At 57.9% G+C, this 57,671-nt stretch carries 43 protein-coding genes (1 of these 43 only partly in view); 22 read left to right on the top strand and 21 right to left on the bottom strand.

The features are described from left to right. The 4 genes in view from AWM79_RS18855 to sctW are tightly spaced (at most 21 nt apart) and all read right to left on the bottom strand, a layout consistent with a single transcriptional unit that may run on beyond the window. A protein-coding gene (locus tag AWM79_RS18855) for a FliI/YscN family ATPase (protein WP_017133195.1) crosses the window boundary here: on the bottom strand, positions 1-835 show its 5' portion. Its footprint begins 515 nt before the window's first position; 835 of the gene's 1,350 nt are visible here — the first part of the coding sequence; the start codon lies at positions 833-835; the stop codon falls past the left edge of the window. After that, the gene (locus tag AWM79_RS18850) at positions 832-1,791 is read right to left on the bottom strand and encodes an FHA domain-containing protein (protein ID WP_026013309.1); all 960 of its coding nucleotides are present in this window, start codon (positions 1,789-1,791) and stop codon (positions 832-834) included. The genes AWM79_RS18855 and AWM79_RS18850 overlap by 4 nt, the downstream gene beginning before the upstream one ends. Positions 1,792-1,812: 21 nt before the next feature. Then, positions 1,813-3,915 (bottom strand): type III secretion system export apparatus subunit SctV, encoded by a 2,103-nt coding sequence (gene sctV, locus AWM79_RS18845; RefSeq protein ID WP_017133193.1) that lies wholly within the window; start codon positions 3,913-3,915, stop codon positions 1,813-1,815. Further along, on the bottom strand, positions 3,915-5,009 hold the full coding sequence (gene sctW, locus AWM79_RS18840) for a type III secretion system gatekeeper subunit SctW (RefSeq protein ID WP_017133192.1): 1,095 nt from the start codon (positions 5,007-5,009) through the stop codon (positions 3,915-3,917). The genes sctV and sctW overlap by 1 nt, the downstream gene beginning before the upstream one ends. A gap of 248 nt (positions 5,010-5,257) precedes the next feature. On the opposite strand from sctW, the gene AWM79_RS18835 reads away from it, so the two are divergent. From AWM79_RS18835 to AWM79_RS18800, 8 genes are all read left to right on the top strand, one after another. Continuing rightward, entirely contained in the window at positions 5,258-5,794 is a 537-nt protein-coding gene (locus tag AWM79_RS18835) for an RNA polymerase sigma factor (protein ID WP_017133191.1), read from the top strand. 79 nt (positions 5,795-5,873) lie between these two features. Beyond that, a complete protein-coding gene (locus AWM79_RS18830) occupies positions 5,874-8,141 on the top strand; it encodes a type III effector HrpK domain-containing protein (protein ID WP_060783531.1) in 2,268 nt (755 codons plus the stop codon). Between the two features lie 45 nt (positions 8,142-8,186). Next, on the top strand, positions 8,187-9,158 hold the full coding sequence (locus AWM79_RS26000; RefSeq protein WP_017133188.1) for a lytic transglycosylase domain-containing protein: 972 nt from the start codon (positions 8,187-8,189) through the stop codon (positions 9,156-9,158). Positions 9,159-9,293: 135 nt separating this feature from the next. Next, on the top strand, positions 9,294-10,646 hold the full coding sequence (locus AWM79_RS18820) for a hypothetical protein (protein ID WP_169316110.1): 1,353 nt from the start codon (positions 9,294-9,296) through the stop codon (positions 10,644-10,646). Positions 10,647-10,807: 161 nt separating this feature from the next. Then, positions 10,808-11,704, top strand: coding sequence for a LysR family transcriptional regulator (locus tag AWM79_RS18815; protein WP_060783530.1), 897 nt, complete (start codon positions 10,808-10,810; stop codon positions 11,702-11,704). Positions 11,705-11,829: 125 nt separating this feature from the next. Continuing rightward, the gene (locus AWM79_RS18810) at positions 11,830-12,723 is read left to right on the top strand and encodes an NAD-dependent epimerase/dehydratase family protein (RefSeq protein WP_017133185.1); all 894 of its coding nucleotides are present in this window, start codon (positions 11,830-11,832) and stop codon (positions 12,721-12,723) included. A gap of 175 nt (positions 12,724-12,898) precedes the next feature. After that, complete coding sequence (locus AWM79_RS18805) at positions 12,899-14,188, top strand: hypothetical protein (RefSeq protein ID WP_143063284.1); 1,290 nt, start codon at positions 12,899-12,901, stop codon at positions 14,186-14,188. A gap of 12 nt (positions 14,189-14,200) precedes the next feature. Further along, positions 14,201-14,680, top strand: a complete 480-nt coding sequence (locus AWM79_RS18800; RefSeq protein WP_017133183.1) for a CesT family type III secretion system chaperone — start codon at positions 14,201-14,203, stop codon at positions 14,678-14,680. Positions 14,681-14,858: 178 nt separating this feature from the next. On the opposite strand, the gene AWM79_RS18795 is transcribed toward AWM79_RS18800, so the two are convergent. The 5 genes from AWM79_RS18795 to AWM79_RS18775 form a co-directional block, all read right to left on the bottom strand. Next, positions 14,859-16,781, bottom strand: coding sequence for a HAMP domain-containing methyl-accepting chemotaxis protein (locus AWM79_RS18795; RefSeq protein WP_017133182.1), 1,923 nt, complete (start codon positions 16,779-16,781; stop codon positions 14,859-14,861). Between the two features lie 182 nt (positions 16,782-16,963). Then, entirely contained in the window at positions 16,964-18,793 is a 1,830-nt protein-coding gene (locus tag AWM79_RS18790; protein ID WP_208599956.1) for a gamma-glutamyltransferase family protein, read from the bottom strand. A gap of 179 nt (positions 18,794-18,972) precedes the next feature. Then, positions 18,973-20,430 carry an MmgE/PrpD family protein gene (locus AWM79_RS18785; RefSeq protein ID WP_244159574.1) on the bottom strand — a complete coding sequence of 486 codons (1,458 nt, stop codon included), beginning with the start codon at positions 20,428-20,430 and terminating at the stop codon, positions 18,973-18,975. Positions 20,431-20,491: 61 nt separating this feature from the next. Then, entirely contained in the window at positions 20,492-21,352 is an 861-nt protein-coding gene (locus tag AWM79_RS18780; protein ID WP_060783527.1) for an amidohydrolase family protein, read from the bottom strand. A 233-nt stretch (positions 21,353-21,585) separates the two neighbouring features. After that, on the bottom strand, positions 21,586-22,446 hold the full coding sequence (locus tag AWM79_RS18775; protein WP_060783526.1) for an HpcH/HpaI aldolase/citrate lyase family protein: 861 nt from the start codon (positions 22,444-22,446) through the stop codon (positions 21,586-21,588). Positions 22,447-22,571: 125 nt separating this feature from the next. Here AWM79_RS18775 and AWM79_RS18770 point away from each other — a divergent pair, with 125 nt between their 5' ends. The 4 genes from AWM79_RS18770 (at position 22,572) to tnpB (ending at position 26,605) form a co-directional block, all read left to right on the top strand. After that, positions 22,572-23,462, top strand: coding sequence for a LysR family transcriptional regulator (locus AWM79_RS18770; RefSeq protein ID WP_060783525.1), 891 nt, complete (start codon positions 22,572-22,574; stop codon positions 23,460-23,462). 147 nt (positions 23,463-23,609) lie between these two features. Continuing rightward, positions 23,610-24,824, top strand: coding sequence for a CaiB/BaiF CoA transferase family protein (locus AWM79_RS18765; RefSeq protein WP_060783524.1), 1,215 nt, complete (start codon positions 23,610-23,612; stop codon positions 24,822-24,824). Between the two features lie 134 nt (positions 24,825-24,958). Beyond that, the gene (locus AWM79_RS18760) at positions 24,959-26,323 is read left to right on the top strand and encodes a short-chain fatty acid transporter (RefSeq protein ID WP_017133175.1); all 1,365 of its coding nucleotides are present in this window, start codon (positions 24,959-24,961) and stop codon (positions 26,321-26,323) included. Positions 26,324-26,395: 72 nt separating this feature from the next. After that, positions 26,396-26,605, top strand: a complete 210-nt coding sequence (gene tnpB, locus AWM79_RS25720) for an IS66 family insertion sequence element accessory protein TnpB (RefSeq protein WP_156430131.1) — start codon at positions 26,396-26,398, stop codon at positions 26,603-26,605. A gap of 22 nt (positions 26,606-26,627) precedes the next feature. On the opposite strand, the gene AWM79_RS18755 is transcribed toward tnpB, so the two are convergent. The 7 genes from AWM79_RS18755 to AWM79_RS18725 all read right to left on the bottom strand — a co-directional run bounded on the left by AWM79_RS18755 (position 26,628) and on the right by AWM79_RS18725 (position 35,010). Beyond that, entirely contained in the window at positions 26,628-27,149 is a 522-nt protein-coding gene (locus tag AWM79_RS18755) for a DoxX family protein (RefSeq protein ID WP_060783523.1), read from the bottom strand. Between the two features lie 150 nt (positions 27,150-27,299). Then, positions 27,300-28,346, bottom strand: a complete 1,047-nt coding sequence (locus AWM79_RS18750) for an FkbM family methyltransferase (protein WP_244159573.1) — start codon at positions 28,344-28,346, stop codon at positions 27,300-27,302. Between the two features lie 45 nt (positions 28,347-28,391). Then, positions 28,392-29,126 carry an ABC transporter ATP-binding protein gene (locus AWM79_RS18745; protein ID WP_060783522.1) on the bottom strand — a complete coding sequence of 245 codons (735 nt, stop codon included), beginning with the start codon at positions 29,124-29,126 and terminating at the stop codon, positions 28,392-28,394. Position 29,127: 1 nt separating this feature from the next. Beyond that, a complete protein-coding gene (locus tag AWM79_RS18740) occupies positions 29,128-29,949 on the bottom strand; it encodes an ABC transporter permease (RefSeq protein WP_060783521.1) in 822 nt (273 codons plus the stop codon). A gap of 5 nt (positions 29,950-29,954) precedes the next feature. Continuing rightward, a complete protein-coding gene (locus tag AWM79_RS18735) occupies positions 29,955-31,202 on the bottom strand; it encodes a glycosyltransferase (RefSeq protein ID WP_143063283.1) in 1,248 nt (415 codons plus the stop codon). 176 nt (positions 31,203-31,378) lie between these two features. Further along, positions 31,379-32,560, bottom strand: a complete 1,182-nt coding sequence (locus tag AWM79_RS18730) for a glycosyltransferase family 4 protein (protein ID WP_060783519.1) — start codon at positions 32,558-32,560, stop codon at positions 31,379-31,381. An 80-nt stretch (positions 32,561-32,640) separates the two neighbouring features. Next, complete coding sequence (locus AWM79_RS18725) at positions 32,641-35,010, bottom strand: AGE family epimerase/isomerase (protein ID WP_082712641.1); 2,370 nt, start codon at positions 35,008-35,010, stop codon at positions 32,641-32,643. Between the two features lie 457 nt (positions 35,011-35,467). Here AWM79_RS18725 and AWM79_RS18720 point away from each other — a divergent pair, with 457 nt between their 5' ends. From AWM79_RS18720 to AWM79_RS18710, 3 genes are read left to right on the top strand one after another with little or no spacing between them, the layout of a single operon-like run. Further along, on the top strand, positions 35,468-36,274 hold the full coding sequence (locus tag AWM79_RS18720; RefSeq protein WP_017133168.1) for a response regulator transcription factor: 807 nt from the start codon (positions 35,468-35,470) through the stop codon (positions 36,272-36,274). After that, entirely contained in the window at positions 36,274-38,676 is a 2,403-nt protein-coding gene (locus AWM79_RS18715; protein WP_156430130.1) for a hybrid sensor histidine kinase/response regulator, read from the top strand. The genes AWM79_RS18720 and AWM79_RS18715 overlap by 1 nt, the downstream gene beginning before the upstream one ends. 1 nt (position 38,677) lies before the next feature. Further along, on the top strand, positions 38,678-41,053 hold the full coding sequence (locus AWM79_RS18710; RefSeq protein WP_060783518.1) for a TonB-dependent receptor: 2,376 nt from the start codon (positions 38,678-38,680) through the stop codon (positions 41,051-41,053). An 80-nt stretch (positions 41,054-41,133) separates the two neighbouring features. Here AWM79_RS18710 and AWM79_RS18705 read toward each other — a convergent pair whose 3' ends face one another. The 5 genes from AWM79_RS18705 to AWM79_RS18685 are packed head-to-tail and all read right to left on the bottom strand — an operon-like array spanning position 41,134 to position 46,173. Further along, positions 41,134-42,090 (bottom strand): isoaspartyl peptidase/L-asparaginase family protein, encoded by a 957-nt coding sequence (locus AWM79_RS18705; RefSeq protein WP_017133165.1) that lies wholly within the window; start codon positions 42,088-42,090, stop codon positions 41,134-41,136. Then, on the bottom strand, positions 42,087-42,863 hold the full coding sequence (locus AWM79_RS18700; RefSeq protein WP_017133164.1) for an amino acid ABC transporter ATP-binding protein: 777 nt from the start codon (positions 42,861-42,863) through the stop codon (positions 42,087-42,089). The genes AWM79_RS18705 and AWM79_RS18700 overlap by 4 nt, the downstream gene beginning before the upstream one ends. Continuing rightward, positions 42,860-43,954, bottom strand: a complete 1,095-nt coding sequence (locus tag AWM79_RS18695) for an amino acid ABC transporter permease (RefSeq protein ID WP_026013306.1) — start codon at positions 43,952-43,954, stop codon at positions 42,860-42,862. Before AWM79_RS18695 ends, AWM79_RS18700 begins: the two co-directional genes overlap by 4 nt. A 2-nt stretch (positions 43,955-43,956) precedes the next feature. After that, positions 43,957-45,102, bottom strand: a complete 1,146-nt coding sequence (locus AWM79_RS18690; protein ID WP_156430129.1) for an amino acid ABC transporter permease — start codon at positions 45,100-45,102, stop codon at positions 43,957-43,959. A gap of 39 nt (positions 45,103-45,141) precedes the next feature. Continuing rightward, on the bottom strand, positions 45,142-46,173 hold the full coding sequence (locus tag AWM79_RS18685) for an amino acid ABC transporter substrate-binding protein (RefSeq protein ID WP_017133161.1): 1,032 nt from the start codon (positions 46,171-46,173) through the stop codon (positions 45,142-45,144). A 145-nt stretch (positions 46,174-46,318) separates the two neighbouring features. Here AWM79_RS18685 and AWM79_RS18680 point away from each other — a divergent pair, with 145 nt between their 5' ends. The 7 genes from AWM79_RS18680 (at position 46,319) to AWM79_RS18650 (ending at position 57,324) form a co-directional block, all read left to right on the top strand. Continuing rightward, on the top strand, positions 46,319-47,200 hold the full coding sequence (locus tag AWM79_RS18680; RefSeq protein ID WP_017133160.1) for a LysR family transcriptional regulator: 882 nt from the start codon (positions 46,319-46,321) through the stop codon (positions 47,198-47,200). Between the two features lie 159 nt (positions 47,201-47,359). Next, the gene (locus AWM79_RS18675) at positions 47,360-47,566 is read left to right on the top strand and encodes a helix-turn-helix domain-containing protein (protein WP_060783516.1); all 207 of its coding nucleotides are present in this window, start codon (positions 47,360-47,362) and stop codon (positions 47,564-47,566) included. A 27-nt stretch (positions 47,567-47,593) separates the two neighbouring features. Beyond that, positions 47,594-50,704, top strand: coding sequence for a type I restriction endonuclease subunit R (locus AWM79_RS18670; protein WP_060783515.1), 3,111 nt, complete (start codon positions 47,594-47,596; stop codon positions 50,702-50,704). Then, positions 50,698-52,344, top strand: coding sequence for an HsdM family class I SAM-dependent methyltransferase (locus AWM79_RS18665; RefSeq protein ID WP_060783514.1), 1,647 nt, complete (start codon positions 50,698-50,700; stop codon positions 52,342-52,344). The genes AWM79_RS18670 and AWM79_RS18665 overlap by 7 nt, the downstream gene beginning before the upstream one ends. Next, the gene (locus tag AWM79_RS18660; protein ID WP_082712640.1) at positions 52,337-53,605 is read left to right on the top strand and encodes a restriction endonuclease subunit S; all 1,269 of its coding nucleotides are present in this window, start codon (positions 52,337-52,339) and stop codon (positions 53,603-53,605) included. Before AWM79_RS18665 ends, AWM79_RS18660 begins: the two co-directional genes overlap by 8 nt. 141 nt (positions 53,606-53,746) lie before the next feature. Next, positions 53,747-55,651 carry an AAA family ATPase gene (locus AWM79_RS18655; protein ID WP_060783513.1) on the top strand — a complete coding sequence of 635 codons (1,905 nt, stop codon included), beginning with the start codon at positions 53,747-53,749 and terminating at the stop codon, positions 55,649-55,651. Continuing rightward, complete coding sequence (locus AWM79_RS18650) at positions 55,648-57,324, top strand: UvrD-helicase domain-containing protein (protein ID WP_060783512.1); 1,677 nt, start codon at positions 55,648-55,650, stop codon at positions 57,322-57,324. Before AWM79_RS18655 ends, AWM79_RS18650 begins: the two co-directional genes overlap by 4 nt. Positions 57,325-57,671 lie beyond the last annotated feature (347 nt).

The following is a 57,671-nucleotide window of genomic DNA, read 5'->3' as shown; positions in this document are numbered from 1 at the left end:
TGCCGATTTCGCGTTGAGCCCTGGCGAAGCGGGTCAGTGAGTCGATCAGCAACAGGACCTTCATGCCGCGTTGCCGATAGGCTTCGGCGATAGCGGTGGCGGTAAAAGCCGCACGGGCGCGCTCCATGCTCGACCGGTCGGATGTTGCGCAGACCAGCACCGAGCGCCGACGCAGGGTGTCGTCCAGCTCATGGTCGAGGAACTCGCGCAGCTCCCGGCCACGCTCGCCGATCAGGCCGAAGACGATCACGTCGCAGGCCATGTTGCGGGCCATTTCCGCGAGCAGGGTGGTCTTACCGCAACCGGCTCCGGCAAACAAGCCGACCCGTTGACCCTCGCCCAGCAGAATAGCGCTGTCGATGGCGCGGATGCCGGTGGGCAGCGCAGCGCTAATCCGTGGTCGTTGGGTCGGTGGTAGCGCGTCGGCGATCACCGGCGTGGTGTGCCGGGTATCATGGGGGCCGGCAAAAGCGCCCTCGCCGTCGCCCAGCAACGGCCTGCCGAAACCGTCGAGCACGCAGCCCAGCAGACTGTCGTCGACGCCGATCCGATGGGCCATGCCCAGGGGGCGGATCAGTGCACCGGTTTGGATGCCATCGGGCGTGCCCAAGGCGCTGAGCAGGGTGCACTGGCTGGTGAAGCCGACGATCTCGGCGAGTATGCAACTGCCGTCGGCCTTGCTGACTTCGCACAGGTCACCGATCTTTGCTGCGGGAATCTGGCACTCCAGCAGGATGCCGTTGACCGCCGAAACCCGCCCGCTGATCCGTACTGCCGAGCGTTGCGTCAGGCGAGCGGTCTGCTCGCGAGCCCAATGAGCAAGGGCGGCGGTCACCAGCGCACCTCGTAGTGCTGGTCGCCGTCGAACTCGATACGCTGGTCGTCGATGCGGGTCAAGCGCAAGCCGTTGAATTCGTCGCCGATATACAGGCGATGGCCGTCGGCGGTGACCAGGTGGCCGTTGGCGCCGGAGATCACCTGGACGATCACGAAGGGCAAGCCGCTGCTCGCCGCAACCACGTTGTCGACAATCGGTATGGACGACTCATAGCGCTCGTGGAAACGCTCCAGCATCCGTTGGTATACCGACAGGGCGTCGCCCTTGAGTCCGCCTTCGAGGGTTAGGCCATCGGCACTGTTTACGATCTGGACATCGCTCAACAGGCGATCGCTGAGCAGCGTGTTAAGCCGACGCCGGACTTCGTCACGGCTGCTCAGGCGGGTTTTTCCTGGCGCCGGCGGGGCGATGCGCGTGGCTACCGTCGGGTTGTCGATGGGCGGTGCCGGTGCTTCGACAGTCGGTCCGACACCGCTGCGATGCCATGCCCAGGCGCCACCGAGAACGCTCAGCAACACGCCGATGAGTAGCGCATGACGCCGACTGAATCGGCCGGCGGAGCTGGCCTTTTCCAGCGGTGCCGAAGCGGTGAAATCATCGGGCTGAGGGTCGAAGGTCGCCGAGGAGGAAGCATTGCCGTTCGCCACTGGAACCAGCGGCCACGCCTCCTCGGCTGGCGCCAGGCACAACCAGACATTGCCCAGGGCGAAGGTCTGATTCGGTGCCAGCTCGGTGACGTGGTGGGCATGGCCTTCATCGTCGTTGATCAGGCTGTCTTCGGCGTTCAGAGTCCAGCCGTCGGCGCTACGCGTCAGCCGGCAGTGACGGGGTGCCACGCCAGGATCGTAGAGAGCCAGATCCTGCTCGGCGTCGGCACCGATCAACCACTGTTCGCCCACCAACGGCAACGCGGCACCCTGGTGCAGGCCATTCAAGACCCGCAGCTCGTACATCATGCACAACTCCCTGGATCATCAGGCCGCATACTCGTCCTCCAGTGGTTGCATATCGTCTTCCAGATCGAAGCGCCCCAGTACCTTGACTTCGGCGGCGTTGCTGATTTCGGCGAACGACAACACCGGTACATGATGGAACTCGTCTTGCAGCAGGGTCCGCAACGGACTGCGCAAATCCTGGGCCACCAGTAGCACCGCGCGTTCGCTGGTGCGTAGGGGAAAGGCGATGCGCAGTTGCTGCACCAGCAGCAAGCTGGTCTCGCTGTTCAAGGCAAAGAAGGTTTCGGTCTGGGTCTGGCGCAGGCCGTCGCGCAGGATACCTTCGCTTTCCGGGGTCAGTAGCCACACCAGCAGACCTGCGGGGCTGCTGTACTGGTTGTAGATCAGCGACTTCAAGGCGATGCGCACGTAGTCGGTAAGGGCGGTGACATCTCGTTCGTGCTGGCCGTGTTCGATCAGAGTTTCGGCGATCACGCGAATCGCCCGCAGCGGTACACACTCCGAGGCCAGGCGTTGCAGCACGGCAGAGAAGCGCGCTAATGGCAGAACCCGCTGCATCTCCTGGGCCAGCTCGGGTTGCTCGGATTCCAGCCAGCTCAAAATCGCCTTGGTTTCCTGCAAACCGATAAATTGCGGGCCACAAGCCTGCAAGGCGCGCTCCATGCGTTCGACGATCAGGGTGCTGGCGCTAACGGTTTCCAGTTGCTCGACCTGTAGCTGAGGCGCATCGGCGGGCATCCACACCCATTGGCTTTCCTGGCGGTCGAGGCTGCCGGCCACCGCCTGCTCGAACAAGCTTGCATCGAGCGCTTGGGCATCGACCGCGACGTGGGTCTGGTTGAAAGTGGCCTTGAGCAACGGCACTTCGTAGACCGAAAAACGGAATTCGTCAGGCTCCAGGTGGTCGGCGGCTTCGATGATGAAGGACGGCAGCGTCAGACCGTACTGCACCACCAGGCGGTTGCGTCGTTGACGGATTTCGCTGACCAGTTCTTCGATCTGCGCCAGGTTCTGTTGTGGGTGAAATTGCAGCAGGAACTGGCGACTGGGGATAAAGGTGCGCAGGTCTTCCTTGCCATTGTTTTCCGGCGCGACGACGGTCGGCTGGGCCTGTGGCGCCTTGGGCTTGGCCCGTTGCATTTGCAGTATGGCGCCGCTGCTGCAGATCAGCGCGATGACGATGAACACGGCGGTGGGCATGCCGGGCAGGGCAGCGAAGCCGCACATTGCCACCGAGGCGATGAGCCAGGCCTTAGGCTGGCTGGTGATCTGCTCGGCGATCTCGCGGCCGATATTGGCCTCAACGCCAGGGGTGTCGTTGTTCGAGACACGGGTGATGATCATCCCCGAAGTCACCGAAATCAGCAGCGCCGGAATCTGTGCAATCAGGCCGTCGCCGATGGTCAGCACAGTGTAGAGTTGCACGGCATCAGAGGCGCTCATGCCATGCTGGACCACGCCGATGGCGATACCACCGATCATGTTGATCGCGACGATGATCAGGCTGGCGATAGCATCGCCGTTAACGAATTTCATCGCGCCGTCCATGGCGCCGAACAACTGGCTTTCCTTGCCCAGTTCGGAGCGTCGGCGGCGGGCTTCCTGGACGCTGATCAGGTTGGCGCGCAGGTCACTGTCGATGGACATCTGCTTGCCGGGCATGGCGTCGAGGGTGAACCGCGCGCCGACTTCGGCGACCCGCTCGGAACCCTTAGTGATCACCAGGAAGTTCACCACAGTAAGGATCAGGAAGATCACCATGCCGACTGCCAGGTTGCCGCCGACCACGAATTGGCCGAAGGCTTCGACGATATGCCCGGCATCCTGGTTCAGCAGGATCAGGCGCGTGGTGGAGATCGATAGCGCCAGGCGAAACATGGTGGTGATGAGCAGCACCGAGGGAAAGGTCGAGAACGCCAGGGGACGTGGCAAGTGCATCGCCAGCATGATCAGCAGACAGGAAATGCAGATATTGATCGCGATCAGCACATCCACCAAGCCGGTCGGCAGCGGCGTGATCATCATAAAGACGATGGCGAGTACGACGAAGGCCCCGACGATTTCCGAGCGGCGCATGGCCGCCAGCGCGATCTGGTTGAGCAGATTGATCACTCGATCCATCAGGCGTTGGCCCCTTTGGGCAGGTTCTGCTCCTGGTGGGTCAGCTCGGCCATCAGCAACAGCAGGTTGCCGAGGGCGTTTTGGCGCGCCTTGAGGTCACGCCAGAGCAGGATCGGCAACTGTTGCAGCATCGGCCGCAAGCCATTGAGAAAGGCCAGTTGATGCTTGAGTTTCGGGCCGCCGATGTGCTGGGTCAGTTGCAGGGTTTCTTGCAGGTTCATGCCTTTTCCCGATAGGGCCAGCAGGTGCTTGAGAAAGGCTGGCGCGCTGAGCTGCAAGGCCGGGTTTTTGTCGCGCATGCGGCCCAGCAGGTGCTCGCTGTTCTGCAGCAGCGTGGCGACATGGCGGGCGGTGTTCAGGCTGTGCATGAGGTTGCGCAGCTGCTGCGGGGTACTGGACGGATTCAACGCGGCGAGATCGTCGGCGATGGCCCCGCGCAGATCGCGCAAGGTAGGTTCGAATTGTCGCTCGCCTTCTTCCATGCCCAGTAACGTGTCGATCAGGCCGGAGAGGGTCTGCTGGCCGACCACCCCGGAGTAGTACAAGTCGCGCAGACCCTGGCGCCGCCGTGGATTCAGGCTGGAGCGGGCGAAAGCCCGTGCGGTATTCATACCGGCTCTGGCCCGGCTGCCATGTTCGCGGCGCAGCAACTTGAGTTGCTGGCTCAGCACCACGTGCTCGTTGACGTGGCCTTCATCCTGGGCCTGCTTAGCGGCTGCCTGCAGCGTCACATGGGCCTTGGCCGCGTCGCCATCACTGAATGCAAGAACTTGCGCGAGGCTCGCCGTCTGGTTTTTCAACTGGCGTCGCAACGCCCTAGCGGCCTCGTCGAGGCCCCTGTCTTGAGTACCCATCAGCAACTGATACAGCTCGCCGAGCTTGACTGCCTTCGATTGCAGGGCGGTACTGCTGGCCATCAGCTCACGCTGGCTCAGGCTGAGGCTCTGCTGCACCAGGGCTGAAGCAAAGCGGGTGACCTGCCGTGCCGAGTTGTCCTGGTGCGGCGTGCTTTGCGCAATCAGTGCCGCCGACTTGGCCGGAGCGGTCAGGCTCGGTAGCGAGATGGGCGAGAGGGTCGGAGCGACGATCTTCATGGAGCATAACTTCGTGGGGCAATAACCCATGAGTGGTCAGGCGCCTGATCCGGTTCCATTCACGCTTTCTGGTGAGCAGGTTTGTGCAATAAACCTTGTACTCGGAAGGGTGGTTTGTGCAATTTTTTGCAATGAAACCTTAAGTAACAAAAAATAAAATCTATTAAAATCAAAGAGTTATTTTTAAGTATCAGATGGCATACAAATCGCTACAGATGTTGGACACATTCTGAAATGGTTTATCTCCAATGTTCTCCAGCGATTTGATTACCCATTCACCACAGGCCTCCGGCATTCGTCAGCTCGACACCGAACAGGTGCAAAAGCTACGAGCGTTCATCAAGCGGCGGGTGATGAACCCCGACGACGTGGAAGATATCTTGCAAGGCACCTTTCTTGAGGCGCTACGCAACGAGCATAAGTTCCGTTTCGATTCCCGACCGCAGACCTGGCTGTGTGGTATTGCCCTGAATTTGATCCGTAACCATTTTCGCCGCCAATACAAGCAGCCGCTGCATGAGCGTTGGGAAGATCGTGAAGAAATGGAACTGTCCGATGGCGTCGATATCGGTGCGCAGATTGACGGTCATCGGCAGTTGACGCGAGTGGTCCGGGCTATCGCTACCTTGCCGCTGACCATGCGGCAGGTGATTCAAGTCAGCTTGGAAATGGACGGCAATTACCAAGACACGGCCCAGAGCCTTGGGGTGCCGATCGGCACCGTCCGCTCACGACTGTCACGGGCCCGCGAGCAACTTAAACGTAGCGTTCCCGGGGTGTTTTGAAGCAATTGTCAGCAGATTGGAACCGGTTGGGCCAATCGCGCCACATAACCATATGTTCGACTGACTATGGCGACCTCTCATGCGAATCTCCAATACACCCTTTTCCGGTAGTGGCGCTCCGATGTCGGGCGCCGACATGTCAACAGAACCGTCGGTCGATCCGTCGGCGGATCCGCTCAAACGCGCTAGCCTGCAAGGATTTGAGTTCGGCGCGCAGTTTACGTGCCATACCTTTGGGCAGCACCCGCCCGTCAATCAGGCCGATGAACTGCAGAGCATGATCAGCCAACTGTTGAGGCGGCTGTTGGGTGGTGGCAATGCCAAACCCGAAGGCCAGGGACCGGACAAGGCTCCGGCCACGGCTGCTCAACCCGCGCAGGCAGCCGGTGCATGTCAGGCGGCACAAGCCCTCACCGCTGTGCCGGCGGCCAGGAGCGACGATTGTTCGCCACCTGCCGCCGCACCGAGCCCGGAAGCCGCCTTTCTCGACGATTCGAAGTACTCCTCGCCCAAGGAATTGGAGCGCTGGGCACCGATGGTGGCGAACCTGCCGCCCGATCAGCGCCTGCAGGCAGAGAAAGAGCTCAATCGACCGATCGCCGCCGCGCGCATGGCCTTGGAGAAAGGCCCTGATGGGGCCAAGGCGATGAAGTTCATCAACGACAACCCGGCCATCAAGACCGCCATCGACACCGCCAAGCATGGTGGCAAGGCCGATGGCAAGATCACCGATGGCGACCTCAAGGCGTTCGCCAAGAAGATGCAGGGTGCCGCCGATAGTGCGGCCAAGGATCTTGCGCATTACCAGAAGGATCACCCCGACGCTGATCCGCAGTCCTTGCAGATGGTCCGTTCAGCCTTGTTGTTGAAAGCCAACGCCCCGCTCACCGCGGCGGCCGATCCCCACCATGGCGCTGGGACGGAAGGCGAAACCAAGATTAACGGCGAGACCAGTGCCGACGGCCTACAAGCCTTGCAGAAGAGCAATCCGGGTCTGTCCGGTGCTCTCAAGCAATCGGCGAAGACCTTCTCTCAACCGGGCTTTCTGAACATGCTCGACCAGGGCGGATTATCCGGTCGTGGCTTGGCGACCCATGGTCCGGACAAATTGTTCGACGCGGCAAATATCGGCGACTGGGTGAAGAAGCAGGCACCGACCAACGGTGGCGAATTCGCCTCCATGCTCAGTGATGCGGCGACCTTGAACGCTGTAGCCGGAACCGACATCAGCAAGCTGGGCAAGGACGTTTTCGAGCAACCACAGAACTACACCGGCGCGCAGAAAGCCGCGGTCATGGTCAAGCTACAGCAGACCCAGCAAAGCGTGGTGGCTGGTCGCGACCTGCACAAGACCGGCAAGACCGAAGATGCGCTGGCGGAAAAGATCGCCCAGTTGCAAGCCGACCCTGATGTCCAGGCCTACATGAAGCAGGCGGTGCCGAGCCAGGAACGCGCCTTGGTGGCGAGTGACCCGGCCCTGGACAAGGTAGTCAAGGGCCAGTTGCAACAGGTGACTAGTGGCCAGGCGCTACGCAACGATATGAACACCGCCGACCGTCAGGCCAAGGGCGATAGCAGCAAGGCTGACTACACGGGCGCGATCACCGGCCTTTCGGCACAGCTACAGATGCAACAGGATCTGCTGGGCCCGCAAGCCCAGTTGCCCAGCGCGCAGCAAGTGATCGGTGGGCAGCCGCAGGTACAGGCCAAGCTCAAGCAGTCCTATGAAGCCAACTTCAGCGAAGGCGGTGCGCTCAAGCAACTGCTGGGGCAGAAGAAGGCCGATGTCGGCGACTCCGTACAAACCGTCGATGCGCGCAAGGCGGCTTATGACAGCGTACTGCCCGATGACTTTGTTAGCGCTCGGCAGGACAGCTACATGAACACCACGGTTGATCAGTTGCAGCAATCGAAGAAGGGCCGCGAACTGCTCGAAGGCATGTCCGATCCGGGTACCGATACCGATACCGCGCCATCGACCAGCAAGGCCGAGCAGATCAAGAGCGGCTACGACAACACCAAGTCGGGGCTGTCGGCCGCCAAGAACGGTATCGAGACTGCCGGGAAGATGGCCGGGCGTGAGGCTTCGGTCGGGCTGGGGCGTATGGCCGTCTCCATCGGTGGGCGTATTGCCGGGGCCATGGTCGGTGAAGCAGTCGGTATGGGGGCGGTAGCCGCCATGGGCGCGGCGGCCGGACCAGTGGGCTGGCTAGTCGATGCAGCCATGAGCCTGGGCTTGGGCATCATGGCAATCATCGAAGCGGTCAGGAAACACCACGCGCAGAAACAGTTCGATCACAACGTCGATCCGACCCTGGACCAATTTGGTATCCCTCGGGCGCATTAATGTAAATCCTTAGTGACTGATGCCATCGAGCAGAGGAGCAGGACCATGAGCTTATCGATTTCTCCGGTTCGCACGGCTGTGCAAGATATTGCCAATAGGTTCGATTCCGAGCTGGCAAACCTTGGCCGGCCTGGCGGGCATGAACACGGCCTGGACAGCGGCCAGAGCGCCAACCAGAGCCCGGACCCTAGCGCCATGGGGATCTTCGCCGCCCAGCCGCAGAACCCGGTGAACTTTGCGCCGCCGGATGTCCCGAACAAAGTCGGCGCCGTCGGCGGTGCGGGTGAGGCCCAGCAGCCGGATATCCTCGATCAACTGCTGCAGGTGATTCAGAAGGCGGTGATGCAGTGGTTGCAGGCGATGCTCAAGCCCCAGCAGGACGACGACTCCGCTGACGACTCGGTGGCGCCGGCGCAGAATGGCGGTGGCGGTGGTGTTGGCGATGCCGGCGGTGGTTCGCCAGTGAAAGGCGCGAGTGGCGGTGCTCCGGCATCTGGCGCCGGTGGCGCGGGCGCGGTGGACAATGCCGGTGGCCTGAGCAGCGGTGGTGAACTGCACCTGCCCAAGCAACTGGAACCCTATCGTGCGGATATCCTCGACGCGGCCAAGGCCACCGGCATGCCGGCCAAGGTCATCGCTGGGCAAATCTGGGCCGAATCGCGAGGCAACCTGGGCGCCGCCAGCACCAACGTCAACGGCAAGACCGATGCCGGCCTGATGCAGATCAACGCCGACACCTTCGCTGGCCTGAAGAAAGAAAACCCCGGCCTGCTGGGTAACGCCAACGTCAATAACGCTCACGACAACATTTTGGCCGGTGCGCTTTATCTGCGCGATCAGGCCAAGGCGTTCAGCGGCAATATCGGCGCTGCGCTGCGGGCCTACAACTCCGGTCCCGACAAGGTCAACACGCGTAATCTGGCCGATACCGGCGGCGTCGGCAGTTCGAGCTACCCGGCCGATGTACTGAAATTCGCCGAGATCATCGGCAGCGGCAAAGGACAGTTGCCGGCCTGACGGCCGGTTGACATTTGATTGAACGGAAATTCTAAAATAACAAAATGAGGCAAGACGCCAATGACTATTTCCTCCACCGGAGCACATCACCCGAGCATTGCGCAGCGGCTCGCACATTCCGCGTCTGACGTGGAAATGCAACCGCTGGCGCAGACGTCTGCCGCCGGGCGGGTCGAGCTCAGCGCGACGCAAAACCTGGAAGGACTAAAGCAGAAGATGGCCGATGTTTTCGAGCCGCACAGGACCGTGGATAACGGGGGCTTTCTTGACGCACTGATCAATGATCGCGCCAAGGAACTGCAGCAGCTGGGCCAGACTGCTGCCGATGTCGAGAGCATGCTGAGCAAGGCCAATGGCATGGATAGGGTCACGATACCGGTTCATGGGGCGGTGGGCAGTATCCCGTTTGCCGTCGCTACGGTGTTGCTCGACAAGGTGCCAGGGATTTCCGCCGATGCGGCCAACAGTCCAGCCTATGCCGGTTTAATCGCCGGCACCGTTTCTGGTGCATTGGACGTGGTCGGTAACGGCCTATTGTCGAGAGCAACCCATGATGCGTTCTGGTTCAAGGCACCGACCGAAAAACTCGAACCTGTAATGCAGGCCGCGCAGAAGGCCAAGGCCTCGGAAAACCGCCTCATCCAGGCAGGGCAGAGCGCCTTAGCGCTTCAGACCTTTACCGTGCGTAATGTGGTGCGCGGCATACTCAACACCAGCTTGACCGCCACCGAAGGCTCGAATACGGCGGCGGCGGTGGATACTGGAGTGACCGCGCTGGGTGGGATGGTGGCAGGTGCCGGTTCGAATATCATCTCGCGCTCGTTTGACTTAAAGGCGCATCGGGCTGGTCCCGAGTACTTGTTCGGGCGTCAGGACTGGAAAGAGCAGTACCAGAAGCTGAGGGATTGTAACCCCCGTGTCGATCCTTTAACCAGCGCTCTCAAGCGTATAGCGAAGCTGCCAGTGGACATCATGACCGACGCTCTGAAATCCGCTAGCGCGGCGATTTCCATGAGTAGTCTGGCCAATAATGGCCTAGCCCTGGGCGGTGGTTTTGCCCTTGCTGGGGAGGTGCGTAGCGCGGTCAAGGGGGCCGCGACCGAGGCTGGTCTTTCTCTCGTGAAGGGGGTCGCATTAGACCAGTTGGCCAACGTTGTCATGTCGGCGCTGGCTTTTGCCGCTTTCGGAGCGACCGCGACCCTGGTCGGGCCGGCCAGCGACGGCGCGGTCAAGGTGTTGCAGGAAGACTTACCGCCCAAGGCTCAGGCTATCGCCAAGCAAGTGCACGCCGAGGTGGTGGCCAAGGCCGAGTCCGCCAGCAGACAGATCAGTTCAAGCTACACGGAGGTCAAGCAAGGCGTGAGCCACGTGATTAACGAGATTGGTGGTGCCGCGTCGTCTGGGGCCGATAGACTGGCGGGCATGGTCAACAACTCGAGACTTCGTAATCGCCCGGCGGCGCCCAACCCCAACGACCCGGCAGTCTGACTCGTTTGTGCATCAGCCTCCGGCTGCCGACGCGGCCGGTAAGCATCGCAGGCGCTATTCAGGCAAAGACGAAGTACTTGCGCACGGCTTCGAGCTCTTCCTTGGTTCCTTTTACCCCACATACGGCTACTATCAGGCCTGTTTCCGGATGAGGGGTCAAGGTGAAAGCCAGATCCGATGAGTTGCAGATCTTTGTCGGCGTGATTGAGTGCGGTTCGATTTCAGCGGCGGCTGAGCAGATCGGCCAAACCCCGTCGGCGGTCAGTCGCTGCTTGTCGCGGCTGGAAGCCAAGCTCGATACCACGCTGATCAATCGCACCACCCGACGCATGGACCTGACCGAGGAGGGCAAGTTTTTCTTCGAGCGGGCCAAGCAGATCCTGGAGCAGATGGACGAGTTGGAAGAGCGCCTGTCCCTGCGGCAGCGCACGCCGGCCGGGCGCTTGCGGATCAACGCCGCGTCGCCCTTCATGCTGCACGCAGTGGTGCCGTATATCGCCGAGTTTCGCGAGCTGTACCCGGATATCCAACTGGAACTCAACAGCAACGACCTGATCATCGATCTGCTGGAGCAGAGCACGGATATCGCTATTCGTATCGGCAATCTGGCGGACTCGACCTTGCACGCCCGTCCGCTGGGCAGCAGCCCGCTGAATATCCTCGCCAGCCCCGCGTACCTGGAGCGTCATGGTGTACCGGTCAGCGTCAATGACTTATCCGCGCACACACTACTTGGCTTCACCCAGGCCGAGAGTCTCAACCACTGGCCGTTGCGGCATGCCCAGGGGGATCGTTGGCCAATCCAGCCGAGCATCAGCGCATCCAGCGGCGAGACCTTGCGTCAGTTGGCGCTGGAGGGGCAAGGCATTGCCTGCCTGTCGCATTTTATGACCTGCGAGGACATCCGGTCCGGTCGCCTACGGGTGATCCTGGCGCCAGCCAACAGCGGCTATCGCCAGCCGATCCATGCGGTGTACTACCGTAACTCGCGGCTGGCCTTGCGCATCCAATGCTTCCTCGACTTTATCCAAGGCAAGCTGGCCAGGTATGCAAGCTGACTCAGGGGTCTCGCGCCGATGATTCGTGACTCCGACGCAAGAGTAAATTGGAAATAATAGGGTTATTCGGCACGGATAAGTCACCGATACTCATCCCATCACTTATCCACGCACGGAGTTTTTCCATGAACGTATTTGTTACCGGCGCCGCCGGCTTTATCGGCGGTTCCATCGCCACCGGGCTGGTCGCGGCTGGCCATCGGGTCAGCGGCTTGGTACGCCATGCCGGACAGGCCGAAGAGTTGCACGCCTTGGGGATCACCCCGGTGCTCGGCACCCTGGACGACAGCCGCTTGCTCGCCGAGCAGGCGCGTCAGGCCGATGCCGTGATCAACGCTGCCAGCAGTGACCATCGCGGTGCGGTCGAAGCTTTGCTCGACGCCCTGCGCGGTTCCGACAAAGTGTTCCTGCACACCAGCGGTTCGAGCATCGTCGGCGACGCAGCCGGCGGCAAGGCCAGTGATATCGTCTATGACGAGAACAACCTGCCGCAGCCGACTGTCGACAAGGCGGCCCGCGTAGCCATCGACAACCTGGTTCTCGCCGCGGCGAAGTCCGGTGTGCGTTCGGCGGTGTTGTGCAATACCTTGATCTACGGTCACAGCTTGGGCGTGAGCCGCGACAGCGTGCAGTTACCGCGCTTGTTGGCACAGGCTCGCAAGAGTGGTGTGGTGCGCCATGTCGGCAGCGGCGCGAGCATCTGGTCCAATGTGCATATCGAAGATGTGGTAGCGCTGTACCTGCTGGCTCTGCAGAAAAGTCCGGCGGGTACGTTCTATTTCGTCGAAAGCGGTGAAGCGGCGTTTATCGATATGACCACCGCGATGGCCAAGGCCCTGAACCTGGGCGAACCACAAGACTGGCCGCTGGCGGATGCCGAAGCCGAGTGGGGGTATGAAATGGCCAACTACGCCCTGGGCTCCAACAGCCGGGTGCGCGGCACCAATGCCCGCGAGTGGCTGGGTTGGGCACCGAAGCGCACCTCGGTCACCGAGTGGATCCTGAACGAGATGATTTGACTGACGATGGGTCGGTATCGAGCATGATTCGATAGGATGGGGATGGAACCAGTTTGCGTGCTAGAACCACTCAGCAGCGTTCTACTCCTCTCGAATCAATCTCATGCCTCTATCGACGGGTTTAACTTTTAGGGGCGATCCCCGATATTTCAACACCGGTGATCGCAATCACACAGTGTCGGCACGCCGAGTCTTGGCCCCAGGCGACCCGCAGCATTTCAAGGCTACGGTCACCGTGCCCGTAGCGCAGATGAATGCGCTGCTGCTATCCAACCAGGCCATCGACGACACTTGGCGAATCCTCAATTACGGTTCGGGTAACCAGAGAAGGCATGTCCGGGCGACTCAGGCCGAGTCCTTCAAACGCACGGTCGTGAGCTACGATGCCGACAAGAGTCAAGGCTACCCCGGCTTTGCGCGGAGTGCGGCGCGGTTCGGGGCTGGCAACTGCGACCAGATGGCCATGGTGAATGCGTTGCTGTTGGCGAGCGCCAAAGATCAACACCAGCAGGTGTCCGTTGTGCTGGCCGCGGATGTTGGCCATGTCTTCGTGGAGGTCGGCGACTCGCGGGAGAGCAACAATACCGTGATTTCCGATGCCTGGCCGGAGTTCGGTCGAGCGTTGCGCCGCCAGGATTTTTCGTTGCTGGGCGCTCATCCCGAGGTTCTGTATCGTTATCAACCGCGCTACAACCCAGATGAGCGCGAGCAACTGTTACGCGGCCCCAAGGCCAGCCAACAGGAGATCGACAGGGAGTTTGCCCGTTTGCGACCGAACGAGCCATCGGACAAGGCACAACTGACGGATTTCTTGCTGGCAAACACCAAACTCTATACACAGGTCCATGCGTCGAAGAACCTGGGGCTGCGCTATGAGGGTGACTCGAGTCGGGGAGATGAGAGACGCATTGACCAGAATTTTTCGGAGCGCCAATTCCGCAAACGACTGGACCAGTTGGGTATCAACCCCTGGGACGGCACGGAGGTGCCGCATAACCCGCCACCGGCACCGATCGTCGCTACCCTGGATTTTCCGTCGCTGAATGAGCGCTCCCGTGGGCGCAACGCCTCGTCCAGGGTGCCGGCCGCTCCGCTGGGCCGCTCGGAGACGGTCGATACGCGTAGCAGCCCGGTCGTCACGCCTTATGTTGCGCCTCGGGACGATCGTCGTTGGGTGCCGCCCACCGACGCCCGGCATTACCGACCGCCCGTGGACAACGGCAATGCCTCCCGTGGACGGGTTCCGCCGCCGCGTGCCCGCGCAGAGTCGCTCAGTACCCGCGAGCGACCGGTGATTCCCCACTACGCGCCCGCTCCCGTGGAGCGTCGGCATGCGCCCTCGGTCAGCGTCCGGCGGGAGCGCGTACCCACCCACGACGGTGCTCGCTACCGTGACACGCCGCCGGCCCGTCGCGAACGTTCCAGCTCATTAATGGCGCGGGTGCGCAATTTTATCACTCGATAAGGTCAATAGCCGATGGCGAGCCAGTTGAAACAAGTACTGTCCCCGGTGTTTCACCAGGTGGGCGTCGATGAGCGAGCGCTGGAGCTGTCAGACAGCTATGTCATGACTTTGCCGAGCGGCCTGGTGCTGGAGTGGCGCGAGGCGCCCAATGATTTTCTGACGGTCAGTTGCCTGCTGCCCGTGTCGGAGCAACGCTTCGATGACCCGCAGACCCTGGCCATCCTGCTCCAGGCTAATTTGCTGGGGCTGGAGCACCCGCCGATCCTGACCGGGGCGATTGTCGAGCAGAAGAAAGTCATTCTGTGGAGCCGTCAACCCTTCCTCATGCTCGATCACAGTGCCATGCTGCGCCTGTTCGAGCGTTTCACGGAGCAGGCCGACAAGATGGGCAACTGGCTGGCGCTGACGCTGGAGGAGTTGGCGGCACGCGAACAGACCCCGCCACGCCCCGCGCAAGAGACCCCGTTGCGTGGAGCCGTGCCGCTCGCTTAAGGCGTTTGTAGCGTTTCGCCGAGGTGGGCCATTTGGAAGGTCAATCGGGTCCGGCAGCCCGAGTCGAATTACTTGTGGACGATAAGGCCAGGGCAAGACGCTCCTGCGACTACTTGGAGGTACAGCTACAACCCTTTATCTACAAGGCCTGTAGCTGAGTTTATCGATCTTTGGCGGTTCAGACCCGGAAGTGGCTGACCATCATCTGCAACTGATTGCCCAGGCGGGCCAGTTCGACACTGGAGGCGGCGGTTTCATCGCTGGCGGCAGCGGTCTGTTCAGACACGTCGCGGACATTGATGATGCTGCGGCTGATCTCTTCGGCTACCGTGCTCTGCTGCTCGGCCGCCGCGGCGATCTGCTGGTTCATCGATTGAATATTCGACACCGTGCGGGTGATGTTTTCCAGTGAGGTTCCGGCCTGGCGGGTCAGTTCGACGCTGCTATCGGTCAGGCCGCGGCTGTTGTTCATCATGTTCGCCACTTGCTGGGTACCGTTCTGCAAGCCTGCCACCAGGCCTTCGATCTCTTCGGTGGATTTCTGTGTCCGTTGGGCCAGGCCGCGTACTTCATCAGCCACCACGGCAAAACCACGTCCGGCTTCACCGGCGCGGGCCGCTTCGATGGCAGCGTTGAGCGCTAACAGATTGGTCTGCTCGGCCACGGCCTTGATCACGTCCATGACGCTGCCAATCTTGTCGCTTTCGCGTTGCAGCACTGTCATGGCCTCGGTCGAGCGTAGCACTTCGGCAGCCAGGCGCTCGATCTGGGCAATGGCTTGGCCGACCACCCGATCACCTTCACGGGCTTCACCATCTGCCGCCGCCGCCGCGAGCGAGGCTTCTTCGGCATTGCGCGCGACTTCTTGCACGGTGGCAGTCATTTCATGCATGGCCGTGGCCACTTGGTCGGTTTCGATTTTCTGGTTGTTGACCCCGGCGCTGGTCTGCTCGGTCACCGCTGACAACTCTTCGGCGGCGCTGGCGATCTGGGTGACACCGTCGCGAATGCCGCTGATCAAGTCACGCAGGGTGCCGCTCATGCGCTGGATGCCTTGCTGCAGCACGCCCAACTCATCGCGGCGGCTGATCAGCAGCTCCTGTGTCAGGTCACCGGAGGCAATGCGCTCCACCACACCGAGGGTCTCGCGGATCGGCCGATTGATTTGGCGGGTGATGACCACGGCGGCAAGAATGCCGAATAGCAGGGCGAGCAACGTGCTGCCCAATTGCAGGTTGCGGGCCTGGGCACTTTCGCTGTCACGACGCTCCAGTTGGATCTGGTAGAGATCGCTGCTGCGTGCCACGATGCCATTGCCCTGGTCGGTCATTTCCTTGCGCGCCAGTATGACGGCGCTGTTGGCAGTCTTATAGGCTTGCACCGCGACCCGGTAATTGTCCAGACGTGTTTCCAACTGCTGCAGCTCATTCTGCTGGCTGCTGCTGAAATGCTGCTGGAGTTGTTTCAGGCCGGCAATTGTTTCATTTAGCTGGTTGATGGCTTTCTGTTCGGTATCCGGGGTACTGCTGGCGGTGTAGCCACGCACTTCGTAGCGGGTCAGGTGGAATTGTTCCTTGGCCTGGATAATGGCTTGGAAGCGCTCGAAACGACCTTCATCGTCCGGCGCCATTTGCAGGACGTTGTTGTGGATCGTGGCAATCAGTTTCTGGATGACCTCGGCGTTTTCGCCCATGGTCTGGCGAGCGCTGTTGCCGGTGCGATAAGCGTCGCGCATTTTGTTCAGCGACTGCTGGTAGCTACCAATGAACGCGGCCTGCTCGTTGAGCAGCTTGAGATTCTCCGGGCTTTTGAAGCTGCCGAGCAATTTCTGCTGCTGGGCGATAAAGGCGTCGAGGTTGACCTGCACGTTCTGTGCGGCGGTCTCGTCGCCGTTGGTCAGCATGTACTGCAAACGGGCCACGCGCAGTTTGGTCAGCGAGGCATTGAGCTGGGTGATGTCGCTCATCCAGTTACTACGGTCGATCAGGCCACCGAGGCTGGTCCAGCCTGTCAGGGCCAGAATAGTAGTAAGCACCAGGACCAGGCCGAAGCCCAGACCCAGTTTCAGGTTGATGCTGATATTGGCAAACCAGCTATTCATTGAATTCCTCCAGGAACGTAGTGTTGCTTGCTCGTCGGGTGGCTGGAAGGTGTTGTTTTTAGTGCCAGCTGAATTTGTTCGTAAGGGGTGTATCGGCGGCAGTTCCGATAGCTGAACCCTTTTTCTCTTGAACGGGTGCTTCACGACGTACAGTGGAGGGTGCTGTTTTGCGCGTTAGCTATTTAGTCCCCCAGCGCCTCGCCTTCGCGCCGTGGATCGGCGCCGCCGGCCCAGGAGCTGACGCCCTGTGGATCGCGTACACGCATGATCGCCTGAGTGCCGCTGGTCATCTGCGGTTCGTCGAGTTCATGGCCCTTGTTCTTTAGTGCAGTGATCAATTGTGGAGAGAACAGCCCTTGCTCCAGTTCGGTAAGACCATTGCGGCTGCCGAAGTTGGGCAAGTTGATCGCCGCCTGTGGGTCGAGCTTCCAGTCCAGCAGGCCGACCAGGGTCTTGGCGACATATTCGACGATCTGCGAACCACCGGGAGAACCGAGCGTGCCAAGAAACTCGCCGCTCTGGCGGTCGAACAGCAGGGTCGGCGCCATCGAGGAACGTGGGCGCTTGCCGGGCTCGACACGGTTGGCCACGGGCTTGCCGTTTTCGCTGGGGATAAACGAGAAGTCGGTCAATTGGTTGTTGAGGATAAAGCCCTCCACCATCAGGTGCGAACCGAAGGAGCTTTCCACCGTGGTAGTCATGGACACGGCACCGCCCAGATCATCCACCGCGACGATCTGCGAGGTAGAGATGCGCATGAGTGAGCGGTCGGGGGCGAGGGCGACCTGGAGTCCGGCGGGTATGCCGGGTTTGGCCTTGCCCAGACTGCGTTCGCCGATCAGCGTGGCGCGCTGGGCCAGATACACCGGGTCGATCAGACCGGCCACCGGTACCGCGACAAAATCGCTGTCGGCGACGTACAGGCCACGGTCGGCATAGGCCAGTCGCTCGGCCTCGGCGATCAGGTGAACGGCTTGGGGGTGTGGCTCAAGACCGGCGGCGGTTGCGCTCTTCAGTGGGACCAGGGGCGGCAGCGCCCAGTTTTTGTCTCGGGCCTCCAGCGCCTGCAAGGTGCCGAAAATCTGCGCGATGGCAATCGCACCGGAGGATGGTGGCGGCATGCCGCAGAGCTTCCAGCGCTTGTAGTCCGAGCAGATCGGCGTGCGCTCCTTAGCCTGGTAGCCCTGTAGGTCGGCCAGCGACAGGCTGCCAGGGTTGGCACTGCCGTTGACCGCCGCAACCGTCTCTTGGGCGATGGTGCCTTTATAGAGCGCGTCGCTGCCTTCCTGGGCGATGCGCTTGAGCACAGCGGCCAGCGGCGGGTTTTTCAGGATCGTGCCGACGGCTTTCGGGCTACCGTCGGCGTTGAGGAAATAGGCCGCCATGGCGGGGGATTTCGGCAGGAACGGACTGGCGGCAATCTGTTTGTGCAAGCGCGGCGAAATCGGGAAACCCTCTTCGGCCAGATGGATCGCCGGCTCAAACAGCTTGGCCCAGGGCAGCCGGCCATTGTTGCGGTGGGCCAGTTCCAGGGCGCGCATCACCCCCGGGGTGCCCACCGAGCGACCGCCGATCTGGGCTTGGGTAAACTCCATGGGGCTGCCGTCGGGGTTCAGGAACAGCTTCTCGGTAGCGCCCGCTGGAGCGGTTTCACGTCCGTCATAGGCGCGCACCTGCTTGCCGTCCCAGACCATGATAAATGCGCCGCCGCCAATACCGGTGGCCTGGGGTTCGACCAGCGTCAGCACGGCTTGCATCGCGATGGCGGCGTCCACGGCGGAGCCGCCTTGACGCAGGATTTCCCGCCCGGCTTCAGCCGCCAGCGGGTTGGCGGCAGCCGCCATATGTCGGGTCGCATGTTGCGTGACCATCGCGGTGCGATAACCCGTGCCGATTTCCGGGGCAGCGGGCAGGGCTGTGCTGGTGGGAGGCGGGGCATGGCAGGAGACAAGCGAGAGCGCGATGGCCAGAGAGCAAAGCGGACGGAGATAGAGGCGAGGGGTGGAAATTATCGAGTGCACTGCGTAGGGCTCCTGCCTTGAACGTGCCTGGCACTATAGTCCGTGCCGGGACGGCGAAACAACACGGGTGTTGCGCGGATAGCGGCTGCGCGCCATGGCCCCGGCGCGATCTGGCAATCGCCCCGGTTCGCCTGACGTTTTAGGTTACGTGACGCGGTGGTGTTAACGGCTCAGGCCTGGGTCACCATGTGTTTGAAGAGCTCCTTCAAGTCATGCTGCTGGTCAAGATTCCAGGCTATTTGAAAAAACGCCTGGGATTGTTTGTCTTTCCATATGCCCTTGACCGAGCGCAGGAATTTTTCCTCGGTGCCCAGGCGGGTAAGCGGCTTGCCGCCGAAACCGGGAAGGTCATCGACCTGTTCACTGATGACCCGGCCATCGTTTAGCGTCACCGTGACCCGAGTAGGCAGCCGTTGTGGGGACATTTGGGTCAAGGCATCGTCTTCCTCTACCGTGAGTTTTTTCAGTAGAGCCACCAGACGCGGGTCCTTTAACGCTGTATCCGAATAGCTGGAGTCCTTGATTTCATGGTCGAGCATCGCCCGCACCACAATGTAGGGCAGGCTATGGTCAGCGGTTTCCCGGGTCTTGGGGGCGAATTTTTCGGGTGACTCGGCCGAGTACTGATGGCCGGCATGGGAGGTGGCGATGACGATGGATTTGACCTTTTCCGTGTCCGGGATGGCCTTGCCTACTTTGGCGGCGGCGGCAATCGCGGTCTGCAACAGCGCCTGGGCCGGGTAGGGCTTGATCTGGCATTCAGCGATCTTGAAGGTCCCGGAACGGCCACCGAATTGCTCGGTGTCCAAAGTGAACGGTCCCGACACTTGTTTGAAGAACCCGGCATTGCCTTCGAATGCAGGCGCAGGTCCGGTGAGTCCGGCGCGGGCCAGTTGAGCGGCAAAAATGGCGGTGCGCCCGGCTTCGGCATCAGCCAGGCCCTTCCAGTTTGACAGCACTTGCAGACGAGTCTGGTTCATCGCCAGATGCCCGGCGAATGACAGGTTGATGGCTTCGGTCAACTGTTGGGTTGAGAGGTTCATGAGCTTGCCGGTCGCCAGCGCGGCGGATGGCAGGCTGAAGTTTGGGTGATCCCAGCCGCGTGCGCTGATTTGCACCGTGTCGAGCAGGCGGCAATCGATTTCATAGGCCAGCGCTATGGCCAGGATCAACGCTTGACCGGAACTTTTTTGCGCCTCGGCCACGGCCAGGCAGGGCGTGATGTTGTCGCTTGGATGCCCGACTTCTTTCCCGGCGTAGGAGTCGTTGAGATCGAAATAACGTACCGCTGCGCCGTTGGCGAAGGACGCCAGGTCCATGTTGGTTTTGCGCGTGCTGCCGATCAGTGTCGATACGCCGCCCGGTATCGCCAGCGCCACCTCGCGCACCTTCTGCACTTGTGGCTGGTTCAACGCACCGATCGCGCAGCCCATGGCGTCGATGAAGTGTGCTTTCACGCGCTCGACGATGTTGGCCGGTAGGCTGGCGTATGGCATAGCGGCCACGTAATCGGCCAACTGTTCAGCGAGGGTGGGTGCAGACGCAAGGTTTTTATCCTGCGCGAATGCAAAGGCCGGGCTCAGGGCCAGGCAGGTCATTGTTCCTAGCAAGCGACGTCTATTGATCATGTACGGCATGAGCACTCCAGCTTCTTTTGTTTTTAGGGATGAGTCCGTGGGCAAGCGTGGTTCAATCGGTAAAGCCGTAGAAGTAGGCTGGGTTGTCCACCAGGATGGTCTGGCGATGTTCACCGGCCCAGTCGTTCAGCAGATTGACCAGTTGAGCATCGTCGGGCTTGTGCTGCTCGGTGATGTGCGGCCAGTCACTGCCCCAGAACATCCGGGTTGGCGCCCATTGCACCATCTGCCGTGCGGTCTCCAGCGTCGGTGCATAGTTGGGCGCGCCGCTGTCGCTGTTCAGATAGGCTCCCGATAATTTGATCCAAGTCTTGCCTGCCTCCAGCCAGCGGCGTAGCAACAGTGCGGCGGGGTGAGCCAGCCCGGCGTGGGGCGGCAATCGGCCCATGTGATCGATCACCAGCGGTGTTGGCAGGTGGGCGATCAGTCGTTCATGCGCCACGAGTTGATCGGCTGCCGCGTGCAACTGGATATGCCAGCCCAGCTCGGCGATCCGGGCCGCCAGGGGCGCGAGGGTGTCCCAGGAGGCGACTGCATTGGCGTTGTTCCACAAACTGAAACGCAGCCCGCGAACGCCAGCCTGGTCGAGACGTTCCAGTTCACGGTCGCTGATATCGGTCGCGACCACGGCGATACCGCGTGCTTTGCCCTGGCTGCGGGCAATGGCATCCAACAGACAGGCATTGTCAAAGCCGTAGTGCTTGGCTTGCACGATCACCGCGCGACTGCTGCCCAGATGCTTTTGCAGCAAGCCATAGTCATCCCAAGTCATGTGAGTCGGGGTTGGCGTACCGGCAATGGCCGGGGCGAAACGCGCATCGAGGATGTGCAGATGGGCATCGCAGGCGTTGTCCGGCAACGCTGGCCGTGGGCGCTCGACGCTTGATGAGTGAGGTACTGATGAGGCAGTCATAAGCAGGGCTCCTGGAGCGGACGGGCGACAATGGTGCAAACAGCGGCGTCGGCCTGGCGGCGATTGCACCGTCGATGCGGGCGACTGCTGCCAGTCAGAGGCGGATGAGGTCTGCCGCTCACGTCGAGCCGCTCGCAAATCATGATCGCTCACGGGCTGCTCAATGCCACCTCTCTATTATTGTTTTTGAGGCGGCGTTGAAGTCGCCGCACTCACGCGTATCGCGCCGCGATCTAGCCGAGCAGGCCGGCGCTGCGCGCTCGTGCCAGCAGTGTCTGGGCGCTGCGCACGAAGGGGCCGTCGACCATCTGGCCATCGACCCTATACGCGCCAATGCCCGCTGCTTCGGCTTTGGCAGCGGCCTCGACCACACGCGATGCGTGGGCGATTTGCTCGGCGTTGGGTAGAAACGCCTGATTGGCCAGGTCGATCTGGGTCGGGTGGATGCATGACTTACCGACATAACCCAAGCGCTGGGCAGTGTCGGCTTCAGCGCTGAAACCCTGGGGGTCGTCGATCTGGGCGAAGGCTGAATCGTAAGTCGCCACTCCGGCTTCACCCGCCGCCAGGCGCAGGCTCAGGCGGATCTGGTGCAGCGCCCATTGATCCTGGCGGTCGATGCCCAGCGGCTCGAACAAATCGGCCAAGCCCAATTGCAGACCGTTGACCCTGGGGCTGGCGGCAGCAATGGCCGCTGCATTACGCAGGCCCTTGGGGGTTTCGATAGTCGCCAGGATCGCGATGGGGCGGGTCATGCCGTGCTGTGTTTCGAGCTCATCGAGTCGCTGGGCGAGGGCCTGAATCTGCTCGGCGGATTCGACTTTCGGCAGGTTGATGACCTGCATCGCGGTGCCGACCAGCGCGCTCAGATCATGCTCGTAATGGGGCGAAGACGAGTCGTTGACCCGTACCACGATGATTTTGTCGGTGGGCTCTAGGGTGCCCAGGAAGTCGCAAAGCCATTGGCGCGCGCTGTCTTTCGCGCAGGGATCGACCGCGTCCTCCAGGTCGAAGCTGACAGCGTCTGCCTTGGAAGCCAACGCCTTGGCGAAGAGTTCGGGACGCGAGCCGGGCACGAAGAGTTTGCTGCGCATTGACGATCCTCGGTGTTCTTCTTATGGGCCACGCCGAAGGGCGACGCAACGGGATCTATATTGCAAATCAGAGGAAGATAACTAAAGTGACTATTACTTGAATTAGAGTCCAAAAAAAACTCACTATGGATACTCGCTATCTGGAAAGCTTCCTCCAAGTCGCTCGCCTGGGCTCCACCGCCGCTGCCGCCCGTCTGCTCAATCTCACGCCCACTGCCGTGGCGCAGCGAATCAAAGCGTTGGAGCATGAGATCGGTGCGACCTTGCTGACCCGCGCCGGGCGCAACATGCAGGCGACAGCGGCCGGAATGGCGTTGATCGAACCCGCCGGCGAACTGGTGCGGCGTACCCGCGACCTGAGTGCTATCGCTGCGCTGGATGTGATAGCCGGAGATTTGCGCATTGGCTGCATCTCCACCGCCCTGGCGTATCTGGTGCCCAGGGTGCTGGCGACGCTGATCGAGCGTCACAAACACTTGCACACACACCTGGAACCTGCGGTGTCCACCGAGCTGTACCGCAAGGTGGTGGCAGGGGATATCGACGTTGGCTTGATGGTACGCCCTGGTTTTGATCTGCCTAAGGAGTTCACCTGGCGCGCACTGTACGATGAACCGTTCATTGTGCTGGCCCCCGCGCAATTGATTGGCCGTCAAGCGCATCAGGTGCTGGCCAGCGAGCCGTTCATTCGTTATCACCGCCGTTCATGGGGCGGCTTGCTGGCTGACCGCTATCTACTGGAAGCCGGTATTGCTCCTCGCGAGCGTTTCGAGATCGATGCGCTAGACGCGATTGCCGCGATGGTCGGTGGCGGACTCGGCGTGTCATTGGTGCCACGTTGGCATCCGCTGCACGCCAACCTCGATGCACTGGCGCAACTGCCGCTACCGGGCGCGGGTTTGCGTCGGCCGATTGGCCTGCTGTGGAAACGCAATTCGCCGAAGGTCAATCTGATCAATGCGTTTTGCGAGGTGTTGTACGAAGGGGCATCCGGGCGAGTGGGACAATTGTTGTAATCCAGTTTTATTTCACTCTGAAGCTATTGAAAACTATTTTTAATCTCTTGTCGCTGAGCTCAAACTTTATTTCAACGCCGTGCGGTCGCGCCCTCCAGCGAAACGACTGACGCCATACGAATTAAGCAGTACAGCGGAGATATTTTCATGAGTGAGCGCCTCACCCCCGCGTCACGCCTCGAACGCTCGGGATCCGTTGGCCCCTTGAGTGGGATCAAGGTGTTGGACCTGAGCGCTTATATCGCCGGACCTTATGGCTGCTCGCTGCTGGCCGACCAGGGCGCCGAAGTCATTAAGATCGAACCGCCCACCGGCGACAACTTGCGCAAATACCCCTCGACCCTGTCCAGCGAAAGCCGTGCCTTCCTCGGCGTCAACCGCAGCAAGCTGGGGGTTGTGCTCGACCTCAAACGCCCTGAGGGCCTGGAGACGCTGCGGGCCTTGGTACGTGAAGCTGACGTGCTGGTGCACAACTTTCGCCCCCGCGTGCCGGACCGGCTGGGGATCGGTTACGAGCAACTCAAGGCGCTCAACCCGCGCCTGATCTATTGCGCCGTCACCGGTTATGGCGAAAGCGGTCCGCTCAAAGACAAGGCCGGATACGATCAGGTGCTGCAAACCATGACCGGCATGTGCGCCGCGCAAGGCAAACCAGGCGGTCCGCCGGAAGTGCTGTATGGCTCGGTGGTTGATTACTATGCCGCCGCGCTGGTCGCTGGGGGGATATCGTCGGCTTTGTACGATCGAGAAAAAACCGGGGAAGGCCAGTATGTCGGCGTGTCCTTGTTGCGTAGTGCCTTGACCATGCAATCGGCGCGGCTGATCTGGGCTGAGGGCGAACCGGCCAAAATGGATCGCGACATGCGCTCCGGTGGCATCACCGGTATTCATCCGACGCGGGAAGGGCACTTGTACCTCTCGGCCAACACCCCGCATTTCTGGCAGGCGTTGTGCGAGAAGACCGGCCTACTGAACCTGCTCGATGCACGCTATGACAGCGTGCGCAAACGCGCCGAGCACCACGCGGTGATCGTTCCGCAATTGCATGCCAGCTTGCAGGCGCGTACCGCGCTGGAATGGGAAATAGAATTTGGCGATGCAGTGCCCTGCGCCGCGGCGCGTCGGATTGAGGACATGTTCGATCATCCGCAATGCCAGGCGGAGGACTTGATCGCCGATTATCAGCACCCGGTGGTAGGGCATTATCGCGGCTTCACCCGGCCCATTCATTATGGCCGCACCCCTGGCCCGCAGCCGTTCGCGGCGCCGACCTTCGGCCAGGATTCGGATCGGGTTCTGCGCGCCCATGGATTCACCGATGAACAAATCAGCGGGCTGCGTGACTGTGGCGCATTGCTGTAAGCCGAACCCTGCATGAACGGGTGCGTTGAGCGCCCTGGCTGTTCCATCCATAACAATCACAATAGGATTTTCTTCATGCCAAACGACCTGGTGCAACACTGCGCGTTAGTCTTCCACACGTGGAGGATGGCCAAATGACCGTGGCGCTCAACACACCTCGCAGCCTGCGTACCCGGCTGACGGACAACACGATCCGCGTGTTCGAACGGACCATTCCCGACCCGTTCGTATTAGCGATCTTCCTGACCTTTGTGATCGCCCTCGCGGCACTGATCTGGGGGCCGCAGGCGTCCGTCAGCAATGTGTTGTCAGGTTGGTACAAAGGCTTTTTCAATATTTTCACCTTTGCCTTGCAGATCACTTTGGTGCTGGTGCTGGGGCACGCATTGGCCCATGCGCCTATCGTGCAGCGCTTCTTCACTCGGCTGATCGGTTTGGCACGCACTCCGGCACAGGCCGGCGCGCTGATTTTCGTCAGCGTCGCGGTGACTTCGTTTTTCAACTGGGGTTTTGGTTTGGTGATGAGTGCCCTGCTGGCGCGTGAAATCGCCAAGCGTATGCAGGTCGATTTCGCCTGGATCGTCGCGGCGGGATTTTCCGGCTGGGTAGTCTGGGCCGGTGGCCTCTCCAGTTCGATCGTGTTGGCGCAGTCCACGGCCGGCAGCCCGATGAACGTGGTGGAAAAAGTCACCGGACAGGTATTGGGGGTGGGCGAGATGGTGTTTGCGCCGTTCAATATGGTGCCCACCCTGGTGATGCTACTCGTCATCCCGTTCGTGATGGCCGTATTGCGTCCACGGGGTGACGATGTTGTCGCACTGGATATCAGCAAGCATCCGGACCCGGTACCGGAACGTAAGCCCGAGGGGCCATGGACGTTCGCCCAACGCCTGGAGTACTCGTGGCTTGGTAGTGTGTTGATGGGCGCTGGCGGCATCGCGGTGATGGTCTTTGCCTACTTTGGCCACTTGCAGTTCACCGGCGTCAACGCGGTGATTTTCGTGATGTTCACCGCGGGTATCCTGCTGCATCGCTATCCGTTGGCCTATGCCAATGCGGTGAAGAACGCCGCCAGGCAGAGCGGCTCGATGATGCTGCAATACCCACTGTACGGCGGCCTGATGGGGATCATGGAAGCTACCGGGTTGCCAGGAGTGATCGCCAATTCCTTCGTCGCCATTTCCAACGAGCACACACTGCCGTTCTGGAGCTACGTCTGCTCGCTGGTGGTGACGTTTCTGATTCCCAGCGGTGGCGGCCATTGGGCGGTGCAGGGGCCTTTCGTGATTCCCGCCGCGGTTACACTGCATGCCTCCTTGCCGGGAACTACCATGGCCGTGGCCATGGGCGAGCAGGTTTCCAACATGCTGCAGCCTTTCTGGGCGGCGCCGGTAGTGGCGATGGCCGGGGTAGGGGTTCAGCGCGTGCTGGGCTTTACGTTCGCGACGTTCCTGGTCGGTGCCGTCGTTTATGGTGCGGCGTTGCTACTTCTTTTGTAGCGGGGCGCAGGAGGAAGTTGTACGGTGCCCTGGCGGCTACGAAGTCGAAGCTTGCGGCCGGTGCGATTGGTGATGAGGCGATCCCCGGAGTGTATCGCCATTACGGTCGAGGTCCTGGCGTCGGCGAAGTCTACAACTGAGCCTTTTCATACCTCAGTGCTCCACGAGACTCTATTCCAAGCCGATATTTGTTGTCAGGCGCCGCGCTCCCAAGTTTTTCTGAATCGCTACCGTAACCGGGTGAAAATTCTTTACTGGGAGCGCAACGGCTTCTGCCTGTAACTCAAGCGACTGGATACTGGATTCATCGGCCAAAAAAAGAGTCGAGGGTCCATCGATTCGAGCCAGCGAGGCCCAGAAATAGGGCGCAGAACATCGCGGAGGGTACGGAGTAGTCGAATGGCGACTTGATCCCAAACGAGATCGCCATGGCTGCACCGAACAGCAAGAGCAGACCTGCGCTGCCGAAGGCCGCCCACCGCTGTGCGAGTCCGAGTATCAGCGCAACGCCAAATAGGAGTTCCAGCACCGTCGAGGCAAAGCCGAGAAAGGCGATCGTCGATGCCGGTGCAAACGCATTGACTTTGGCCGCATAGCCCAGAAATCGCTCGAATGTACCCCAGGAAACTCCGCGATCTCCCGGATTGCCGTAGAGCCCGAGCCGATCGCAGACCGATAACAGGAACGAGCCACCCAATGCGACACGGCTGCCCAGCGAAAGAAGATCGAGGGCAAGAGCACCACCTAGCGTCGCGGGTTGTAGCTTGAGAATCGGTTGACCCTGTGACGTGCTTAGGATGTTGCGAATCTTTTTGGTTGTTATCATGAGTCCTGACTCCTAATGTCCTGTGTTGCTAGTGGTCTGTGTGGTTAGTTCTCTTAGTCAATTTCGACGCCACACCCCCTGGCCTGCGTTGTCGGCAATCCGCAACCGCGCTGGCTTGTCTGCTTTCGCCGGCCTTCACCCTACGCGTATTCATTTTTGCGCAGGTCGTTCAGCAAAATAGTCACCGTGCTCCCCGGCAATAAAATCTGCGTAAGTCAGTGGCTCGGATAGCTGAATGGCCCCATCCGGGTGAAGAAATGGCATAAGCCGGCGAATGGAAAACCCTTCAGATTTCAACAGTTCCCACATATCATTTACTGCTTTCCGATATTCCTCAGTACCGTGGTCGAAGCTGTAGCTTGACCATTCGAAAATGATTCTCAATCGAGGAGAGTGCCTGATCATAGCTTGTGCACCCGCTATGACATACGGCTCAGCTGCTTCGACATCACAATGAAGCAGATCAACTTGCTTTGTGCCTATGATGTCGTCCAAGGCCAATGTCTTGGCGTTGAATTTATTCATGATTCCTTTGCCGGGAAGCCACTGACCGTTATGATCGAGAATAGACGGTACAGAGTCTTTTGACCAAAATGGGTCTGCAGAGCTCGGTTGTTCTGTTACATTGAGTTCCAGGTGACCTCCACCGGCGAACTGATAATCAAACACAAATCCCAATTCTTCTCCTGTTTCTCGATAAACGGCACGATTGAACGCAGTAGTTCGATCGGGAATGCCCGCATACATTATCGTTTTTAGCAAAGTGGCAAAGACTGCCGGATTTGCTTCGAATGAAAAGACCTTGCCCTTGTTGCCGACAATTAAGCCGCCAAGGCTGGTGTAGTACCCGAAGTTTGCGCCTACGTTGACATAGGTGTCGCCGAGTTTCAGCGTCTCTTGCACTAGCCGAGTTGTCCAAGGTTCATGCACGCCATCACGAATGATCCCTATTGCAACGTCAACATTATAGGACGGTACGACGACGTGTCCTCCCCATCGGGTTCTAACCAGGCAGAGATCCCGCCCCAGGTAAGAAACGCTGTGATCGCTTGAGGGGTTCGAATGTATTTCGTTCAGGTTGCGATTAATCTTTCGAGCGGGAAGGGCCATATTTGTGATGACATTCCGTCCGCGTATCGCAAATTTCGCTGTGTTCTTTATACCTTTAATTAATGTTTTTATCCGGTTGTCGACCAAAATCCTTCCCCTCATCTCTTGTCGATTAATCTATAAAATTCGCGATCAAACGCTTCTGCGATGTTTGATTTGTCGCAGATATAATTCAGGATCTTGATTGTCTTCCAATCTACCGTTGATAAGACGGATAGTGCGACTTGTCATACGTTTCAGCAGTTCTTCATTATGTGAGGCAAATAGAAAGCCTTCATTTCTTTGAATATAGTGTTCAAGACGATCATTTGCCTTATCTTGGAATGCCTGGTCAGCAACACCAATCCATTCATCTAACAGGAGAATATCTGCCGGCTCCACCGTGCTCATGGCAAATTGCAGGCGACTGTACATGCCAGGGGAGTAGGTTCCCATGGGCATGTCAAAGAACGCACCGATATCGGAGAACTCTTCAACGTCGGAAACATATTCCGATTCCGTGATGCTTTTAATCCCAAGAAGGGCATAGCGCATCTTGACATTCTGCCTTCCGGTCAGCGCCGGCACCGTACCCGCACCGATGGTAAGCAGAGTACGTATAGATCCATAAACCTCCACCGTACCCGATACCGTCGGTAGCATCCCTCCTATTAATTTTAGAAGAGTGGTCTTTCCGTTACCGTTTCCACCGACAATGCCAATGCGTTCACCCCGGCGGACCTCAAGGGATATGTTTTCCAATGCCCTCAGGACGATGGACCCATTGCGTCGGCGGATTATCCGAGGATCTGTGCCAACGACCTCTTCCTTGACTCCTCTCAAAGGAATTTCGACAGTGGCGTTACAAATTCGAATTACGATATCCATGCTAAGACATCCATCTGTAGACAACAAGACAGCGATTTGCCGGAAAAAGAAGATACGACATAGTGAACCCCATCGTGATCAAACCGACGCTAATCAAGATCGAGGTAAGGGGAAAGTTTCCATCAATAATAGGGGATCGAGCCAGCTCTATGAGGTGATAAATTGGATTAAAGTCGACCAACCATCTGTGAGACTCAAGGCGATCGGGTGCCCAAAGAATCGGAGTCACTAGGTATATCGCAAATAGGATCTGAGGCAAAAAACCCCGAAGGATCCTCATCCTGTCGAAGAGATAGGCTAGGGGAAGGGACCAAGTGAGCAAAACCAGCGTTAGCAGAAATAGACCTACGGCAAACGCTAAGTAATTAGCATTGAATATAGTTGTCGAGTTCACAAAAAGAATAATTACAAACGATCCGCAGATTTTCAACAGCAAGGCAACTACAAACTCGTAAGTTGAAGAGAGATTGCTTATGAAGCCAGAAATGTTGTGGAACGATATATAACGCATGGCCTTGTCGTTGGAATAGGATATGTCTGAAACGAAAATCGAAATACCTTGCCAGATGGAAAACGATACGGCGAAAAATGGAATGAATTTTTCCAAGGGCTCGTTGAAAACGAGCCCCATAACTGATCCCAAAAGGAGAACGTGGATCAATACCGAGATGAAGGGGGCGATGAGCCCCAACCCCGAATTGCGTTTGTTTTCCGCAATATCCGCCAGATAAAGCTGCCATGCCAGCTTTCGTTGTGATACGAGAACATGTATGTCTGTAAAAAAATCACGTTCAACCCATCGCCATTGATTGCGCTTTAGCATGGGGTTTAGTTCTCCTTTATCAGTCGCCTCGCCGCAGCAATGTAACTTGCTGAGCGATGCTCGACGCTAAATTTTTCAAGATAGTTTTTTCGAGCATTAATGCGATCGGCTCGATCACCGTCGGTCAGCAACAATTTTTCCGCCAACTCCATATGATTTCCGATTTCAAAAAAGGAAATCGCGCCGGGCTGATACCGATCCAGTTCGCCGAAACACTTCGTGCGTGAACAATATAAGGGGCGCAACATATCAAGTGCCAGAGCCGCGGGTCCTGATGACGTCTGACCCACCTCTGCATATGGAAGTACCACGGCGTCGCACGCTAACATCACCTGATTGAACTCTTCATTTCCAAGCGCACCGCAAAAATGCACTCGCTTGCTCAACCCTTGATGTTTTTTGATCACCTTGAGCAGTTTCTGGATATAGGGCCGTTCAACGCTTCCTCTGTCGACTCCCTCGGGGTGCAGACCGCCCACTACAAGTAAATGATAGTGGCTTGGCAATGCGCTCAAGGCTTTAATTGCGATTTCGATTCCCTTGTAGGGTGATAAAAATCCGAAGCAACCGACTAATGTAGCACCGCTGCCGATGTTCATCTGCGCCAGGATTTTTATTTTGGCAGCATCATGACTCATGTGTTCTCTAACGCCCTTGCTGATGAAAGCAAGCGGTTGGTGTGTAATGTTGTCTTTCCGGACGCCGAGCAATGTAAAGTTCTTTGCTTCACGCGCAGTTTGAACAATGTGATGAAATTTTCCAGGGTTTCTGCGGAATTTTGCAAATAACCTATTAAATACGTAGTTACCTCGCCACGCCCGCAAATAATCGACCATGCCCTGCCGGCTGAAATGGAACCTTGGGCTGTCAAAAGAAGGGACTGTATGGTAAGTAATGATCACCTTTTTACTCTTTCGAATTATGGCGTTTAGATTGCTCCAAATCTGCGTTGGCACGAAACCCAGAAGACCGGGTTCGAATTGAATGTTAATAATATCGGCGCTCTCAATTTTTTGCAGGAGAATATTAAATTCAGCTCGCGCCGCGCGTTTTGCATAGGGGGATTGGGATCTGAGAAGATCAACAGGCAATGACGCGATTTCTACATCGAAGTCATTCTGTTGACGCAAAGGCAGTTCCAGGAACTCAACGTATTGGGCTATTCCACACGCACGGCGATAACTGGAAACGATCAATAATTTTGGTAATTTCACTGTTTGATCAAACCGCGATTTTATATCTAAATATTCCATAAAGCTCCCCGCAGACGAATGGCTGCAGCATTGCATAGACCGATGAGCAAAGGTCTGTCGGATTCAGAACGATGACTTTTTGAGCGTCCGATGTAATGAAGCCATCAAGGCATTCAAATTTGGTGAATTGGAGTACGGGCCTTCAGTGAGGGTGGGCACCTGGTCTTCGGCACAGTTCATGTTGATGCCAATCTTTGCTGACGCGATAGATGACCGTCGGCAGGCATTGTTAACTCTCCTGGTTTTCCCCCAGACATCATTTCTCGGTACATTTCGGCGTATGCGCGACCCATAATCGTTCCCGAAAAGGTCTCTTCGAAGCGGCGGCGAGCGGCCTTGCCAAAACGTTCCGACTCAATCGTCTCGTGAGCCAGTCTATTTATGGCATCGGCGAGAGCCTGGACATCATTGGCCTTGACCACCAGGCCCGTTTCTCCCTCCAGGTTTACGAAGCTGGTACCTGTACCTATTTCGCAGGTGATCATTGGTTTACCGAACATGGCAGCTTCAACTAACGAGAGGCCAAAGGCTTCCGAACGCCTGTTTGACGGGAAGACAAATGCGCTACATTGTTCAAGCAATGCGGTCTTTTCTCGATCGGAAAGCGCACCTACAAAGTGTACATTTTTCAGGCCGAGTGTCGCGGTGCGTCTCTTCAGATCCTTTTCCATCGGCCCGTTTCCAACTATAACCACGTCAGAATCAATCCTTGCTGCAGCCTCCAAGAGGATGTGCAGGCCCTTGTAATAGCGAAGCACGCCAACAAAGAGAAAAAACGGCCTCGGAAATCGAGAGCGCCATGTTTCTTTTTCTTCTAACGTTGATGGAGGATAGTCGGCCTCATCCAGTCCAAGGGGTATAACCGTTGTCTTTGATTTGTAACGCTGCAGCACCAGGCTCGTTTCGATATAGCGAGGTGATGTCGCGACAATACGGTCAACGCTTGATAAGAACCGATGCATCAGTATCGTATAAATCCGCAACAAAAATTTTTGCTTGACGATATCCGAATGATAAGTGACCACTGTCGGCTTGCCGGGAGGGGAAGTTAGGTGAACGATGTCCATCATGGGCCAGGGAAAATGATAATGAATGATGTCCGCCTTTGAGGCCAATTCACGAAAATGTGTGATCACTTCCCGCGAAAAGCCGGTGGAGGCGAATTCAAAATCAAGCTTTGACTTATAAGCCATATGACCGCCAAACTCGATGGTGGCGTTTTCGGGATTTCTGCTCAGGGAAAGCACATCGGATTTTATGCCGTAATTCGCGGCTCCTCTGGCAATAGCGTGGATCGCACGTTCGATACCGCCAAAAGTATCCGGCCAATAGGTCTTATAGAAATGCAGAATCCGCATAACGCTCCTGTGCTGGCCTCGAATGGCGAGCGACTTTTTCGAAGGGTATATCCGTTGTGCCTGGTTTCCCTCGCATAGGCTCAGGGAGGCGTCGCGAGAGAGATTGGTTGGGCGCGTGGATCCCGGGTCTTTCCGGCTTGCGATGGCCCTTGAACCGCCCTGATCATGTGTTTGTCGAAGGGGGCGCGACATTTCAGCGACCGGCGTTGAGTTGCTGCGACATAATCGAGATATTGCGTAAGAGCGCTGACGAGGTGATAGAAGATCGAGGCGGGTACGTCTTCGGCCCTGGGTCTGCCCTTTTCATCGATCACGTCAATCCACAGACCCCGCGGGGCTTGTTCGATATGCCAGCGGAATAGACGCCCCACCCGCGCCTCGACTTCTGGCTTGAGATCGGGTCCGCCATTGCCATCGAGTGCAATAGCTGCCCTCACAGCCTCGGTCTGGGGCCAACTACGCGATTGGGTATCAAGCGCCAGGCCATGGCGAGAAACAGCGCCATAGGCGAGTTCCGTGGTGCGGTTCAGGCCGTTGGCAATGGCTGAGGCATACAGTTTGCGTGCGTGGCGGATGACATCTTTCTGACCGGATGCCGCGGCAAAACTAGACAAAAGATGGGCCCATTCAAAATGATGTCCAGGCTCCGTCCACTCGCCTTTTTCGCCCGGTGCGCGCTCCCAATCGTCGGTAAAATACTCGCCGAGTGTCCACGTCTCTGCATCGAAGAGGTGCTGGCGGAACAAATCGACAATTCGTGCGGCCTGCTGAAGATAATCCCGGTTCCCCGTTACGTCGTACCAGGCCAGGAACGACTCAAGTAGATGCATATGTGGATTGGATCGACGTAGGCCGGTATCCCCCGGTACTTCCAGAAAACCCCGCAGCTTGGAATCGGCAAGATACTGGTCGAGGAAGGTAAAGGTTTGCGTGGCAAGATCGAGCGCCTGCGGATGGCCCGCCCGATGGGCATGTGCCAGTGCCAAAAGCACGCAGGATTGATCATAGGCATCTTCTGTCCCATCGAGGACCGTACCATCAGGATTGAATGTCTTGATCCAGCCGCCACGATCCGTCCGGCCATTGGCCGTGATGAACTGTATGCCGTGATCGATCAGATCATTGGCCGGTCCGTCCCAGCCCATTTCATGCGCCACTGCGAAGGCGTAGATCTGCCGCGCCGTGGTGCGCATCCGCTTGGGTCTGGTGATGGGGGTGGCATCGAAAGTCAGTGCCTCGTGGAAGCCGCCGTAGCGGCGGTCGACACCGACCGTCGACCAAAGCGGCAATGTTTCCTCGAACAGCCAATGGCGAACCCGCTTCTCATAGGCACCGATTAGCGGCAGGCGGTCCTGCGCCGGTGTGAACTGGGTTTCAAGGCGGCCGGTTTTCTCCAACTGCTCGACGATCTTGCGAACATTCTGACTTTCGGTGACAGGCGCAATGAATGTTGCATCGCAGGTCGACACGACAGCGAGATCGCGAAGGCCGATGGCGGAAAGCAGGCGACCATCGCTGCGCAAATAGCTGTTCTCGCAATCGATGGCGACGACATCGCCAACGATCACATTACCGTTGCTGTCGGTGGCGCTGACTTCGAGCAGCGATTGCCACGATCCGAGATCGTTCCAGCGAAAACGTGCCGGAACCAGCGCAATGTCTTGCGCATATTCCATGATGGCGTAGTCGAAGGAAATGGCCGCCACCTGCGCATAGAGATTATGTGGCAGATAGGTTCCACAGACGTTGCTTGTCGCTTCGTCGAGCGCTGCCACGGCCCCATCCCAGATCTTCGGCGCATGCGCCCGGAACGCATCGCGCATCGTGCTGGCACGGAAAAGAAAGATGCCGGAATTCCAGAGGAAATTCTTGGAGGCGAGGTACTGGGCCGCAGTTTCCTCATTGGGTTTTTCCACGAACTTTATAACGTCACGGATGTTTCCGTTCTGCGGACCCACCTCAATATAACCATAACCGGTTTCTGGCCTGTCCGGTTGGACGCCGAAGACCACGATACGACCGGCCATGGCCGCGTCTGTGCCGGCTTCTACAGTGTTCCAGAAACCGCGATCCGTGGTAATTTCGTGATCGGACGGAACGACGAGCACCAGATCATCGCCATGTTCGCGCAGCGTCGTCTCTGTTGCCAACACAATGGCGGCAGCCGTGTTACGTCCTATCGGCTCGAAAATCGCTCGCCCGCCCGACAAGTCGACGCCGCAAAGGTCTCGGCTGATGCGCTCCGCATGACGTTCTGAGGTGAGTAGATAAACCGGAACGCAGGTATCGCCTTCTCGTGCACTCATACGTTTGACCGTGCGCAAAAGCATGGAGCCCTGGCCGGACAGGTTGTGAAACTGTTTAGGGAAGTCTTCACGCGATAAAGGCCACAGACGTGAGCCCACCCCGCCGCTCATGACAAAGCTGATGATCGTTGCTTGTTGGGTCATTTTTATACAGCAATCAAATTAGTTGAGAAGGAGTCGGGATAATGGTTGTCGCCCTTTTTCCGTCCCGAGGTATCGAGCCACTTGATCTTCAGTCCCTGGACCGGACACCCAGGTGAACCCACCAAACCGAGTGCCCTCCATTGACAAGCTATGCCCCTTATTTGCCTGCCACTTGGCGTTATCATTCAGTGGATGGAGTTTTGTGACGCAAGTTGGCAGGGGCGTATTATCATCGCGAAAATTTGCCCAGGTCTTTGGGATAGCTGACGGAGCTTTTGTTGGAGAGGACAGAAAATAAAAAATCGGCGGCGCTAAGGTCTGACTCAATGCCGTTCGGTTCACCGACGGCATGTAGATAGATGTCGCCATCGGCGCCAGAGGCTCATGACATCTTGACAAGAAAAATACTAAGAGAATTTAGCTAATGGATGACGGGCGATACGAAAGGCGGCCGGCTATGGTGGGGCATGCAGCTGCGTTATCCGACCCGCTGCCACATATTCTGCTTATCGACGACAACCCGGAAGATATCCGCGCGACGCTCATTCTGCTAAAGACGCAATCATGGCGCCTTTCGGTGGCCTGTGATGCCAGCCAAGGCTATCAGCGGGCGTTGGCATTGCGTCCGGACTTGATCGTTCTGGATGTCTATATGCCGCAGATGGACGGTTTCAGCCTGTGTCGGCTATTGCGCGAGGCACCGGCTACCCGGCAAACACCCATCCTCTTCTTGTCTTCGGCGAACAGCTCTGTCGAGCGTCTGGAAGGGCTGACATTGGGCGGGGTCGACTATATATCGAAGTCCTGCGAACCCGAGGAGGTGCTGGCGCGCATCCGTATCCATCTGCAATTGACTTGGCGCGAACGACCGGCCCGCCAGTGCGACCCGACAGATCCGGCATTGGAAGGTGATGAGATCGTTCTACGTGCGGCGATGCGCCTGATTGGAAACCAACTGGACGACATGCCCTCGCTGGCTGAAATCGCACAAAAAGTCGGCACCCATGAGAAACGCCTCTCTCGTATATTCCGCGAGCATCTGGGACTGACGGTGTTCTCCTACATTGGCGATGCACGATTGCGTCGCGCTCAGGAGTTGCTGGCCGAAAGCTCCATGAGCATCCAGGATATCGCCGAACTGGTGGGTTTTCGCAGTGCCTGTAATTTCGCCACGGCGTTCCGACAGCGACGAGGTATGGCACCCAGCCAGTTCCGTCAGCAAGCCCAGGGCGTTGCTGACGAAGACTTGGCTGGACGCACATAGTGTTGCCGTTACAGTCTTTGCTGCTGATGGTGGGCTTGTTGTTCGCCAGCCTTCTGCATGCGGCTCAGGTGCCACTCTGCCAAGCTAATTATCTGAACTTGCTGTCTGCTACGCAGATTTTCGAAGACCCGCAAGCAAGGCTGAGTTTGGAGGACGTTACGCAGCTTCCCGCCGCGCGTTTCAAGGCCACGACCACTGACTGGCCGACTCGGGGTTACAGCCACTCGGCGTTTTGGTTGCGGCTGCAGTTGACTAATTCGAGCGATATGAGCTGCTTGCGCTGGCTGGTGGTCGGCGCTCCACGCCTGGAAGATATCCAGGTGTACCAATGGAACGCCGGGCGCTGGAGCTGTTCGCATGCGGGAAGCGCCTATCCCCTGGACGAATGGCCGCAGCCGGCGGCGCGCCAGCCTGCCTTCCAGGTCTCGCTGCCGGCGGGAGAGACCGTCGTGCTGTTGGTCCGGGTGACCAGCACCTCACAGCTATTCCTCGGCCCACAACTCTGGGCGGAGCGAGTGCTTCTTCGAAGTCAGCAACATACCTATCTGGTCGATGGGCTGACGCTCGGCATTGTCTTATTGATCGTCCCGTGCGGTCTCATCGTTGGCTGGATTTTGCGTTCTCGGTTGTTGATGGTCAATGCGAGCGCGGTACTCGGCTATATTCTGCTGACTTGTATCGTAAACGGCTATCTGGTGTTTTGGCCCGCCGCGCTCGGCTGGGCGCGAGAGTTACTGACGTTCGCCAGTGTCGCCACGTTCGCACTTTTTCTTGCTTATATGCGCGTGCTGCTACAGGTCTCTCGGTTGCCCGGCATCATGGGGTGGATATATGGCGTGCCCCTATTGGGTTGTGCGCTCGGTAGGCTTTGGTGGTTGAAGGTCGATTCGGTTCAGGGCGCGTATTTTGTCCAGATGTCCCTCTTGAGTTTCTACGGGGTGTTGCTGCTTACGTTATTTTTTGGCTGGCGAAGAAGGCTGACCTACAACTGGATGGCGTGGTTGGTCTCGGGGCTGCTGTTGCTACAACTGGCGATTCGATATTTTTTCCGGCTGGATCAGTTGCCCTGGCAGTCGCCCGAAGACAAATACGATTTATCCTCGACCTTGCCTGGCGTGGCTTTGCTGGTGTGTACATTGATCATGGAAGTCAGCTGGAGTCGAAGCCGGGAAAAGCACGCGCTGTCCAGCCTGGAACAACAACGACAAGCCGAGCATGAGCGTCTTGAAAGCACCGTGGCACTGCGCACCGCGCAGTTGCGTGAGTCGCTGGCGGCACGCAGTGGGTTGATGGCTCGGATCAGTCATGACCTGCGTTCGCCGCTGGTGCGCATCATTGACTATGCACGCCTGTTGCGTGCCGGGCCAAACCGGGATTATCAGGCCAATATCGAGCGCAATGCTCGCCAGCAACTGGAGCTGATCGACGAGATGCTGGAGTTCTCCCAGGGAGAGCTGGAGCAGATGCAGCTAGCTCTCGCGCCAGGGTATCTGTACGGCTTCCTGCGGGAGATCGAGGACGAGGCAGGCTTTCTCGCATCGCGCCAGGGCAATAGCTTTGAGGTCGTTCTGTCGGATGACCTGCCGGTACTTGTGCAGGCGGATTTCAAACGCCTTCGGCAGATACTGATGAATCTTTTGGCAAACTCGGCGAAATTCACGCGCAACGGACATATTCGCTTCGAAGTGACTTGTTGCCCAGGAGCGACCCCTGAGACTGTGGAGTTGTGCTTCGGTGTAGTCGACACAGGAATCGGCATTGATCCGGGAGAGTTCGACCAGTTACTTCAGCCGTTTCGCCGTGGACGCAATGCGCAACGCTACGAAGGCTGCGGGCTGGGCTTGTCGATCGTCACTCAATTGCTGGAACGTATGAACAGCCGGCTGGAACCGCAGACCACGGAGCAGGGCGGCAGTCGCTTCAATTTCCGTCTCCAGTTGAAATATGCGCGAGAACAGGAGCTGGAGAACGGCATCCTCGATAACAATACCGCGCCCTTTGATGGACAGGGTAAACATATCCTGTTGGTCGATGATATCGGGCAGAACTGCGAATGGCTGTACGACCTGTTGGCCGGTTACGGCTTTGAGGTGAGCATTGCGGCGACCGGACAAGAGGCTTTGGTCGGTCTGGGAGAACAGCAGGTCGATCTATTGATCAGCGATCAGATAATGCCCGGTATGAGCGGTTGGGAACTGCTGCGACGCGTGCGCGGTCGGTGGTGCAGCTTGCCGGTGATGCTCTATTCGGCGGTCCCGGCCCGCCGGCCCAACGATCATCCGGCTGATCTGGTATTCGATGCGGTATTGCTTAAGCCTGCGGATAGCAGCGAATTACTGGCTTGCGTCAAGGCACTGACCCTCTCAGATACAGTGCGGCGCGCCAGGGCAGGGGAGCAATAATATGCTCGGTTTGGGAGGGAGATTGCTCTTGCTCGGCAGCCTGTCAACAGTGCCCTGGGCGTCGGCCAATGTGGTGGATGAGGCGCTGGCGCGACGCATGTCATCGTCGCCAAACAAGCTGGTGCTCGACGAGACGCCGGTGACCGCTCGGCGGCGCGAGGAAAACCCGCAGCAAGTGCCGATCGCCATTAACGTGCTTTATGGCGAACAACTTGAGGAGGCCGGCCTGCATAGTCTGCAAGACATTCAGCAGCGGGTGCCCGGACTGGTGGTGTCTGGCCACGACAGCCGCTATACCGGTATCGGCCTGCGTGGGTTTGGCGCTAGCGCATACAACGATGGCTTGGAAGGCAGTGTCGGCACCTACGTCGATGGCGTTTATCTGGCGCGCCAGGGCATGGCACTTACCGAGTTGCTGGATATCGAGCGCATCGAAGTGCTGCGTGGACCGCAGGGCACGTTGTTTGGGAAGAACACCACCGCTGGTGCGTTGAATATTGTGACTCGACAACCGACTTTTTATCCCGAAAGCCAGCTTGAAGCCAGCTACGGCGAGCATGGCATGCGCCAGTATCGTGGGACGATTTCCGGGGCGGTGCTCGACGATGTGCTGGCCGGGCGCCTGAGTATCTTTGACCGCACGGTCGACGGGCGAGTGGAAAACCTGGTGGACGGAGCCCGGCTCGGTGATGCGGACAGCCAGGGGCTGCGCGGGCAATTGCTATGGACGCCGAACGTGGACTTCAGTGCGCGCCTGATGGGGGATTACGCTCAGCAGAACGAGGCCGGCAATGTCCTGCTGGTCAATCACTACGGCACGCAGACACGCGAGCGGGCCAAATTCTTCGGTTATCCGCTGTCGGAGCCCGACCCTTACCGGCGCCAGACGCGAATCGACGCACCGGGGCGTCCCCGCACCCTACAAAACGGCCTTTCGCTGGAGTTGAACTGGGACCTGGACGATGCGATGCGCTTCACCAGCATCACGGCTTACCGTGACTGGGACTACCGCGCCGGGCGCGACGGCGATAGCAGTGCCCTGGCGGTGGCGCAGTCAGACACTGAGCTCGGGCACCGGCAATTCAGCCAGGAACTACGGCTGTCCGGCGCGGCAAGCTCGTCGCTCGATTATGTGGTCGGACTGTACTATTTGCGTCAGCACCTTGACCGTGAAATTGACGTCGAATTCGGCAAGGATGCCGCGCCCTGGTTCGTTGGCGACCAACTGGCGGTATTGCACGACCTTTATGGCATCACCTTTACCGATCCCTCCCAGGTTCCGGCCTTACTGTTGGAGGGCGCCCGACAGCGCTTTGACGGCGAGCAGCGAAGCGACAGTCGAGCCCTCTACGGTCAACTTTCCTGGCGCCCCCTCGAACGCCTGGAGCTGACCGGCGGGCTGCGTTACAGCCGCGAGCGCAAGGACGGTTGGATTTCCCGAGACACCAGCAACCTCGCTTCGCTGGCCGGTTTGCCTGCGACTTTCCAAGCGGGTGGCCAACTGTTGCGTGACATCGCTCTGGGTGGCGGCTATTACCGCCAGGATTCGATGGCGCAAGGTAACCTTTCCAGCCTTCTGAGTGCCAGCTATCGCGTTAGCGATGCGGTGATGGGATACGTCAGTTGGTCGCGTGGCTACAAAGCCGGCGGGATCAATTTCGATGTGGTCGGTCCATTCACTGCGCCCACCTTCGATGCCGAACGTGCGACGTCGCTGGAGCTGGGCATGAAGACGCGCTTTTGGGATGAGCGGGCGATGCTCGATCTCGCCCTCTACCAGACGGATGTCGACAGCTATCAGGCGCTCACTTATAGCCCCCCGGCCTCCCTGTTCGCGCCACCGCTACGCGACAACCTGATCAATGTCGGCAAGGTGCGCCTGCGCGGTATCGAACTGGATTCAGCCTGGCAACTGCATCCCCGGCTCAACCTGCGCGTGGGCCTGGCCTGGAGCGATGCGCGCTATCGCAGTTTCGCCAACGCACCTTGCCCGCCGGGCTCGGGGCAGTGGACCTGCGACCTCAGCGGTGACCGGCTATACAACGCGCCAGAATGGAGTGTCAGCAGTGGCTTGGACTATACCCATCCACTGCCCTACGGACTGGAAGCTTACAGCGGTCTGGATTACAGCTTCAGGAGCGGGTACTACGGCACTCTCGAAAGGGGCGAAGGGAGCTATCAGCCCAGCTACGGCCTCACCCACTTGCGCGTGGGGCTGCGTAGCCAGGACCGTACATGGGAGGTGGAAGGCTGGGTGCGTAACCTGTTCGACCGTCGCTACATCACCGCCGTTTATTCGCTGCTAGGGGCCGGCGACTATGGGGTAGTGCCCGGCGATCAACGGACAATAGGCACCACCGTTCGGATGCGTTATTGATTGCCTCTGACGTTTATTGCATGCGGCACCGTCTCACTATAGCTGTAGCCGCTGGCGCAGCCCGGCGGCTACACAAGCCTCTAACAATGAAGACGATCATCCCCGGCATAGATCGCAGTATGCAAACCGCCCTCGGCATCGCGCCAGGCGCGGTACATGCCGGGGGTATTGAAGCTGAGCACCGTCTCACCGGAAGGCGAAACCGCCACCACTCCGCCGTTACCTCCCAAGTCCTTGAGTTCGCCCAACACGACTTGCTCACAGGCCTGATTCAGGCTCGCGCCGGTCAGGCGCACTCGGGAAGCGATGTTGTGGGCCACCACCGTGCGTATAAAGAATTCGCCATGGCCGGTGGCTGAAATCGCCGCGCTGCGGTCGTCGGCCCAAGTACCGGAACCGATCAGCGGCGAATCGCCTATTCGCCCATAACGCTTGTTGGTAATGCCCCCGGTAGACGTGGCGGCGGCAACATGCCCGTGACTGTCCAAAGCCACCGCGCCGACGGTCCCGAACTTCTTTTCGACACCGCCCGGCTCCAACGATACAGTCTGCGGCTGCTCTTGTTGCGCGGCCCATTGGCGAAGGCGTAGCGGGGTGTCGTACCAACTGTTGCTGACGTGCTCCAAGTCCGCTTGTTCCGCCAGGAAGCGGTCAGCTCCGACACCGGCCAGGAGCACATGCTCACTATGCTCCATCACTGCCCGTGCGCCGCGAATCGGGTTGCGCAGGTGATGAATACCGGCCACGGCCCCGGCTTCCAGATTGGCGCCATTCATGATTGCCGCGTCCAGTTCATGGTCGCCGTTTTGGGTAAACACCGCGCCCTTGCCTGCGTTGAACCAGGGGCACTCTTCCAGTTCCACCACACTGGCTTGTACCGCGTCCAGGCTGCTGCCGCCCCGCTCCAATACGACCACTCCGGCTTTGAGCGCTTGTAGCAGCGCCTGGTGAATCGCGTCCTCGTCGGTCGGGTCGAGCAGGCCGGGGGTCAGTACACCGGCGCCGCCATGCAAGGCCATCGCAATTGAATGGGTCATAGCGTGTGTACTCCGTGATCAATAATCTGGCTCAAGAAACGTTGGGTGCGGGGGGATTTCGGCGCGGAAAAAAATCGTTCGGGCGGTGCCTCTTCGACGATTTCGCCCTGGTCCATAAACACAATGCGGTCGGCGACCTTACGGGCAAAACCCATTTCGTGGGTGACGCAAATCATGGTCATGCCCTCTTCGGCCAAGCCGGTCATCACCTCCAACACCTCGGCGATCATCTCCGGGTCCAGGGCCGAGGTCGGCTCGTCGAACAACATGACCTTGGGCTGCATACACAGTGCCCGGGCAATGGCGATACGTTGCTGTTGGCCACCGGAAAGCTGCGCTGGGAACTTGTTGGCGTGGTCGCGCATCTGGACCTTGTCGAGCAAGCCCAGCGCTCGCTCAATGGCCTGGGCTTCTGGTACGCCGAGGTTAGAAGTTTGCGGCAGGGTGCAGTTCTTCAACACCGTCAGGTGGGGAAACAGGTTGAAGTGTTGAAAGCACATGCCGACCTGGCGGCGAATCCGCTCCAGACCTTTGACGCTGGCGTTGAGTTCTTCGCCCAGCACTTCCACCAAACCCTGCTGATGCTGCTCCAACTGATTGATGCAGCGAATCAGGGTGGATTTGCCGGAGCCGGAAGGCCCGCAGATCACCACTTTTTCACCGGTTCGCACGGTCATGGAGACGTTTTTCAACACCTGGGCATTGCCGAACCATTTGTTCAATTGCTCGATGCGCACGATAGGTACGGCATCAACCTTGGCAGTCACTTTCATGAGCGGCTCTGCTCCATTCGTTGTTCAAGGTGTCGGGCATAGCGCGACAGTGCAAAACAGATGACGAAGAAATAAAGTGCCAGGAACACGTAGATCTCATGGCCGTAGTTGACCCATTCCGGCGCTGCGGCGGTGCTCATGGCGATGCCGACGATGTCCAGCACACCGACGATCATGACCAGCGTGGTCTCCTTGAACAGGCCGATAAATTGCGTGAGCAAGGGCGCGATGGATTGCTTGAGCACTTGCGGCAGGATGATCTGCCCCATGGCTTTCCAGTAACCGAAGCCCAAGGCCTGCGCCGCTTCGTACTGGCCCCTGGGCAGATTCTGCAAGCCGCCGCGCAGGGTCTCGGCCATGTAGGCGGCGGTGAACAGGATCAGCACCAACTGCACGCGCAGCAGAATGTCGAACGCCGAGCCGGGTGGCAGGAACAACTGGATCATCAGCGAAGCCATGAACAGCAACGAGATCACCGGCACCGAACGCACCAGCTCGATGTACAACACGCTGAGCAGGCGAATCACCGGCAATTTCGAGCGTCTACCCAACGCCAGCAGGATCCCCAGCGGCAGCGCAAAAACCATCCCCACCACGCCGAGAAACACGGTCACCAGCATCCCGGCGAACTGGGTCGAGGACACGGGCGTCAAACCGACACCACCCTTGAGCAACCACCACATCAACACTGGCAGCACGGCCAGGTAGCCCAATAACAGACGCCGATCCAGGCGCTTGAAAAACAGTAGGACAAACGTGGCGCCGGCCAGTATCAGCGAAAGGCTGACTCGCCACTGCTCGGCCTCTGGATAAAAGCCATAGACAAACAGGTTCCAGCGCTGGGTAATCGGCAGCCAGCAAGCGCCGGCGGGATTGCAGTCCTTGCCGCTGGTGCCGACGAAAGTGGCGTTGAACACCAGCCAGTTCAGCGCGGTCGGGATGCACCAGGCCAACAGGGCGATTGTGCCCAGGGTCAGCAGGCTGTGGCCCGGACTGGGAAATAGCTGGCTGCGACTCCAGGATAGGGCCCGTTGTGTCCAAGGCAAACGCGGCGGCAATTGGATGGGCAGGACTGGATTTATTGCGCTCATGTTCAGTGTCCCCTCTGGCCGATATGATGGTTGTAGAGGTTCATCGCCAGGGAGATCAGCAAGCTGATCAGGCAGTAAGTCCCCATCACCAGAGCAATGCATTCGATGGCCTGGCCGGTCTGATTCAAGGTGGTGCCGCCGGTCGAGGAGACCAACTCCATAAAGCCGATCACCACCCCCAGCGAGGAGTTCTTGACGATGTTCAGGTAGGTGTTGGTGACTTGCGGAATCATCGGGTACACCGCTTGCGGAACGATCAACTGACGCATAGTCGGACCTTGCTTGAAGCCCAAGGCCTTGGCCGCTTCATATTGCCCCCGATGCACCGACTCGATGGCGCCCCGGACAGTTTCCGCAATGTAGCTGGCGCTGTAGAACGATAGGGCCAGGCACAGCGCCAACAACTCTGGCACCAGGACGATCCCACCCTTGAAACCGAATCCACGTTTCACCGGGATTTCCCACTGCCAATGGGCGCCACTGATCCAGTACACCAATAGCGGCAACAACAATCCTCCAGCCAGTAGCAGCGGCCAGCGGGGCGGCGTGAAATCTCTCCAGGCGCCACGACGCTCCTTGAAACGACACGCCAAATAAGCCAGCAGCATGCCCAGGGCAATCAAGGCCAGACCCCAGCCGACCAGATTGCCCTGTCGCGGCCAAGGCAGCATCAAGCCGCTGTTGTTCAGATAGACCACGTCAAACAACGACACCGACTGCTGGACCCCTGGCAACGCCAGGGCCAGGCCGTACCACCAGACCAGATGCACCACCAGCGGCACGTTGCGCAGGAACTCGATGCAGGTGCTGCTCAGGTGCCTGATCAGCCAGTTCTGTGAAACCCTGGCCAGACCCAGCGCGACACCCAGCAGGGTCGCCAGCACGATACTGAGCGCCGAGACCAGCAACGTGTTGAGCAGCCCTACCCAGTAGGCCCGTGCGTAACTCGCGTCCGGGGTGTAGTCGATCAGCGAGAAACTGATGTCATAGCCCGCACGCTGAGACAAAAAGCCGAACCCGGAGGCGATGTTCAACTTCGCCAGGTTCGCCGCCGCGTTGCTGACCAACAGATAGAGCACCGTCGCTACCAAGACCAGGACCAAGCCTTGCTGCAAGAGGCTCATGATGCGAAAACGAGGAGTCAACATGACCGGCATTCCGTTCGGTTAATCAAGGGTACGCAACCATCAACGAATCGGCGGCGCATACAGCAACCCTTGGTCCTTCCAGCTTCGGTTGAGCCCACGCGGGAAGTTCAGCGCGGTCTGTTGGCCGAGGTTACGGTCATAAATTTGCGCGTAATTACCTACCTGCTTGATCGCACGATAAGCCCACTGGTTGTCGAGGCCAAAGGCTTCGCCGACAGTGCCTTGGCTGCCGAGCAAGCGAGCGATATCCGCTGGCGCCTCTTTTTTCCCGCGCAACTCATCGACGTTGTTGGACGTGACGCCCAGTTCTTCGGCGGTCATCAGGGCGTAGGCGGTCCAGGTCACGATGTTGCGCCAGGTGGTGTCGCCCTGGGCCACGAACGCGCCCAGGGGCTCCTTGGAAATCACCTCCGGCAACAGCGCATAATCCTTGGGATTGCTCATCTGTGTGAGGCGCGAGGCCAGGCCGGACAAATCATTGGAAATGGCATTGCAGCGCCCGTGCTGGAACGCGGCGAAGAGTTCCGGGCTCTTCTCGATGACCACGGTCTTATAGGTCAGGCCGCGCTGGCTGAAATAATCCTCCAGATTCTGCTCGGAGGTGGTGCCCGGCGACAGGCAGAAGGTGGCACCGTCCAGGTCCGTAAGCTGCTTGATGCCGTCCTTGGCATGGGTCATAAAACCCTGGCCGTCGTAGAACCAGACGGTGGTGAAATCCACTCCCAGGCTGGCAATCCGGTCGGCGGTCCAGGACGTGGCACGCGAGAGAATGTCGATTTCGCCAGAGGCGAGGGCGGTGAAACGGTTTTTCGCGGTGGTAGCCAAATACTCGACCTTGTTCGCATCGCCCAATACGGCGGCGGCCACGGCGCGACACAGATCGACGTCCATGCCAGCCCAGTGGCCTTTATCGTCAATCAGCGAGAAACCGGGCTTGTCGCTGGCCACCCCACAGCGCACCGCGCCGTGCGCCTTGACCTTATCCAGCACACCCGCCTCGGCAGTGCCGGCCAGGGTCAACGCCAACGCCGAGGTTGCGAGTAAAACCTTCACCTTGTTCAATTTATGCATATTATTTGCCCTTGAGAGTTTTTCTTCTTGTTCACCCACGGACGGCAGGTGGCGTGTTTACGCACAATAGACACTGGGGCGGGCATTGGGATAGCAACTCTTGATCCACTATGCTGGCCGCGCTATCGAATTTTGGAATAACTTTATGAATATCGACTGGTATGAAGATTTTCTCGCCCTAGCCGATACCGGCAAGTTCACGGCGGCGGCCAGCATGCGCGGCTCATCGCAGTCGGCATTGAGTCGGCGCATTCAATTACTGGAAGCGCGCCTGGGGACCACCCTGATAGATCGGGACAAGAATCCAGTACGCCTGACCGCCGCCGGCGAAGCCTTGTTGCCCAACGCCGTGGAACTGGTACGCATGGCCCGCGACTGCGAGCAAAGTGTGAAAATCGTCAACCGCCCCTTGACCTTCGCTTCGTTGCACACCTTGGCCTGCAACTTTTTCCCGGGCTGGATCAGCCGCCTCAACCGCCCCGAAACACCACTATTCACCCGCATCGATACCGGCTATCGCAGCACCGATGACTACTACATGGCACTGATGTCGGGACGTTGTGACTTCATCCTGTTCTACCGCGATGCCAAGACCGGCCCCTACTCACGGCAAAGCGAGTTCGAGGTGAAATCGCTGGGTCATGACGAACTGTATTGGGTTGCCACGCCGGCCTTGGCCGAGCATTGCGCGCGCACCGACGAACCGATCCCGTTGTTGAGCTACGCGCGCAGCGCGCAATTGCATGAGCTGTCGCGCACCCAGATCAAGCGCCACCCCCAGCCCCAGCGCTTGCGCCAGGTGTTCGAAGCCACCGTCTCGGAAGCCCTCAAACCGATGGTGGCCAGCGGTCAAGGCGTGGCGTGCATGCCCCACAGCATGGTCGCGCCACTGATCGAACGACAGGAGCTGGTGCGCCTGTACCCCGATATGGAGTCCGATCATCTGGAAGTGATCCTGGTGCGCTGGCGGGATAACCGTAATCCTCATACCGAGGCTTTTTGGCAACGACTGGTCGAGGAGTGTTGAGGATTTGGAGGGGGAGGTGGCTGAGATAGGGTCAGTTTTCAACCGGTATTGACAATGAAGACAACAAGAGGGACTGAGATCCGCCCAACTGTACCCTGTTCTGGTAGTCTCCCGTCGACTTAACACGACTATGACAGCTTGAGATTGAGCGTAATTGCCATGAATACTGAACCTTGGGTCACTGCCGAGCAGGTCTCCCTTCACTTGGGGGTGGCCAAGGACACGGTATATCGCTGGCGTGAGCGGCGGGGCATGCCGGCTCATCGCATTGGCAGACTCTGGAAGTTCCAGCTCTCCGAGGTGGATGAATGGGTGCGGGCTGGTGGGGCGGATGATGCCTTCGACACCGCAACGCAACGCAACTAACGCATTGCATAAGGAAGAGCACACCTGATGGTTTTCAGTGAAGATTCGCGCGTCAAGATCCCCTGCATCTTGCACCTGGTTCGCCTGGGCTACAGCTACCTCTCCCTGAAAGGTGCTTCCTGGGATGAGCAAACCAATATCTTTCCGGCGCTTTTTTGTTCTTCGTTGGCCAGGATCAACCCTGGCGTGGAGGCCGATGACATCGACCGCCTGCTGGCTGAGGTCAAGCTCCTGTTAGATAACGAGGACCTCGGTCAGGCCTTCTGCGATAGGCTCACCGAGCGCTCGGGCACCCGTCTGATTGACTTCGAGAACTTCGACAACAACAGCTTCCACGTTGTGACCGAGCTGCCATGCCGAAATGGTGATGATGAGTTCCGGCCCGACATCACCCTGCTTATCAATGGCATGCCGCTGGCCTTTATCGAGGTCAAGAAGCCTAACAACCGCGAAGGCGTGCTGGCCGAGCGCAACCGCATCATCACGCGCTGCCGCAATCTGCGCTTCCGTCGCTTCATCAACATTACCCAGTTGATGGTCTTCTCCAACAACATGGAGTATGAAGACGGCTCGCCGCAGCCAATCGAAGGTGCCTTCTATGCCAGCCCTTCGTATGACTCGCCAATCTTCAACTACTTCCGTGAAGAGGAAGCGTTGAATCTGGCCGAGCTGCTGACCGCAGAAGATGACGACATCGAGAACGCGGTGCTGCGCGACAACAATCTCAACGTCATCAAGCACAGTCCGGAGTTCCTCAGTAACAAGGATCCCGACGCGCCGACCAACCGTATCTGCACGTCACTGTTCAGCCGTCAACGCTTGGCCTTTCTGCTGCGTTTTTCGCTCGTCTATGTAAACGAGGCCGACGGCCTGCAAAAGCATGTCATGCGATACCCGCAGCTTTTCGCCACTAAGGCGATTGAGAAGAAGCTCGACGCTGGCGTGCGCAAGGGCATCATCTGGCACACCCAGGGAAGCGGCAAGACCGCGCTTGCTTATTACAACACCCGCTTTCTGACGGACTACTTTCAGCGTCAGGGCATCATTCCCAAGTTCTATTTCATCGTCGACCGGCTCGATCTGCTCACCCAGGCCCAGCGCGAATTTGCCGGGCGCGGGCTGATCGTACACAGCATCGACAGTCGTGAAGCCTTCGCTCGCGACATCAAGACCACCCAGGTGTTGCACAACCACAGCGGCAGGTCAGAGATCACCGTGGTCAACATCCAGAAATTCCAGGATGACCCGGACGTGTTGCGTACTGAGGACTACGACGTCAACATCCAGCGCGTCTACTTCCTTGATGAGGTGCACCGCAGCTACAACCCACAGGGCAGTTTCCTCGCCAACCTCAGCCAGTCAGACCGCAGCGCCATCAAGATTGGCCTTACCGGCACCCCCTTGTTAGGTGACGATCGCAATTCCCGGGCCTTGTTCGGTGACTACATCCACAAGTACTACTACAACGCATCCATCGCAGACGGCTACACCCTGCGACTGATCCGTGAAGAAATTGCCACCAACTACAAACTGGTCCTTCAGGAAGCGCTGGCCGCTGTAGAACTGCAACAGGGTGACATTGAGCGCAAGCTTGTCTACTCCCACCCGAAGTTCGTCGAGCCTATGCTCGAATATATCGTGCATGATTTCGAAAAGAGCCGCGGTGCGCTAGCCGACGCCAGCATCGGCGGTATGGTGATCTGCGACAGCGCCGAACAGGCCCGTCAGATGTTCGAGATCTTCAACGCTGTTCATGCCAAGCAGGGCCAGCCCAGCCCCAACCTGCAGGACTCTTCGCAGGCCTTGATCGCCGCCGCGCAGCCCGGCAGCTATGCCGCCCGCATTCAGTTGGAAAATAAGGCGAAAAGCGCTGCGTTGATTCTGCATGACGTAGGCAGCAAAGAAGAACGTAAGCAATGGGTGGAAGACTTTAAGGCGGGCAAAATTGACCTGCTGTTCGTCTACAACATGCTGCTCACCGGCTTCGATGCCAAGCGCCTGAAGAAGCTCTACCTCGGCCGGGTGATCCGTTCGCACAACCTGTTGCAGGCGCTCACCCGCGTCAATCGTACCTACAAGGATTTCCGCTACGGCTACGTGGTCGATTTCGCCGACATCCGCAAGGAGTTCGACGCCACCAACAAGGCCTATTTCGACGAGCTGCAGGCCGAGTTGGGCGACGAGGTCGAGCACTACTCCAATCTGTTCAAATCCGCTGAAGAAATCGCCGAGGAAATCGAAGCGATCAAGGACATCCTGTTTAGCTTCAACATCGAAAACGCCGAAGAGTTTTCGCGGCAGATCACCCAAATTCAGGATCGCGCCACGGTGCTGGTGCTCAAGAAGGCACTGGCCGACGCCCGCAGCCTTTATAACCTGATTCGCCTGCAGGGCGACTACGCACTCCTGCAGCAGCTTGATTTCCAGAAGCTCAACCAGCTCTACCGCGAAACCTGCAACCACCTCGATATGCTCAACCTGAAAGAGAGCATCGAATCCAGCACCGACACCGCCAACCTGCTCAACGTGGCGCTGGAAGATGTACTGTTCATGTTCTCCAAGATCCGGGAAGAAGAGCTGGTGCTGGCTGACAAGCTCAAGAACACCCTGCGTCAGACCCGTGAAGCTCTGGTCGACAATTTCGACCAGCAAGATCCCAAGTTCATTACGCTCAGAGAAGAGCTGGAGCGACTGTTCAAGAAAAAGAAACTCAACGAAGTCAGTCAGAAAGAAATGACTGCCAACATCGGCGCGCTCAACGCGATTCACGACCAGGTCAAAGAGCTAAATCGGCAGAATAATCAGCTGCGCGCCAAGTACCAGGGTGACGCCAAATACACCCGCATCCACAAGCGTCTGCAAGAGCGCGGCGGCCTCACACAAACCGAACGCCGTCTGTTTGAGGCGCTTTCCGGCGTGAAACAGCAAGCCGACGAACAGGTGCTGCAGAACACTCAGCTAGTGAATAACGAAAGCTACTTTGAAGGGATGATGATGCCGCTGGTGATTGGCGAGTTTCAAAATCGCCAGAAAATTCAGCTCACCCCAGGCGCTTCCCGCACCATCAACCAATTGGTGGTGGCCGAATACATAAATGAATTTGCCTCAGGCACTCGAATAGGAACACGTACGTGGTAACGCAGGAATTTGAGCAACGCACTCGCCGGCTGATCGACAGTCTCAAGACCATCTGCGCCAGCTTTGGTCTTGGCAACGATGGCAACGAATTCAAGATCATCACCCAGGTCTTTCTCTATAAGTTCCTCAACGACAAATTCACCTTCGAAGCCAAGAAAATCCGTCCCGAGCTAAGCCAAGCCCTCACTTGGGAGCATGCCATGGCCGGTCTTAGCGCTGATGAATTGGAAATGTTGCAGTTGCAGTTGGGGCCGGACACTCCACGCCTCAAGCCAGAGCACTTCCTCGCCCATTTATTCGTCCGGCAGAATGAGCCTGAATTCGCCAAGTTGTTTGACGATACCCTGCGCGACATCGCCATTACCAACAACGATATCTTCGCGGTGAAAACCGATGGCGGAGCCAAGGTCACGTTGTTTGATCGCGTCAGCGAATACATCTCCGACCCATCCAAGCGCGACGATTTTTGCCGTGCCCTGATCAACAAACTGGTGGAATTCAGTTTAGAGCGCAGCTTTGAGAGCATCTTTACTCAGAAGTACGACTTCTATTCCACGCTTTTCGAATACCTGATCAAGGACTACAACAAGGACAGCGGCGGCAAATACGCCGAGTATTACACCCCACACGCCGTGGCCAAGATCATGGCTGCCATTCTGGTTCCCGAAAATGTGCGTGGCAAAATCAGGAACGTGAGCTGCTACGACCCTTCCGCCGGCTCCGGCACCCTGCTGATGAACATCGCCCACGCCATCGGCGAGCAGCGCTGCAGCATTTATTCGCAGGACATTTCGCAAAAATCATCCAGTCTGCTGCGCTTGAACCTGATCCTCAATAACCTGGTGCATTCCATCCCCAATATCATCCAGGGCAACACTATGCTCCACCCCTACCACCGGGAGGGAAAGGCGCTTAAAAAATTCGATTACATCGTCAGCAATCCGCCGTTCAAGATGGATTTCAGCGATTTCCGTAACGAGCTGGATAGCAAGGAGCATCAAGAACGCTTCTTCTCCGGGGTACCCAATATCCCCAAGCAGGCCATGGACAAGATGGCTATCTACCAGCTCTTTTTGCAGCACATCATCCACTCGCTCAAACCCGGTGGTAAAGCCGCCGTAGTAGTGCCGACCGGCTTTATCACTGCACAAAGCGGTATCGACAAGAAGATTCGCCAGCATCTAGTGGACAACAGGATGCTGGCCGGCGTGGTGTCCATGCCCAGCAACATCTTCGCCACTACTGGCACCAATGTGTCTATCCTGTTTATCGACGACGCTAATAAAGAAGGCGTAGTGCTACTGGACGCCTCCAACCTAGGCACCAAGGTCAAAGACGGTAAGAACCAGAAAACGTTGCTCTCCGAAGCCGAGGAAGACCGCATCATCGCCACTTTCAACGCCAAACAGGCAGTAGATGATTTTTCGGTAGTGGTGAGTTATTCCGAGATCGCCGCCAAAAACTACAGTCTGAGCGCTGGGCAGTATTTCGAGGTAAATATTGAGTATTCAGATCTGACGCCAAAGCAGTTCACCGCAAAAATACAGGGATTTAGCGACAGTCTGGACAAGCTGTTCAAGGAGTCTGCGGGGCTGGAGCGGGAGATCAAAAAGCAGTTGGTGGGGTTGTTGTATGAGTAAGTGGTGCCAAACAACGCTTGGAGAGATTGTCTCTGCCGGCGGTGGAAAAATTCAAACAGGTCCGTTTGGTAGCCAGTTACACGCTGCTGATTATGTTGATGTAGGCGTACCTTGCATCATGCCTGCAAACATGAAAAGTAATCGGGTGGATTTGTCCTCCATCGCGTTCATTTCGGAGGAAGATGCTACTCGCCTATCTAAGCACTTGGTGAAAGAAGGGGACATTGTCTATAGCAGGAGAGGCGATGTAACTCAAAAAGCATTAATCAGGAAAACTGAGGCTGGCTATTTTTGCGGCACAGGTTGTCTCCTTGTTCGTCCTGGGAAGATGATTGATCCTGAATTTTTAACTTATCACCTCAGCACCCCCTCGAATCAAAGCTGGATCGTCAATCAAGCGGTTGGTGCCACAATGCCCAACCTGAACACTGCCATTCTGGCTAATGTCCCCTTGAATGTTCCCAGCCAAGGGACACAGAAAAAAATCGCTGCCGTTCTCTCTACCCTCGACGCCAAGATCGACTACAACAATCGAATCAACGTCGAACTTGAGGCCATGGCCAAGACGATTTACGACTATTGGTTCGTGCAGTTCGATTTCCCTGATGCCAACGGCAAACCCTACAAATCCTCCGGGGGCAGGTTGGTCTACAACTCAAAACTCAAACGGGGGATTCCGGACGGGTGGACAGACTCAAGCATTCTGGCCGTCTCTGAACTGCTTGGCGGTGGTACACCCACGAAAAAGAAACCTGAGTACTGGGGGGGTGATATTCCCTTTTTCACTCCAACCGATGCCGGCGGACCCATTTTCAAGTTTTCGACGGCAGATTACATCACTGAAAAAGGGCTAAAAGGCAGTAGCACCCAGCTCTTTGGCAAGCATACTGTTTTCATAACAGCGCGTGGTTCCGTGGGAAAGCTGGTGCTGGCCGGTGTCGATATGGCGATGAATCAATCCTGCTACGCTCTGCGCGCCAAGCCTGGAATCAGTCACACATTTCTGTTCTTTCTGGCCAAGGAGTTGATCCAGCACCTTCAGGTGAAATCCTCGGGCTCTGTTTTCGACTCCATCGTCTCGAATGATATTGAGCTGACCAACCTGGCAATTCCAACGGAAGATGTCATCGAGAAATTTGCAGCAGTTGTTGAGCCCGCGTTCGAGAAAATCGCCAACAACACCAAAGAAAACCAGCAACTCGCTCAGCTTCGCGACTGGCTGCTGCCCATGCTGATGAATGGCCAGGTCACGGTAGCGTAAGGTGGTCTGCCGTGACTGGAAACACGAAACGCACTCTCAACATCGCGGCCAAGCTTCTGATTTTCATTGGTATGGTTGGCGAGTGAGCGTGTACTGGGCCCCGCGAGCTGTAAGGAATAACAACAAGGAAGGTCAAACAGTATGAAGCTGCAGACGCTGCGCCTATCGAGTTTTCAATCTTACGGTCCTGGGCCTACTGACGTCGGCCTCGAAACCATCACCTACTTGATCGGTCCTAACGGTTCCGGCAAGACAGCTGCACTCCAAGCATTGTGCCGCCTGTTCGCTTTCGACCCGTCCCAGCGTCGTATCCAGCGGTCTGACTTCCATGTCCCAGCCGATGAGAAGGATATTCCGGAAGAGCGCGAGCTTTGGATAGAAGCAGATTTCCTTTTCCCTGAACTGTTGAAGGATGAAGACAACAGCACGGTTGCTCCTCATTTTGGTCACATGCGCTTAGACGAACCGGACGGTATTCCGCGAGTGCGTTTCCGCCTTAGCGCAGTCATGGGGCAGGATGGCGACATCGAAGAAACCTTTGTTTATGTGCTGGATGTCAATCCAGATGGTTCGCCGCTCACCACTGCGCAAGTGCCGCGAGCCGAGCGCAACCATATACATGTCCACTACCTGCCCGCACGACGTGACCCTGCCGACCACATTGCTTATGGGGCCAATGCTTTGCTTGGGCGCATGCTCCGCGCAGTGCAGTGGGACAAAGAGCGAGACGTCATTAGGGAACTTACTGACGGCATAAGCGACAGCCTGGCCGCCAACCCATCAGTCAATGCGTTCAGCGAGCATCTGCAAATGACATGGGCATCGCTGCACAAAGGCAGTTTCTTTGCCGATCCCAAGATTACTTTCGTGGCCTCTGAGATTGAGGCCTTGCTACGGCATATGTCCGTCTCGTTCACACCAGGGCATGATGAAAACTTTGTCGATTTTTCGCGACTTAGCGATGGCCAGAAATCGATGCTCTATCTGGCCCTCGTGCTGTCGTCACAGGCTATAGGTCGTGCCGTCTTAGCGGAGAAAGACAAGTCTTTCGATTCTGACAAACTGCGGCCCCCCGTTTTTACACTGGTTGCCGTTGAAGAGCCTGAGAACAGTCTTTCCCCTCACTATCTGGGAAGGATTGTAAGTGCATTGAATGCCATGACAAGCCAAGGCGATGCTCAAGCCCTAATCGCTACGCATGCGCCTTCCATGCTTCGGCGAGTCGAGCCTGAACACATCCGCTACTTGCGGCTGACCGAGGCGCGGCAATCGCGCGTAACGTGCATTCAATTGCCTGAAAAAACAGACGAAGCACACAAGTTCGTGCGCGAGGCAGTACAGGCATTCCCTGAAGTTTATTTCTCTCGATTGATTGTCCTCGGCGAAGGGGACAGCGAAGAGATTGTGTTGCCACGCCTCTTGCGGGCCAAAGGTGCGCCGATTGATGAGTCCGCTGTCGCGATAGCGCCGCTGGGGGGCAGGCACGTCAACCATTTTTGGCGTCTGCTGGAGGCCCTGCAGATTCCATATCTAACGTTGCTTGATTTGGATTTGGCCCGCCATCAAGCGGGGTGGGGTCGGTTTAAATACGTAAACGACCAGCTGGGAACGTTTCGAGCGGATAAGGTCCTTCCAAAAGACCACGGAATTCCGAAATGGAATTCCAGTGAGCACAAGGTGCGTGAGTATCCCGTTTACATAGAAGCCTTTGAAGAACGGGACGTATATTTCTCCGACCCGATGGACCTGGATTTCGCGATGCTTCTCGCCTATCCAGACGCTTATGGCGTTGAAAAGGAGTTGCCAGATGCAGACGTGATCAAGGCTGTTCTCGGGAAAAGCCATCACGACTCTTCCCAATACAGCGAAGACGAACTCAAGCTGTTTGGCACCTATCATCAACGCTTCAAGCTTGGCAGCAAGCCCGCCGCGCATATCAGTGCACTTGCTCAACTAAGCGACCAAGAGTTGCTTGAAAATATGCCAGCATCCCTGAGCAGATTGGCAGACACCGTCATCGCCAAACTCGCGGAGCTGCCGGAGTGATTGCAGTCGAAGCCTGGCAGCCCGCTGACGGGTTGACGCTTGAACCGAATGCCCTGCTCGCAGCCAAGGAGCAGGAGCGCTGTCTTGCCCTGACTGCAGGGCCTGGTGCTGGCAAGACCGAGATGCTTGCACAGCGAGCAGATTTTCTTTTGCGCACCGGCACTTGTCGTTATCCCAAGCGGATCCTGGCCATCTCGTTCAAAGTTGATGCCAGCAAGAACCTGAAAGAGCGGGTTCAGCGTCGCTGCGGCCCAGATCTGGCCTCACGCTTTGATAGCTTCACCTTTCATGCCTTTGCCAAGCGCATCATCGATCGATTCCGGCCAGTGTTGACGGGTGAAGATGCCCTGGACGCGGGTTACAAAATCGCCGATAGCAAGGTGGGGCGCTCCCGAACTCAAATTGTGTTCGGAGACTTGGTGCCGTTGGCTATCCAGATACTGCGGAAGTCAAAAGTGGCTCGGAACGCCATTCGTCAGACCTACAGCGATGTCTTTCTGGATGAGTTTCAAGACTGCACCAACCTGCAGTACGAGCTAGTAAAGCTTGCCTTTCAGGACACCAGCATTCGTCTCACAGCCGTTGGCGATACCAAACAAAAAATCATGGGCTGGGCCGGGGCACTCGATGGCATCTTTGAAACCTTCGCGGCTGATTTTGCTGCGGTACCGCTCAACATGTACCGCAACTTCCGTTCCAAGCCACGCCTGCTTCGGGTGCAGAACGAGATCATTCGTGTACTTGATCTCGCGTCAGCCATGCCCGACGAGCAGCTTGCCGGTGATGAAGGTGAGGTTTTCGCATGGCAATTTGAGGACAGTCGCAGAGAGGCCGAGTGCTTGGCGGATTTGATTGCCAACTGGATAAGAGTAGAGCAGCTGCCCCCGTCGGAAACAGCGGTGCTTGTTTCCAAGCAATTGGAGCTGTATGCCGACCATCTCATGGCAGCGTTGGAGGTGCGGGGCATTCCTTTTCGTAACGAACAGCAGATGCAGGACATCACGGTAGAGCCTGTCGCGCGCTTGATCGTAGACTATTTGTCCTGTCTCTATGGACAGCGCGAGCCCAAAGCCTGGGTTCGGTTAATGAACCAGTTAATTCCTTTCGCGGATGACGAAATCCAGTCAAGCACGCGGAAGAATTTAGATCGTTTAATCAAGCAGCAGCGAAAAGAAGCTGTCGTAGCTGAGCTTCTTGACGTGCCGTTCTCCGGCTGGTGGGAGTCAGTACGGTCGTTCTTGAAGCAAGTCAGTATCGAAACCTTGGTCGCGCTTTCACCAGACTATGAATCCCACGACAGGCTCAGGGAAGTTGTCCGGGACACCAAAATGCGCATTGAAGAATTGCTCAAGATCGAGCCTGATCTGCCCAAGGCCCTTGAGCGCTTTTCGGATGAGCAAGCGGTACGCATTCTGACGATGCATAAGAGCAAGGGCTTGGAGTTCGATTCGGTCATTCTCCTTGGCGTCGAAAACCAGACCTTCTGGGGAAAGGCAGACGAAGAGCGTTGCGCTTTCTTTGTTGGCGTATCACGGGCCAAGCGTCGATTGGTTATGACCGTCAGTGAGCGCCGTGAGACGCCTCCATCCAAACCATACCGGTGGATTGAGCAAAGAGTGCCCCATGCAGAGTTTCTCAGCTATGCCAGGCCATTTTTGAGCAACGCAACATAATCTGCGTGCGAGGCAGTGGTTAATGTCAATGTAATCGTCTGGTTGGGCTACGCAATTATAAAATTGGTAAAAAATAAAAGCTGAAGTGAAGCCAATAAGGGGCATATGCCCCCTATTTTCAGGATTACCCAGCCGACTGTCCTTCACTGGTCCGGCAGTGCTTAGGATTGTTATTGCAACAGATAGCCCATTGGCTGGTCATCTTTGTCGAAGCATAGGATGGTTGTATGCGTCCGGCCAAGTCATCTACCCAACCCCGCAACGCCAAGACATGGTGTGCACTTCAAATTTAAGTGGGCACCAGTTCTAGCCTTTTAAGCGGGTATGTCATGCAGCCAACACGCCGT

Source organism: Pseudomonas agarici (genome assembly GCF_001543125.1).
GTDB lineage: Bacteria > Pseudomonadota > Gammaproteobacteria > Pseudomonadales > Pseudomonadaceae > Aquipseudomonas > Aquipseudomonas agarici.
The sequence above is the reverse complement of the archived record's forward strand: the minus strand, read 5'-3'. Positions and strand labels throughout refer to the sequence as shown.

Excerpts from the sequence above, each read along its gene's own strand:
- AWM79_RS18720 (WP_017133168.1), top strand. The coding sequence starts at position 35,468 with ATGGTGGGGCATGCAGCTGCGTTATCCGACCCGCTGCCACATATTCTG.
- AWM79_RS18710 (WP_060783518.1), top strand. The coding sequence starts at position 38,678 with ATGCTCGGTTTGGGAGGGAGATTGCTCTTGCTCGGCAGCCTGTCAACA.
- AWM79_RS18705 (WP_017133165.1), bottom strand. The coding sequence starts at position 42,090 with ATGACCCATTCAATTGCGATGGCCTTGCATGGCGGCGCCGGTGTACTG.
- tnpB (WP_156430131.1), top strand. The coding sequence starts at position 26,396 with ATGAGGCGATCCCCGGAGTGTATCGCCATTACGGTCGAGGTCCTGGCG.
- AWM79_RS18745 (WP_060783522.1), bottom strand. The coding sequence starts at position 29,126 with ATGGATATCGTAATTCGAATTTGTAACGCCACTGTCGAAATTCCTTTG.
- AWM79_RS18655 (WP_060783513.1), top strand. The coding sequence starts at position 53,747 with ATGAAGCTGCAGACGCTGCGCCTATCGAGTTTTCAATCTTACGGTCCT.
- AWM79_RS18695 (WP_026013306.1), bottom strand. The coding sequence starts at position 43,954 with ATGAGCGCAATAAATCCAGTCCTGCCCATCCAATTGCCGCCGCGTTTG.
- AWM79_RS18660 (WP_082712640.1), top strand. The coding sequence starts at position 52,337 with ATGAGTAAGTGGTGCCAAACAACGCTTGGAGAGATTGTCTCTGCCGGC.
- AWM79_RS26000 (WP_017133188.1), top strand. The coding sequence starts at position 8,187 with ATGAGCTTATCGATTTCTCCGGTTCGCACGGCTGTGCAAGATATTGCC.
- sctV (WP_017133193.1), bottom strand. The coding sequence starts at position 3,915 with ATGGATCGAGTGATCAATCTGCTCAACCAGATCGCGCTGGCGGCCATG.
- AWM79_RS18835 (WP_017133191.1), top strand. The coding sequence starts at position 5,258 with ATGTTCTCCAGCGATTTGATTACCCATTCACCACAGGCCTCCGGCATT.
- AWM79_RS18735 (WP_143063283.1), bottom strand. The coding sequence starts at position 31,202 with ATGGAATATTTAGATATAAAATCGCGGTTTGATCAAACAGTGAAATTA.
- AWM79_RS18740 (WP_060783521.1), bottom strand. The coding sequence starts at position 29,949 with ATGCTAAAGCGCAATCAATGGCGATGGGTTGAACGTGATTTTTTTACA.
- AWM79_RS18830 (WP_060783531.1), top strand. The coding sequence starts at position 5,874 with ATGCGAATCTCCAATACACCCTTTTCCGGTAGTGGCGCTCCGATGTCG.
- AWM79_RS18725 (WP_082712641.1), bottom strand. The coding sequence starts at position 35,010 with ATGACCCAACAAGCAACGATCATCAGCTTTGTCATGAGCGGCGGGGTG.
- AWM79_RS18785 (WP_244159574.1), bottom strand. The coding sequence starts at position 20,430 with ATGATCAATAGACGTCGCTTGCTAGGAACAATGACCTGCCTGGCCCTG.
- AWM79_RS18780 (WP_060783527.1), bottom strand. The coding sequence starts at position 21,352 with ATGACTGCCTCATCAGTACCTCACTCATCAAGCGTCGAGCGCCCACGG.
- AWM79_RS18700 (WP_017133164.1), bottom strand. The coding sequence starts at position 42,863 with ATGAAAGTGACTGCCAAGGTTGATGCCGTACCTATCGTGCGCATCGAG.
- AWM79_RS18685 (WP_017133161.1), bottom strand. The coding sequence starts at position 46,173 with ATGCATAAATTGAACAAGGTGAAGGTTTTACTCGCAACCTCGGCGTTG.
- AWM79_RS18755 (WP_060783523.1), bottom strand. The coding sequence starts at position 27,149 with ATGATAACAACCAAAAAGATTCGCAACATCCTAAGCACGTCACAGGGT.
- AWM79_RS18730 (WP_060783519.1), bottom strand. The coding sequence starts at position 32,560 with ATGCGGATTCTGCATTTCTATAAGACCTATTGGCCGGATACTTTTGGC.
- AWM79_RS18765 (WP_060783524.1), top strand. The coding sequence starts at position 23,610 with ATGAGTGAGCGCCTCACCCCCGCGTCACGCCTCGAACGCTCGGGATCC.
- AWM79_RS18670 (WP_060783515.1), top strand. The coding sequence starts at position 47,594 with ATGGTTTTCAGTGAAGATTCGCGCGTCAAGATCCCCTGCATCTTGCAC.
- AWM79_RS18810 (WP_017133185.1), top strand. The coding sequence starts at position 11,830 with ATGAACGTATTTGTTACCGGCGCCGCCGGCTTTATCGGCGGTTCCATC.
- sctW (WP_017133192.1), bottom strand. The coding sequence starts at position 5,009 with ATGAAGATCGTCGCTCCGACCCTCTCGCCCATCTCGCTACCGAGCCTG.
- AWM79_RS18795 (WP_017133182.1), bottom strand. The coding sequence starts at position 16,781 with ATGAATAGCTGGTTTGCCAATATCAGCATCAACCTGAAACTGGGTCTG.
- AWM79_RS18760 (WP_017133175.1), top strand. The coding sequence starts at position 24,959 with ATGACCGTGGCGCTCAACACACCTCGCAGCCTGCGTACCCGGCTGACG.
- AWM79_RS18690 (WP_156430129.1), bottom strand. The coding sequence starts at position 45,102 with ATGTTGACTCCTCGTTTTCGCATCATGAGCCTCTTGCAGCAAGGCTTG.
- AWM79_RS18680 (WP_017133160.1), top strand. The coding sequence starts at position 46,319 with ATGAATATCGACTGGTATGAAGATTTTCTCGCCCTAGCCGATACCGGC.
- AWM79_RS18800 (WP_017133183.1), top strand. The coding sequence starts at position 14,201 with ATGGCGAGCCAGTTGAAACAAGTACTGTCCCCGGTGTTTCACCAGGTG.
- AWM79_RS18775 (WP_060783526.1), bottom strand. The coding sequence starts at position 22,446 with ATGCGCAGCAAACTCTTCGTGCCCGGCTCGCGTCCCGAACTCTTCGCC.
- AWM79_RS18770 (WP_060783525.1), top strand. The coding sequence starts at position 22,572 with ATGGATACTCGCTATCTGGAAAGCTTCCTCCAAGTCGCTCGCCTGGGC.
- AWM79_RS18820 (WP_169316110.1), top strand. The coding sequence starts at position 9,294 with ATGCAACCGCTGGCGCAGACGTCTGCCGCCGGGCGGGTCGAGCTCAGC.
- AWM79_RS18675 (WP_060783516.1), top strand. The coding sequence starts at position 47,360 with ATGAATACTGAACCTTGGGTCACTGCCGAGCAGGTCTCCCTTCACTTG.
- AWM79_RS18850 (WP_026013309.1), bottom strand. The coding sequence starts at position 1,791 with ATGTACGAGCTGCGGGTCTTGAATGGCCTGCACCAGGGTGCCGCGTTG.